This is a genomic window from Bradyrhizobium sp. IC4060, from assembly GCF_020193715.1.
Taxonomy (GTDB): domain Bacteria; phylum Pseudomonadota; class Alphaproteobacteria; order Rhizobiales; family Xanthobacteraceae; genus Bradyrhizobium; species Bradyrhizobium yuanmingense.
Genome location: NZ_JADYVJ010000003.1, coordinates 1 through 57,671 on the forward strand (window position 1 = coordinate 1; position 57,671 = coordinate 57,671).

The following is a 57,671-nucleotide window of genomic DNA, read 5'->3' on the forward strand; positions in this document are numbered from 1 at the left end:
GCTGCAGCCCAGCTGCCGCGCAATCCGCTTCACACCCCACCCGCACGCCCTCAGGCGCAACATCTCCGCCACGTCATCCGGCGTCTTCATCACCTGCCCCCGTGGATCACTCCACGTCGAGCCTTCAGTGATTCGTTCCTGCTTCATTCACTCTCTCCTCAGCTATCCGAGGAGGGGGCAATTCCTCATGACGCCGAGGGGGCAGTTTTCCATGGCGCGCGACACCAGAGCCAGCTGAGAACTGCAATCCAATCGAGAGCATCCGCCGCGGTGCGGCAACCGAGCGTGCGAGCCAAGAAAGCGTTATCGCCACAAACCGTAAAATTGATGGTGCAAGCTGATCGAGGTGGCCTCGAAACGTGCGGGTTGACTGAAGAGACCCAATCAGTTGCCGAGATGGTCGCGGCGTCAGAGTGCCGACGCCATTGTGCTCGTCCCGAACGGGCAAAGCCATGCCGCCTGCTCGGTCCCATCACGAGTCGCGGTCCAAAGCGGCGAAATGACTGATTTGAGATCGCAATCCGTAAGTCTCTAAGCGCGTCAGCTTTTCGACAGCTGATCCCAATAGAACGAGAGAGAGCGCCACTATCGTCTCCGCATTGCGAATCGACTCAAACCCCGGGGAGTTGACATGGACCCATTTAACAGCATCAACCCATTCGACCGTGACCACGCCGCGGTGCCACAACCGCAACAGCAGCAAGCGGAGTTTGAGCCGTACTTGGATGAAGTGCCGCAGCTTGATCCCCCTGCCGTTGCAGAGATCCCCGCTTCTTCAGATCCCTACTATTTTCCTCTGACTGAGGAAGAGCGTAGCCTCATCGAGGCCTTGGAACTTGGGCACCAGGGGGCTCACGGTCCTCATCCCGAAGACGCCGTCACCAGACACCTCGGGGACACCGCTGCCCAGCACAGCGCGCCGCGGGAAGCTTGGACTTGGCCGGTAGAGCTGCCTGTGGAAGGTCACGATCAGGACCCGCTGCGAGGGATGATGGGCGAACCCACCCTAACATCGTCTCTCCCAACCGCGCGCGATCACCAGGGACCGGACCGCGGAAAAGCCGTTCAGCTCAACTGGAGCGACGGCTACCAACCGGCTCGGAACGAGCTGACCGGGAGCGCTCCCTCTTCAAGTCACGAGGTCCTCTTGGGTGAGGACTACACCGGGGAGTTGAGGCCTGCGAAGAGGCAAAGAACACTAAGCCATACGGAAGGGGATGCCATCGGACGCGAGGTGAGCGAGCCCGGCAGTTCAGTCGTTCGCGAGCTGATGGAAGACGCCGGCGCACCGTTTCAGGCCAGCGATCGGCTCGTCCTTCCCGAAGGCTACGATCAGGACCTGCTGTGGGCGATGGTGGGAAACGCTGGCGCATCGTCGTCCGTCGAGCCAACCGAGGGTCATCACCAAGGGCTGGATTCAGAACCGGCCGTTATTCCCTTCAATTTCCGGCAGGGCGACCAGCACGCGTCCGCTGCGCTTGACCGTAGCAACGTCGCGCCGAGCCAGGACAGCCGACCCAACAGTTTTATCGTTCACAATGACCGCTACACGGCGCTGTTCGTGCCCGCGGCAACGATGAGGCGAAGCACCCCTCTTCCGCAAGGCGCTGCCATTCCTCTGGGATTTCGACTGGAAAACGCTCCGCAGCCCAGCGCGCAACCAGCGAACCGAGCCTCATCATCGCGGCTTGGACGGTCGATGGAGCAAGCCGCTCCGGCGTCCTCCTCCAGGGCTGAGGGGACGTCCCCCGCGCCCCGCGAGATTTATGCTGCATCATTCGCCGTTCCCAAGAATTTTTCGCACGGCGACCAACCAGCTCCGGACACGATGCTCTCGATGCTTCGCCGCTGGGGCCAGTTGCCGAACGATGCGCAGCCGGCAAGAAACTACGATATTCTCGGCGAGCGTTACACCGCCCTCTTGGGGCCGGGAGGCCCAAATGACGTGCGGCTCATCCATCACCCAAGCAATGGAGATGCCGAGAGACAATCCCCACGCTAAGAATTAGGAACCCGACCACATAGCTCCGGTATTGGAGTTATCAATGTAGCATAGCTTGCGCCAGCGAGCTTGGCGCGGTTCCGGGGGGTCCGGGTGAGCGCTACCCCGCCCGATTAACTTGCGCGCATCATCGCTGTGCGGCTCCTCGTTGAGCCGCACAGCGATCTTCTTTGATCTTCCGAACGCCAAAGCTGCGAAGAACACCTACGGTGTTTATCGCCGTTGCGTTTTACAGCATTGCCATTGATTGGGGCCTCGGCCCCGAGACAGGGAAGCATCCTCGGAGTAAAGAGGCTGGTTCCTGCCCGCATCGAACACGCGTCGGCTGAGCTTAGCTGGCTGCAGATGGGTGTGGTCGTCCATCAGTCCCAGATGCACATCCTGGCCGTGGCGTTCCGCAGAAAGCTCGTCTGGCCGACGAGGCGCTGCCCAGCACCTCGTCGATCCGCCTCGAGCCTTTCAGTACATATCTCAGGGGTCAGCAATGGTCCGGAATACCGTGCGCGATCTTCATCGCTTAGCCCAGCCGACGTGTTCCGCAGCTCACACAGTGCTACCCCGAAGCTACTGCCAACGCCCTTGTCGTGGTTATACTCCTGAGATGTGCATTCAACGTCCCCGCGGAAAGCCGGTCAGCAATGCCCTTCGCATTTTTCGGCGTAGACAGTCGCTGAAACCTTAAGAGCAGTGCATAGACCGTGAATTATCTGTCGCTACTCCGGTTTTGGACGCTTTGATGAGAACCGCGTCCTCCGGGATAAGGTTTCGGTTCAGCGCGGACTGCCGTCGGCACTGCTCTGCCCGTCGAAGACGACGACCTGAGATGACCTCTCCTCAAGGAGCTTCAGCGCAGGATGAAGCTGAGCAAGCCGCAGCGACCTCTGTCCGGCTGATCAAATCGGCCAGATGAGTGTGGAGGACCCTCAAAATAGCGAACGAGCCGCAAAGACGATCGCCACGGCAACATGGTTGCCGAGCACCAAAGCTGTATCTGTCCGCGACCAGCTTTCGCTGCTGAATGTCAACACCAGGAACTCCGACCCCGAGGCTGCTGCCCCATCTAAGCCATATCGCGACCATTATGTGTGAACGACCGCACATCTCGCGCGTACTTTGATGCCGGCAAATCATAGGGCAAGGCTCGCCGGCGCGAACGTTGAGGCGTTTCGCACTTCCTGCCGGCTTCAACTGACGATCGCCGCGACAATGTTCTACCTGAGCTGATCGTGCAAGCCTGCCGGGCCGAAAGTAGCACCAGGCGGGCACACCGCGGCTCCCGCAAGCATCGGGCCGACGCGACTCGCGCGAGGCGATCAAGTTCACGAGGCGTCTGCATGCCCCTAGCGGCGGATCGACGAACGCCACATTGAAAGATGCCTGGACCAATTGTGCGCAGGCTGTGCCGTGCGTTTGTCGCGTGTTTCAGTGTCCGGGCTGAGGAATAGAGCGCGGGGGGAGTACTTTCTGGCACGAGTGTCGTCTCTCTTTGGAGACCTGGCGCGATCACGGCTTGGCCGAGAAGCCCTCAGAGGAACGGGCCGAGCGAGTAAGGCAGCTCTGGTTATGGCTCGATTACCTCGTGGCCATGAGCGCTTGAGATGGGCCCTTCCATTTAGGGAAAAGATCTACTCTGGCTTCAGGTCCGCTCTGGGGTCTCGATGCGGAGAACATTGCAATTCGTTCATGCGCCGCCTTCAGCTGGCCTGGCGAGTTTGCCGATGAGCTTGAGACAATCGGCCTACGACGGGCTGCGGCTTCGGACAAAGCGCATAAGCCTCTCCTTGCTCACCTGCAGGATCAGCCGTTTTGCGGAGCCCCCTCTCCGTTACCGCTAAGCACCAAACCGGGATGCTGCACCCTAGACTCCAGCCTCGCCGCGCGTCGCGCCGATCGCGTCAAATCCCTTACGGCCAAACGCTTAGTGCAGATCTGGCGTCCTCACAGGACGGCCTCGCAGCGGAAGCGGCACGGGCGATGACCAGGAGTCTACGAGCGCACCACCAGCTCTAGGTCGCTCACAGGTGACCGATACGGTGCATACGCCCGCGAAATTATCCTGCACCTGACCTGCCATCGAACTTTCATCGAGCGGCAGTCACATGTGGCGACTTTCAGCGAGACCGCGCTTTAGACCACCCCAAGACTAGAGCTTTGTCGCGTGATTACAATGGGGGGCTGGTTACGCCGACGTGGTTGTGCGGCGAAATCAGCGTTCGACTGCCGATCGCCCACGGGGTAGCCCTTCGCTAACGATGTGCCCATGTCTCCACTTCTGTCCTGGGCATCCGCAAGGGACAGGAACCAGTGGCCATTGAGCGGTCAGCGCGAAAGCGGCTCTTGAAGGACCCGATGAAGCCGTTGCCGGCGGCTTGCCGGACCGTGAGAAAGGAAGCGTATCGCCGCGCTGATAGGCTTACGGGTCACGATCGCGCGACATGAACTCGCCGCCTTGATCAACGCGGATCTTTGCTCGCAATCCCACTGACTTGCAGCCCCCTTCCAGCACCGCCAAGATGGCGGTACCGCGAAAGGCGATCCGCCAGCCGCTGTCGCAACGAATGCGAAAAAAACCCAATTTGGGACGGAGGCGCGATTAGACGACCCTACCGGTTTGTGCAGGAGATTTCGGGGCTCAGGTCAGTTAGCTTGCTGGGTGTTAGGGAGACTTCTTCAATGTTGATTGTCGAAACTGTTTTAAAGCCAGACCAGTTTGGCGGTATTGGACTTTTCTCCGCCGCCCTTTTGCTCAAAGATTCGCTGATTTGGATTCACAACCCAATCGTTGACATCGCAGTGACGCCTGAGCAGTACGAAGCTCTAGCTCCAACATTTCGAGCTCTACTTGATAAGCATGCCTATCCAAGAGACTACAAGGCTAATGATGGTGTTATAGAGTACAATGCTGACAATGCCCGCTTCATGAACCACAGCAGTCAGCCAAACACATATCAAGACGATCATTGCCGAATTTTAACCGCGCGTGACGTACAAGCTGGTGAAGAACTGACTTGCAATTACTTGTTTTTCGATCCGACGTGTGACTTATCGTGGAATAAAGAACCATCGGTGAATGTTGATGCCCCGACGGGCTAGGCGGCAGTGGATTGAATTCGCGGTCTGACGACTTGATTCGTCGGCGAATTTACGGGAAGAGTTTCGGCAACTATTTGTGGCCATCGACCGACCCAGCTTTTTGCGGCAGCCTCCTGGAGCTTGAAGATTATTGCGAGCGCAGCCTTGTTCGATATCCCTGGCGCGCTAAGTGCGGTGGGCCAAGGCCCGGAGCGTGCTTTCGATGACGTATAGCCGCAACGTGGAGTTCACAAGATCTATAGAGCCTACCCTAGGCAAGATCTCCGCAGATGCCCCTGATTTCGCACTTACTTCAGAATCTGACGACGCTCGATCAATTCCCAATCGCTGCTGAGATGGCGCAGGAACTGAGCCTGAAAGTATCTTAGCATGCGCTCATTGGGCTGCTTAACGTCAGAGTGGCAATGTGCTGTTCACAAACGCACTTGATGACGACCGCTTGCGAGATCGAGCGCACCAGCAACGGCCGGGACGCCGACGAGCGGCGCGCCCTGCGCCAGGGAAAGGAGCAAGCCGCTTCTCGAGGATATGCACGCCTGATTGTTGCGAGAGCGCGAAACCCTCTCGCGCTCCTCCGAGGTCCTGAAGCTTATGAATTACATGCTCAGGCGGTGGGACGACTTCGCCCGCTTCCTCGACGATGACAAGATCTGCTTGACGGATGCGCTGAGCGCGCATTCAGAGGCATTGCCTTGGGGAAGGCGCAACTAGACCTTCGCTGGTAGCCAGCGTGGCGCCGACCGTGCCGCCATCATGCTGACGATGATCACGACCTATCGCCTCAACGACTTTGATCCCAAGGCCTGGCTCGCCGAGGTCCTGGTCTGGATCGCCGATCTTCCCGCGTCGCGCCTGCACGAACTGCTGCCCTGGGAATGGAAGCTCCTGCGCCAGGCCGATAAGCCCGCCGGGTCAGCAGGCCGCTGACCTTCACCCGACCGATCGTAGAGCTCGCTGTGCCCGCGCGCATGCGTCAATCAGGCGGTCTTCGTCGTATGCGTACTCAGCTCCTCACGTGAGACACTATGATGCTCTGCGAGCACACCGATTGCGGATCTTCGATCGGCGAGAACAGCATTTCACTCGGTCGTGCGCCTATTCAGTTGAAGCTGACACCAGCGCCTAGTCGGTCCCGCAGTGCCTGCCGACTGATGACAAGATTGTTGAGGTTCAAGTCCGGCCGTCTTGCTGCCAATCGCCTAACCAGTTCCCTGGTGCCGTCCAGGACAAAGACGCCGCAGTCATAACTGTTCTGCTGCTGTCTTATCGGGGCCTGTTGCAGGTTAGCGTCGAGCCGTCCTGCGAGTTCCGCTGCGGGCCTGTCATTGTATCCCTGGGTAGAGTCATAGTGATAGGCGACCGGCCGGCCACGATCGCGGCGATCAACCAGCAACAGCGACCAGTGACTGCCGCCCTGATGTCTATCCGTATTGCTGGCATCGCTTACCGGCAGGAACAGGAAGTCGGCTGTATCGTGGCGAACCCACCCTAATGCTCGTTCGGCGACCTCCTTGGAGGGAGATCGCAACATTTGGGCTATCAGGGGATCCACGAACCGCGTCCGGGCGGCGAGATCCGGATTGTTCTGCTGGAGCTCCTCCGCCAGGAGCTCATAGTCCCGTTGGATATGTTGGTCACCCAGCCACTGCGTCGGGCCCAGCACGGGTCCGCTACGGTGGCCGGAAGAGGCAACAGTAGCCGAGGGGTCGATCTGAGCACCCGGCATAGAGGTCGGGCGAGGATGATGGATGAATTGCGCACCGCGGCGTCCTCGCGGCCCCAATGTGATCGAGTTGGTCTCACCGTTGATGGAGACCTGGGTTGGGCCGCTGAACGGGGTCGGCAGGACCCCGATGTTATCCAGGACATCGAGTAAGAAATCCGGTACCGGCTGGGAGCCATCCTGGCAATCCTCATCGACTCGGGATCCGATGTCCTCAAGCTCCTCAAGTACGCCCGACCGCCCGACGAAGAAGGCGGGTTTACCGGCAGGGCTGAGCACCGGCGCTGACTGAGCATCGTCTTGCATCTGCTGCGGTGTGTACGGCAGATCAACGAAAGAGTTGAGACCCCGGTAGATGTCTGACGAGTGAGCTGGCGCGTCCGACGGTCCGGCGAAGACCGGCGGTCTAGCGGCAGCCCCACTCACCGGCGTCGACTGAGCATCGTCTCGCATCTGCTGCGGCGTGTACGGCAGATCAACAAAAGACTGAAGACCGCGGAAAATGTCTGGCGACTGAGCTGGCGCGTCCGATGGTCCGTTGAAGAGCGGCGGTCTGGCGGCAGCCGCGCCCACCGGCGCTGACTGAGCATCGTCTCGCATCTGCTGCGGTGTGTACGGCAGATCAACGAAAGAGTTGAGACCGCGGTAGATGTCTGACGACTGAGCTGGCGCGTCCGGCGGTCCGGTGAAGAGCGGCGGTTTGGCGGCAGCCCCACTCACCGGCGCCGACTGAGCATCGTCCCGCATCTTCTGCGGCGTGTACGGCAGATCAACGAAAGAGTTGAGACCGCGGTAGATGTCTGACGACTGAGCTGGCGCGTCCGGCGGTCCGGTGAAGAGCGGCGGTTTGGCGGCAGCCCCACTCACCGGCGCTGACTGAGCATCGTCCCGCATCTTCTGCGGCGTGTACGGCAGATCAACGAAAGAGTTGAGACCGCGGTAGATGTCTGACGACTGAGCTGGCGCGTCCGGCGGTCCGGTGAAGAGCGGCGGTTTGGCGGCAGCCCCACTCACCGGCGCCGACTGAGCATCGTCCCGCACCTCCTGCGGTGTGTACGGCAGATCAACGAAGGAGTCGAGGCCTCGGTAGATCGCGGATGACCCATCTGTTACCGCTTCCGGCGTCGGCCACTCAAAATCGTACGGCAGGTGCGGCGACCACGTTGAGTTCGACTCGCCACGCCGCGGCTCCCCACCCGCCTGTTCAGGGCAGACGCCCAGCGCAGCGTTCGCCTCGACGAGCAATAGGTAGTTCCTAAGCCGATCGAAGCCCATGTCCGCATTTCGACTGGATTTTTTAAAGTCGGTGTGATCGTCGTTCAACGACTTTTGCTGCTCACTGGTGCCGGTGAGTCGGCTCACTATGCTCCCCCGCCCCTCCCTTTGGAGCCAAGCACCCAATCTTCGTTGGTTGCGGGCCAGATTTTGAACAACTTTTTTCCGGCTCTTCTCCTCGGGTTTGAGCATGCTCAGCTCTGCCTTTTCCAGGCCATCAATGATGCGGGCGTCATCGGGATAAAGATGCAATGTGGGCGACGGGACAGCATGACCGCGGGGCTTCCGAGATGCACGCGGGCCGGAAACGTTCTCGGCATCGCGAACCTTGCCTAATGCGAACAATAGAAGCTCGTCGTTCGGGAACAACTTCTGAGCGAATTCAATGCGCGCAGCGTGGTCTAAGCCGGATATCGAGTAGCCCGCAAGATTAAGCGCGTTAGAAAATCTGCGAAGACTACGATCATGACGAGCAGCACTGCCCGACGTCATGCCACTGGCATTAAGCCGCTCTGAGAGGGGCGCGTCTTCCGCTGAAGGGATCGTGCGCGGCCGCCCGCCAGAAGTTACATAGCTCGGATCATGATACGCACGAAGGACACCCAACCCTTTCTTCATGTCTTCGTCATTCGGGAAGTAAGTCTTGACGTAACGGACCAGGGACTCGTGGTCCCCCAGATCAATCGTTTTGCGATGAGCGCCAAGATCATTTCCAAGTCGGCGAAGCGCCTGAGTATAGCGCTTAACCGTCGTCCGTTGTGGGTTTTTCTGAGCCGCATATTGGGCAATCGCCTTGTCGATAATGTCCCGATGGTCTGCAGAGAGATGGGGATGGTGGTTGCGGCTGCTGCGGGCGCCACTGGAGACAGGACCCGGATCGGGCGGGCGCGCCTCGGCCAAGTGCTGCTCAAAGCCCTCTTGCCCGGCATGGCCCCCCTGGTCCTCTTCCAAGACGGCGTGCTGCACGTGGGACCAAGCTGTTGGATTGGATGGATCGAAATTGTACGGGTCCACGCTAGCCTCACGTCCAAGAAATCAATTGAGCTGACCTTATTATGGATAGGCTTTCCAGAAGCTGACGAGGCCGTCGCTCGTGAAGCAATGCATCGCCACATCTGCAAAACGAAACTGCCCCGCGGCTCTCAATCGTCGCGGGGCTTCATGGGTTTAAGGACCCGCCGTCCTCGCCGCCGATGAACCCTTCCGGCGGCATGTGAGCCGACGACTCGTCATTGCTCTGGTTGCAAAACGGCATACCGCGCCGCAGGTGCACGCATGGGTGCCAAGCCGCAGTTGATCCAGATCGGTCTCGCAACTCCACGACGAGCCTTCCGCGATTCGTTCCTCGTTCATTCGCTCTCTCATCGGCTATCCAAGGAGACGGTAATCCTCGTGTCGCCGAGGGGCGCATTGCCTCGTAAAAATGTTACCGGACAACTTCCCAGTCGTGCCTGGGGCGGAGCTGCCGAATCAGTTCGGTGGCGGCTACGGCAGGGACGATCAGCATGCGCGAAAAGCGCGAGATCACATCAGCCCTGGCCGTGCGTCATCGGGCGGGCGGTCGGCGTGAGAAGGGACGACTCCTGGACGAGCTTTGCGCCGTCACGGGATGACATCGTAAGCACGCGATCCGCCCACTGTCGGTGGACGGGGCATCGGGATCCGCCGTGCCGCGGCGCCCGAGCCGGACCTATGGGGTTTCCATTCGCGCTGCACTGATTGTGGTATGGGACGCCTCTGACCGGCTCTGCAGTAAGCGGCTCGTCGCGAGCCGTTCTTGCTCCCGGCACTTGAACGGCACGGCAGTTTGAAGCTTTTTGCCCATGAGCGGTCGGCCGGTTTTGAAGGTAAGCGCGGTGACGAGCGATCGCCTGCTGAGCGACGTAAAGATCGCAGCAGCCGGAGGACGCCGAGGGCGGGATCAACAAATGATTCAGCGTAGATGTCTTAGCGACTCTGGCAGAGTGCGCTGGCGCAAGTCAGCATCGTCGCGCAACTCCGACCGCGTTAGCGCATTCAGGTCAACCAAAGACTCAAGAGCAGCGTAGGTGTCTGAGCGAGCTCTGGCAGGATGCGCCGGCCAAAATGAGCATCGTCGCGCATTTCAGACGGCGCGGGCGTATTCAGATCAACAAAAGGCTCAAGCGCCGCAGGTGCGTGACAGGAGCCCGGCAGTTGATGGCGATGCTGGTTCTTGCATCTGCTGGCCAAGTAGCCCAAGCTCCCGCGCTCGGGGTAGCCAGGCGTCGGGGGAAGCTCCCGCGCCGAGCCGGACTGCCGAGCGGACTGCACGGCCGGCGAACCCGGCTGCTCACGAGCTTGCAGCCCAGCTCTCGGTTGGCGGCGATGAGCTTTGAGTAGCTTGCAAAGATGCGGCAAATCGGGACCGTATACTCTGCCTCCAGTGCGTGGGAACGAAGCCCCCTTATACAGCTCGAACATTTCTTCGAGCTTCGGACGAGTGATGGGCAGGTCGGTTAGAGCGCACCAAGGCGACCTTGCCGGCGGGCAACAAAGCAGGACAGCGATTTCGTGTGTCCGCGTAAGCTCGCTCTCTTCAGAAGTGTCGGCGCTGGTAGCTGGACCTGCGACCCCGCGTCAGATGGGAAAACTCTGCTGAAACATACCACACGCGTCCCCCCTAGCGAATTACCCAAGCGCACCAGCCCCCGTCGGCAATACTCAACGCGAGATCATGATTCTAGACCGGCAGCTTTGCGTTCGGCTCCCTCCAATTGATGGATGATCCGTATCCTAGATCCCCTTCAGAACGTGTTCGCAATCCTTGGCTCGCGTACTCAAAGCCGTTGCCAATCGCTCGATGACAGCGTTCTCCAATCCCTCCTTTTGCGCTCGCGTGCGAATGTCCGCCACCAGGTCAGGGATCTGCCCGGCCATGGAGTTCAGCGTAGCGATGAGTACGTCCGCATCAACACGCGTCTCGCGTGCAAATTTTTGCCACTGACGCAAGCCAATTTGATCGAGCTTGTATTCACCCCCGACTTTCATGGCGAGTTTGATCTTGCGCTGATCGACGTGGTCGTAAGGAAGAATGCTGGCGATGTCGTAAAGGGGAGCGAGACGCACGAGAGCGCCGCTGGCCAGAAGCAATGAATAGTTCTTGGCGTGAGCATCAGAGCCCCCAATGAGCCAGTTGAAGATCAAAGCGCTGACGAACGTCTCAAGGTCAGCCTCGCGGTCTGTCGAGTAGGTCCGCAAGAGCTCGACCACATCGGCAGGCGTTGGTCCGCCCTCGTTCTGGTATTTCTTGGTCGGCGGGATGCCCATGGCCTGACAGATATCTTCCTGATGAACGCGGATAATGTCGTTCCCGCTGACCTGCCGATCGTAGCGTTCAACCACGATCGCTATTTCCTGTTCGAAGCGCATCACCTTGGTTTCAGCGGCTGGCAGCCCGAGTTCGCGTGCGAGCTGCAGGCAGATATGCTCATTCTCGGCGTGACCATCGAAATGGCCCGTCGGTGGTTTCAAAATGTGGGTGGTTGGTATGCGCCCGGACGGAATGCCCCATTTGTTGTCTTTGAGGACAAGCGCAGTTTTCGGCTGGGCGCCTGCAAGACTGAATTGACCCGTGTCGCGGGGCAGACGCCAGGCAGCGTGATCCTCGCGCAAGACTCGAAGCCGATTTGCTATTTCCGGCTTATCCAGCCATTCGATCTTGTCATCTTCGCCTGTTTTCAGAGTCCCCAATCGATCAGGCGTGACGAACTGGATGGCCCCGGCGCAATCCTCACCGACGTTAGAGATGAGGGCAAACACGTTGCGCGCCGATACCTGAAATTTCTTGGCCCAGCGCTCGAGCACCTGCTCGTTGTCAGGAAGCAGCCCCCACAAGAACGACCGAACAGTGGCTGGACCGTGCTCCTCGGCGGCAAGCGGCATCGAAAGCGACAGGGGATAGGCCCCCTCCGCGTTGCGCCATGCATTGTCATAGACGAAGGTCAGCCGGCCGCGCGCCTCACTGCGGACGCGACCGACTTCGGTACCATCCAAGAGTGCAATGAGCTCGGCCATTATGCCTTGCCTTTCTTGGCTTTGGTGACGATGGCGTTGATATCAACTGCGGAGCTAGACCCGCGGCTGGTGGGCCCTCCAGTGTTGGCCTCGACCGGGATGCCGAGAACGTCGAGAGCACGGAGGACAAGAGCCAGCTCTGCGCGGGGATGACCATGCTCGACCTCAATCACCCATTGACGGCTGACGCCGATCCGCTTGGCCAGTGTCGCCTGGTCTAGCTTGAGGCGTTTGCGTCTGTCGCGAAGGACGGCGCCGAGGTCGGCAGGTGTACGGATAAGCATGGCCATCCCCAATGTCAGCGCTCGCTTACAATAGCATATGTCGTCGTTCGCTGACAATCGCAAATGTCGCCTTTCGCCGACATCCCCGAATTGTCATCGATGGTTGACATCCTTAGTGGAAGTATTAACATTTTCAAAGACATAAAGCAGACAACCTGGCACACCCCAGCAATTCCCGCTCCGGTGCGCAAGTTCCTCGCCTGTTCGGTGTCTCGTTGACACCGAGTGGCGGCTCCCCGCGGGCCATGAGCCGCGCGCGCTCATGTGCGTGCGGATCAATCGGCATGAGCATTTCCTTCTCGCCGCTCGATACCTTGCGGGGCTTCTTCACCGCTTTTGCGGGTCTGAGAAGACGATGACGTTGCGAGCCATGCTGCCCCCTCGCCGTTCGATGCGTGGCTGCACCCAAGCAAAAGGCGCGCCTCGGATCCCAAATTGCTCGTGGGATGCAAGGCGCGGCTGCCCTTCGGCATACGGCACGCTTCCAAACGCATGGATTTCGACCATTGCGGATGGCCCTTAATCTGACCCCGGCTATTTTGTACTATCTGGGTCATCGACGAGGCAGCGTTACTCGCATCGCAAGTTTTGTCCGCTGATCCTCATGAGTGGACGAACCGTATCTCGCCCTCAATGGCGGCTTACTAATTGCTTTCACAGTCTCGCTTGTGTTGCCGTCCGGCAGTTCGTGATTGCTGCACGTGGTTGCGGTCTATGTCGGTTGGAATGGACTTGAAGTCATCGGGCTCGGCCTCCCTCGAGCCTTTCGCACACAAGCCGGACTCGCAACCCATGGTCGGGGGGGGGGGGGACGAGCGTCGCGCAGCATCTACGGACATCATGGTATGAAAGGCGTGAGCAGGGCCGTTGACCTCGCACGGTCGGTACGGTCGCCGCGATTGAGACCGGGCCTCGCGCTTCAAACCCATGCATCCTCAATCAAGATGCTTGCAGCCGCAGCGAACTATCTATGTGAAACCCGTGCGAAAATTCCGCCCCGCTGTAAGTGGGATGACGCCCAGTCAACGACTTCGTCCAGAGTCCATTGGACCCAAACTATTTGGAGCTAAAATGACGAGGTCCAGTTCGATGATTGCTGCCGCGGCTCAGGCCGCGACGGAATTTTTGGCCCGAAAACCATGCAGGAATTCCGCCGTCCGTTGGGCATTGGACGAGGTCGTGAAGATCGCGCGTCCGTTCTTCAGCACCTTGATTCAAGAGGCGATATAGGAGGCGTGATCCTCCTCACCTCCGGTGTTAGGCCGAGATCGGCGGACAGGAAGGCCGCGCCAAGCTCCGCGACCAACTCTTCCATGGCATAGCCTTCAACGCCGAAGCGCTAGCGGCCGAACTCGCGGTTCAGGCGGCTCTCGTGGCGGCATGCAGTGTCCAACGCCACTCATTGCACGCGCTGCGGCAGAAATGGAAGTACGTGGCCCTCACCTTTTCAGGTGGTGTACCGACATTCGCCAGAGTACCTGCGAAGCTTGTCAAGATAGTAGTGGGATTGGTCGGGGGCAAGATGTAAAACAGTGCGGGCGCGGCTCGGTGCTAACCGACCCGGGGGCTGAAACCAGGCCAACTAGTCCCTACCACATCCGCACTGCCGTTGAGACTAGCGGAAAAGTGACTCGGCGCCGATCGATCTGGAGCGATAGCGCTGTCCCTGTCACATCCCGCTAACCTCAGGCACTCTGTATGTGTGATAGCTTACCGCAACCTGACAGGGTGCGCAGTCGGTCAATAATGTGTGGGCTATCAACACCCGCTCAATCCGCCACGGAAATTCCTGCAACCACTCAGACATACTCTCTGTGCTGTCGGTCGTCACGACTTCAGGATTACCCGGACGGTTCAGGCTGCTGATCAGTGAGACATTGTCGGTTGCGGACCACACCATCTTAGATACTCCGCCCCGTTACAGTGCAGGTCTCCTGTGTCGTCAAATTGCGAATTCGGTGCTTTGCGCCCCGCCCATCCCTCTGCCGTGCATATTGTACTGCCATGTTCGTCGCACTCCGCCTATCGCGTCGATTGTCGGAGTGCATTTGTGGAATTCCGAGCCTTCAACCAGGGAATCCTGCGGATGACGAAAAGCGGGCCAGATGATGATTGCACACTTAAATTGTGGGCTCTGGGATGCGAGAGAAATAAAGCATCGCACGACTGAGCAATATAGGCCGGTCAGCAATAGATGGAACGCAGCGCGGATGCGACTTGGCGCCATCGAGGCGACTTGATGAGAAAGGCGCTTTCCCTATCCGCGTCCGCACTGCCAATGAAGTTAGCCAGGAGATCGAGAGGCTAACGCACCGGCTTTGCCGTGAGGGCTGTTCACCCGGAATGCCTCTTGGGTATTAACGAGAAATCGGCCCTGAGTGGCCTACCCGGACTGATAGGCGAGACTGAGGGCGTAGCTGATCGCTCGGATTCATCCGCAGGAAGATACCATAGCCCGCCGAGAATGAGCAAAGACGGGCTTGCGGACGCCGCTGCCGATAACGTCGTGCGCCAAGCGTCATCCTTCCAGTAGATCTTAGTCCTCGACCTCACTCATCGACAAGCCGCCGGGATGCATAAGTATATTCTAAAGCGATCTGGCGTGCCTGTTCAATTAGGTTGGCGGCGGCGCTATGCCCCCCGTCGGTATTCTCATAGTAGAGGTACGGTTGGCCCAACGCAGCGAGCCTCGCCGCTGCCTTGCGGCCATGCGCTGGATGCACGCGGTCGTCTTTGGTGGACGTGAGAATGAAGGGGGCCGGGTAGGTCTTGCCTGGCACCAACCTCTGATAGGGCGAGTAGGCGTCGAGCCACTTGCGCTGTTCGGGAATGCTGGGATCGCCATACTCGCTGATCCAGGAGGCTCCGGCGCCCAGCTTGGTGAACCGAACCATGTCGAACAGCGGAACCTGTAAGATGGCCGCATTGAAGAGGTCGGGTCGTTGAGTGATTGCGGTACCTACCAGGAGGCCTCCTTGGCTACCGCCGACCACGCCCAGCCGACGGGGAGAAGTGATTTTGCGCCGGATCAAGTCCTCCGCGACGGCGATAAAATCATCCCATGTCCGCTGCTTCGTTGCTCCTTGGGCAGTCTGGTGCCATTGGGGCCCGAACTCACCGCCGCCGCGCAGGTTCGCGACAACATACGCGTTGCCCTGCTCGAGCCAGAGTCGTCCGGTGAGACCCGCGTAAGAGGGGATGAGCGGAATCTGAAACCCACCATAGCCAGAGAGAAGCGTTGGAGTTGATCCGTCAAACCTTGCGCTCTTGGGTCGTACCAGAAAGTAAGGAATGCGGGTGCCATCGCGCGAGATTGCCTCGAACTGTTCGACGACAAGTCTCGAGGCGTCGAACCTAGGAGGTGTCGTCTTCAGGGCCTCAAGGCGTTCGGTTGCGGCATCGAAGTACCAGAGTATCGTCGGGCTAAGAAAGCTGGAGACGGTGAACATCGCCTCGTCCGTTTCATGCGATGCGGCAGCCAGGCGGACATTCGCATTCTCGGGAAGCGGGATCGCCGTGGCCTGCCAGGCGCCCTGATTGTACTTGTAGACGAACGCCCTACTCTGAACATTGTCCAGAATCGTTAAGATTAACAAGTTTCTTGTAGCGGTGAATCCGCTGAGCGCTTGTCGAGGCCCAGGCTTGAAAACGAGCGTGGGTCCGGCGCGCAGCGGATCCTGCTTCCATTCGGCCAGGTCATACGAGATGATCGAGCCCGCTGAGAAGGGGGTGTCTCCGGACGGTGGCATCCAGTCTTCGTTTAGCCTCACCAGCAGGCGACCACTCGCGATGCCCCCAATGGTCGCCTTCTTTGGCAGATTGAGCTTAATCGGCTTGGACCCAAAGAGAACATACTCATGCTCGAACGAACTGATGCTGCGGATGGCGCCGGTCGCATGGATCCTGCCTTCACTGTCGCGCAGCACGAATGGTGTGGCCTCGACATCGGTCGGCTCGCCACGGAAGACCTCGTGCGCTGCCGCGAGCGACTGACCGCGCTTGAGCTCCTTCACAACGAAAGGGTAACCGGCTTGCGTCATGGTCCCTTCGCCCCAATCTCGTGCAATCAGGACCGTGTCGCTATTTACCCAACTGACCTGCTGTTTTCCCTCGGGAAGTGCGAAGCCGTTCGTGACGAAGGTTTTGGCGACTGCGTCGAACTCCCGGACGAACACAGCGTCCTTGCCGCCCTCGGACAGGTTGAGCAAGCATAGGCGCTCCTCGGGCGGGAGGCAGCTCACCCCTTTAAGAACCCAGTTCTTCTTGTCCGCGTCAGCGAGAGCATCCACGTCGAGGATGGTCTCCCATCGAGGGCTCTGGGTGCGATAGCTTTCAAGCGTCGTACGCCGCAAGACGCCGCGCACCTGGTTCTCGTCCTGCCAGAAATTTTCGAGACCGCGCCGTCCCAATGAGACGTACGGAATCCGGTCCTTGGCCTGAAGAACGTGGAGCGCTTCCCCGTAGAAGCGCTGGTAACGTGGATCAGATTGGAGCGCACTGAGTGTCTTGTCGTTCTCGGTGTGAGCCCAAGCCAATGCGCGCGGCCCTTCGATCTCCTCAAGCCAAAGAAAAGGATCCTCAGCCCCGCTCGCAGGCGCTGGCGCCGGGGAAAGTCCCGCGGCCATCAAACAGCTCATGGATAGCGACACTGCGAGAAAAAGCGAGTTTTTCATGGGAATTGTCCTGAAGTTGGCCAGCCGGACTTGGACGTCTTGCTAGGTGAGTGGAAGCATTCGGAAGATGCATGCTCGGCTCCAAAGCGCAGGCACACGGGAATTTCGTCCGCTGGCTTTTTTGATGGAGCAAGCAGCGTGCCGCTTGAAAAGGGAGGTTCTCCAGGCGTTTCCAACCCATTTAAGTGTGGACCTTTGGACGTCCGTCTCAAAGCCGACAGTCGGTTCTTAGTAAGGGCGACGACATCTTGCGCAGCGGCCACCTTGCTCATCGTCGCAGTACGTAAATCTTCGACGTCGCTTGCTCCTTCCGTTCGGCCATTCACAACTCTGCTGGGCATGAATTGCCTTGAGCATGTGGACCTCGCAAACCTTGCGCGAAGGGATATCGCGCCGGTCAACTATCCCTAAGCGTTCGAGGACGCCGCGAAGGCGACGAAAGCCGCAAGACAACGGGCGCGCTAAAGTGGTCCGGACACGAGCTCGCTTTCTCGCGCACTCACGCTCCCAAAAACTAACACGAACTAAACTTGCAACGACCGGCCGCTGGCCATCACGGCAGCTCGCGCTGGAAAAGAACACTGCACTTTGAATGACGCTGTTCAGTCAGAGCGGAACAGGTCCGCGCACATTGCAATCAAAAAAGATGAAAGTCGCACATGCGCGCGCCTTCCACCCTCGCCGCGGAATGCAGTGCTACCGACGCTCAATTGTCCGCCTTCAAACCAACGTAAGAGAGTTGACGCGGCACACTCTTAGGAAACTCCTGCAAAATATACGAATTAGTCAGGCACGCGGCTTGCTTCGTTCAGGACATCATCACCAATCGTTAGTGCGGTGATCTTCGGAGCGGCCCCGGCGCGTCATTACGTGTCTGGTCGCTACGACGATTTGCCGTGCGGCGATACTTAGCGAGCGGGACCGCGTCTCGGCAAAGTGCAGGGCAATCATTATGCGATCAAGGTTTCTCTTTTTGGGTGCTACGACGATGGCGCTCGTCACAACGGGTAGAGCTATGGCGAACCTCGAGCGACAAGTACTGCCACCGGCGGTGTGGAACTGGTCTGGAGGCTACATTGGCGGTCACGCCGGCGGCGGGTACGGCCGAACCTCCTTTAGCAATCCCTTTGGCCCGTCGCTCTATGGCGGCAGCCTCGATATTCCATCGTTCGTCGCAGGTGGCCAGATCGGCTACAATTGGCAGAACAACAGTTGGGTGTTCGGCCTCGAACTGGATGCCAGCGCAGCTGCCGCCAACGGCTCAAACACCTGCCTAGCCGCCTCCCACTTGATTGTAAGCGCAAACTGCAACGCAGGTCCCAACCTCTTTGCGACCGGGACCGGTCGCGTCGGTTACGCCTTCGGCGCGCTCGGGCAAACGCTTGCCTATCTCAAGGCAGGCATAGCCTGGCAAAACAATCGGGGCGACGTCGTCAACAACTATGAAGGGGAGGGCCAGCCGCAGGGGAAAACCCATTTCGACTATGGCCGAGTTGGTAGCGTCATTGGGCTCGGTGTCGAGCAAGCCCTTACGCCTGCATGGTCGGTGAATGTCGAGTATGACTATCTGCATTTCGGCGGACCAAGTGTCGCCACCGCTTCGACAGTGCAGTTATCTCCGCCTGCGATTCTGCCGGCGAACACAACCAGCCTGTCCAGCAACTATCACATCGGAAGAGTTGGTCTGAACTACCACTTTGGCGTGGACCCAGAGGCCGCACCAAGGTCCGATGCGCCGTATGCGAAATCAGCCGATAGCGTACCACCCATTTCCTACGCGCCCGGCTGGTCGTTCGAAGGCGGCTCGCGGCTCTGGCTGAGCCGGGGACGATTCCAGTGGGATTACAGCGCAGTTCCGTACGGCTGGCCTGAAGACCCCAGCATATTGGTATCGAGGCTCACTTATCATGGACTGGACGGACTTTCTGGGGAGTTATTCGGCCGTTTTGACAGTCCCTGGGGAGTGTTCCTGAAGAGCAACCTTGGCATTGGGGGCTTCAACAAAGGCAAGATGAACGATGAAGATTGGCTGCCCCACAAGGGACGCCCCTACCAGAACATCCTTTCAGGCCAGTCAAACGGAAGGTTCGCATATTACACGGCCGACGCCGGCTACGATTTCCTGCGCAGTACGAACTACAAGGTCGGCGGATTTATAGGCTGGGCCTATTACAGCCAGAGCTCAGACTCGATCGGTTGCGTTGAGTTCGTTAATCCGTGGCATCGATGTCTGAAGCCGGGCGACAACAGGATCATTGGCGGTGAGGATACTCAATGGAATGCGCCTCGAATCGGCCTGAGCGCCGAAACCATGCTGACCGAGCGCTGGCGCCTGAATGCTGATATCGCTTACCTGCCCTGGACCGATTTCAAAGGCCGCGACTATCATCTCTTGCGTCCCAAGACCACCTTTGACGAACAACGCGGCAATGGTGGTGGCGGCGTCCAGATTGAGGGCGTGTTGTCCTACTTCCTCACCGAGAACATCGGTGTCGGGGTCGGTGGCCGCTATTGGGCCATGTGGACCAAAAAGGACAGCGGCTCTTTGTGCAGCAGCAGCGGCTGCGTCGGTGAGCCGCGCATTCTTGCGAAGTACAGCATGGAACGCTGGGGTACGTTCTTTCAGGCCTCTTATAAGCTCAATTAAGAACCTCACTAAGAGGCTCCAGACTTCAGATTCTGAGATGCCGTTCTGAAGTTTGCTGATGACCAGTCCTCGGGGCGCAATTGCCGCCGCGGATTGGCATGTCGCGATCGCGCTGTTCGCCGGGTTGCTACGATTGCATATCACCCGCCTTGGACGAGGCGGGCGCAACTCTGCCCCCGAACCAAAGCTCGTCCACTAATAACAGCTCGATTTCGGGGGCCGGACGAACTCGCTTCAAAGCCGATTGCGCGCGCCATTGCGACCGGGCTGGGATGCGCTCGATGCACGATTTCTAAATTCCGCAGCGGGATCTCTCGTGGGCAACCGAGACCGCGGCGAGCCCCAACATCACGTCGCCGGTGAATCCGAAATGGAGACGATAGAGCCACCAGATTGCGCAGCACCGGTCGAGATCGTACATGGCGATCGCGCGCCTCGTTGCTGCGACCATCCGCGCCATCGGCTTCATTCCGCGTGTCATCTGGAAACCTCGGCGTCTCCGGGCCAGCGCTCTCCATATAATGACTTTTAGGGCGGTGATGGTCCGCTGTCCGGCGCGTGCACCTGCAAGAGATTGGGAATTGAGATTGATGTTCACCATGGCGTTCTTTTCCGCGTTTCGAAGCTGTTTGCGCACACCCCATATGCATGCGATCTTTGCCGTAATCCTATGGTGCAGGTGCTGCTTGCAAAACGCCCAGGTCTGGTAGTGCCCAATTGGCCGGACTCCCGACCGACAAATGCGCTTACGCGATCCCACCGCTACGCGAAGCCACTTGCGACAGTGGTTGCGGCTATGCGACTTTTGCTGGCAGCTCCTTGAGAATACCTCGCGCGTCCGCCGAGGCTATCTAGGCTCGCATCGGCAGGGCCTACGCTGTTTCCGAGTAACCCCTCCAGGTCAGCGGTTTCGCTACCCAACTTGCGCGGACCCAGCCGACATCGAGCGCTGGCTTGCGGCCGAGCTCCGTCTGACCGCGCATGCAATTCTCGGTTGCCTCGCGAAGCAACGCCCCGAACCGTTCGGCCTGCACCACACCATCCTGACACCATCCTGCAGAGCTTGTTGGGATTGCTCAGAGGCAAAGCAGCCGAGACGATCATCCCGCACGGCTAAAGCTGCGGCGCTGGCCGCGCGTAATGGGCATTCCGCGCGTCTCCAGAAACTTCCGATCCTGCGCGGCATGGTGCAATCCCGGACTGGCCGATAGCCAGAGCTACATCGATCAAGCGAAACTAACATCCTCAGATGAGGCAATACCCAGGCAATATGGCAGGGGGGACTGAGGCCGGCGCCACGCGGACGAAACGTCCAGGATGACTGTTCATCTCGTGGGCTGCCAGTGGGCCCGAGGATGCGTACCCACTGGCTGCGCGAATAATCCACTATTGGACGAATGTCTCTCCAGCTAAGGACAACCGAAGTGATCGCAGGCCTCCAGCCACGCGCGATCGGTTCACAGCGGGGTTGTCTCCCGTGTAAGCCTAACGAACCCTCCTTCGGCTAATTCGGCTTTGTAGGCCCGTCCGTTAAGTAGGATCGTGGTGGAGTTATCTGCGGTCGGCATAAAACCGTCGTGGCGCAGCTTCTCCATTAGGGCAGGTGTGGCCCATTGCTGTGCGAGCGGCATTCCGTAGTGCCATTTCTCCGCGAAGAAGGCTCCGAAGTCCGGTACCCCCGCCCGGCCGACCCCAACCACTTGGTCCTCCGCAGGGTTATGAACAAGACGAACGCGATTGGACTCATCCAAACCGGCCGTGTAGCGGTGACCTTGGATTTCATAGGTCATCGTCGGCTGGTCCGAGTCCGGCAAGAGACCGTGGTGGAACAGCCTCTCAACCATCGCGTCAGGGGCGATTTGCGAACCGTGTAAAAATCTCTGTGGAGCGGCGAATGTGACATCTACCGCTTCCTCAGGTGCGGCAGGTGATGACGGACCAGCTTCATTCATGATCTGACTGAACAAATCATGATCTTCCTGTGTCCAGACGTGCGCTGTTGGCGATTCCGGGGAACGGGCATTGTCGATCGGGTTCGGATCCATAAAGCTCTCCTTTCTGTTGTGAGAACAACGGCCTCTTGAAGATCTCCCCCAGGGAATGAGCTGAGTTCGTCACGAATTCAGAGATGGCTGGCTTCGTCATCGAGGGGCCAAGGTCGAATGTTAAAGAGGCTGGCTTTCGAGAAGCTGACAAGGTCGAAGAAGGAGACAAACCCGCAGCCGCATCTGCCACGTCTGATGCGATCATCTCCGAGCCAAGTCTCATTCCGCCTGGCCTCGCAGTCGGCGCGTGGGTCTGCGTCGTGCATTGCGTTCACCTGGGCGTAAAGCTGGTTAGGAGGTCCAGGTGATGCGGACCGCGGCCAGACCCAGTCTTGCACCGAACATGTGCATTTCGACCTCTGCCCGCGACCCGTCGTTCTGGCGGACGCTTCGAGCCTATGCTCGGGGCCGCTAACCAGAATGACCGCGATAGCCGCGCCAGCGCGAGAACAGACGAAAGCGAGACCTACGTGAGAGTCCGGCAAGCGCGGAGCGAAGTGTTTACCTGAGAGAACGAAATCGCTGAGACGCAAAAGCAGCCGAGACGATCCTCCCGCGCACGGCTAAGGGTGCTCGGTGCCGGTGATCCGGGGACTGCCGCTGCGTGTAGCGGGTACTCCGCGAAGTCCCCAGCGCCTCGAACCCTGCGCGCCATGATACAACCTCGGACTGACAGCCGGAGCTACATCGGGCAAGCGGAACGTTACATCCCCAGGTGAGGCAATAGAAACCGCCAACTTTGTCCCGGCTGCTATGGACGCTCTGCGTCATGCAGATGGCACTCGTGTCAGGGCGTTGGAAAGAGAATTCACTGGTGTCCTGAATAAGGAAAATCGTCGTAATTCGTGCGCGCGGTGGCGAGGTCGCCGCTGAAATGTCCGCTTCCTCCAAGCGTCCGTTGGCGAAGAACCGTAGGGCACATTCGTGCTCGCCCGTTGCGGGCGCACGAACGGTAACTCCTGGGTATGCGTCGCTGGTTTGCCTTAACAGCTCTCTAAGTGGTTGACCAAGATGTACGCCCCCTGAACCTTTGGCAGCGCTCACCGAACGACTTGAGATCGGCCTCGTCGCCGTTGGGCCAAATAGCCGGGCCTTCTCCCAGTCCCGGGTGAGGCCCTCGCGCAGGAGATAGCCAACATGCGCGGGCGGGCAGCGCCGAACGCACCTTATGACGGACGACCTGGGTCTTGGCGGTCGCCAGACGCGAGCGACCCGTGAGCAGCCGGTTCGCCCGCTAGAGGGGACCCGGCCGCGACACAAAGGTGGAGCACCGATGACTGGTGGATCTTGCCCGGCGCGCGAGAGACCGCCGCAGGCGCTGAGCGGCGGCAATCGGCTTGGCCACGAAGGGCGTAGCCCGCTGACGCCTCACGGAGCGGACGCAACCTGGCCGAGGCTGAAAGGGCGCGAGACATCGCCGATCGTGTTCGGCGCCCGCCAATTTGTCCCAAACTCGCCAAAGCAGCGCAATGTCTGGGTGCCCGATAACTATAGCAGGTTCTCATATTTGTCTTGCGGGCAGGGCCAGCCATCAGATCAAGGGTAAAATGGGCCACGAAAGGCGGGCATTTTTATTGCAGAGGTTACCGTGAGGTCCCTCGTGACACGCTTCAGCCTACATGTGAACAGGCCATGGCCGTGAGGACGTGCTCGGGCAAGTGGAATGCAACTTTGCGCGACCTGTCTGGTCGAAATGTTCGGGCCATGGATCGCGCTTCAGATCAGGTCGAGGATGGCGAGGCAATTTACTCCAGAGAGGATGGAGCCGGTCCTCGGTCCGGCAGACGAACGCTTGACACGCCGCGCGGTGTTGGGCGCAACCATCGGCAACATTATCGAATTCTACGACTTCGGGACCTATAGCTTTTTCGCAATACAGATCGGTCAGGCGTTCTTCCCGGCAACTGACCAGTTCGTCAGCCTCATGCTGTCACTCGGAACCTTCGGCGCAGGTTTTGTGACTAGGCCGATCGGAGCCATCGTGCTCGGCTCGTATTCGGATCGGGCCGGCCGCCGACCCGCGATGACCGCCAGCTTTGCCATGATGAGCGCCGCGGTCCTGTTATTGGCGATCACGCCATCGTACGAGGCAATAGGACTTGCCGCTCCGTTGCTAGCCATTTTCGCACGCTTGCTGCAGGGCTTTGCTCTCGGAGGTGAAGTCGGTCCAACGACAGCCTACTTGATGGAAGCGGCCCCCACCAAAGCCCGCGGTCTTGCGGTCTCCTTTCAGCCCGCGAGCCAACAGGTAGCTGCGACGGCCGGAGCGTTGGTTGGAGAAATACTCTCGCTCACCATGACAAGCGAAGCGCTCAATGCGTACGGATGGCGGGTCGCGCTGTTGCTCGGCGCGGCCACGTTGCCGTTTGGATTTTGGTTGCGGAGCGTCCTGCCCGAAACGCTGCACCGCCCCGAGGCGCCGGTTCCTGTCACCCAGCCTGAGGGGCGACGGCCTACCGATCGCCGCATCATGAGCTTGGGATTTGTCATCTTGGCCAGCTGCACGATCACGACTTATGTTACGGGATATATGACGACCTACGCGTTGAACACCCTCCGTGTTTCCACGCCTCTCGCCTTTGCTACTACGCTCATCAGCAACACGGTCGGAATTTCTGCAGCACTGTTGGGCGGCCTGCTCGCCGACCGCGTAGGCCGTCGGCGTATCATGATATGGCCGCAGGTCACTGCATTGCTGATGACCTATCCGGTATTCTTGTGGATTGCAGAGAGCCGCAGTGCCTTCGCACTTCTAGGAGGTCTCGGCGTCCTCACCCTGATCGGAACGATTCCGTATAGCGCCTTCTACGTGAGCATGGCCGAAGGTTTGCCCAAGTACATTCGTGGTCGCGCGTTCGCAACGATCTACGCTTTTGCGATAGCCATTTTTGGAGGCACAGCTCAACCGATCGTCACTTGGCTCATCCACCTTACCGGGAGTGCACTCGTGCCCGCCTGGTACATGCTTTTCGCGGGCGCGGCCGCACTTTGTGCCATGCTTATGATGCCGGAGACGGCGCCACTCAATTATGTGCCCGACCATAGACGAACGGCCGTAACGCCACGACCGCTGCCCTAGGCATACCCGAACAGGTGAGGATGACATCTATGATGTCCGAAATGCGAAAAAGCCGGAGGACGGCTATGGGGCCAGCACGTAAAAGCAATCTATCTTGAAAAATTGGAGCAGCTTTACATCGAGCAGGAGCTCCTGTCGGTGCGCAGCGTCTCCGTCTGAAATGACTTGTTCCCGTTTACCCGATCTTCGCCGATGCGGCAGTTGCGCGATTGGCGGACGTCACCGACGGGGTGTAAGTGAGCCGTCACTATGATCATCCTTTAGAGAACGAGAACGTGCGGCTTGCGCCATCTGCCAGCGCAACCATACAGCATAAGGATGCGGCCGCTGTCGGAGCAGCGGCCGCACGAGGGTCGCCCCTCATTCTCTGCTTGATATGTTTCCCGTTGTCAGTGCCGGACGCACGAGGGATCCGTCAAGCAAAAAAACAGATCGCAGATGCCATTCAACGGGTCATCCACGCACTCTGGATATGATGTATCGGCTACCGGCGCACTCGCCGCAACCGGCTGCGCGGCAACGTTTGCAGCAAAAGGAGGCACCACCGCCGTTGCAAGCGCGAGGGCGCTCGCGGTCACTAACACAGACTTTTTCATTCGAGACATCGCTTCCCTAGGTTAGCCCCAGCCGCTCTCGACGGTCTATCTGACGACGCTGCAAGCGGTAAAATTGATTTTCTTGATCAGATCTATCGACCGAATGGATAAGTACGCAGCAATGGACGATCGGCTCATCGATGCGATGGGCGAGGAGTTTCAATTCGGCTGAACCAACGGGGCCGAAGCGGGTCTGACGGGCGATGCCGAGGCCCAGCGGTCGCTCGGACCTCAACGTCAACGAGATCGCCTGCGCGATCAAAAGCGAAGTGATGCACCGGGTGCTTAGGGCCGCACGGAATCGAGCTGTAAAAGATCGATCAAACTAGTCATACGGATTGCTGTCGTGAGCTCGCGCCATGACTCAATGAACAGTCCACCAAGCTGATCTTGCGGCGGAGCATGCTCTTCCGGCGATGCCACCGTTGCTCGCTCGTGGCGACGACTGAAAAAAGCGGGGAAATGACTAACCATACGCCGGTGTATTGAAATCGTCTCCGCGGCGCCCGGCGCCATTGCAGTTGAAACGAAGAAGCTCCGACTTACTCGGATTGAGACGCTCAACGAAGAACGACAAGCCCCAGCATCTTTTGGGGGCCAAGGAGGCGTGATGCTGGGGCCGTCGTAGCCTGATGCTAGAGTAGCAAACAGGCGGCGTTGTTGTGCACCGCCCGGTTTGATTCGTCAAAGCGGCCGGGACGCTCAGCTCCCGTACGGACCATCCGCGATCCTGTTGAAGCTCGCCCGAAGAGTTTGCGCGCCAGTTCGCCGCGGGCAGGCAGGTGAAAGCACTGTGACCGGGCTTATCGCCGCCAGCATCTGGTATATCTCCCGCCTGCAATAGTCAGCGGCCCAGCTTCTCGCCCGAGCGCCGATGTTCGCCAGGGCAGGGAATGGCAGCTTGCTTGTACGACGACCGACAATCCTCCGGATCGCCAGCCGATACCCCTCCCGTAAGAAGTGTTCTCTCCCCGGCTCCATCCTTGTGTAAGCTGGAGTTCGACGAGGCTCGGCGCAGCTCAGGCAATCCGCCGAGCCGGTCCGAAAGGCATGAACTCTGACGCCGAACGGCTCACCGGCGCAAGACAACCAGCTCACTAGATCCCCAGTCGAGCCATCTGAGCCGAAGCGTGCTCCGGGTCGGGAAGGGGCTGCCATGGCTGGCCAGCGGCGGTGCTCAACAAGGACCTACAGAACGCGGGAGTGAGCTTGCCTCGGTGGATCACGACGTTCTCGTGCCCCTCGGCGGCTCGAGCGTTCTGCCAGTGCTGATTGTAGCCGCGCTGTTCGTCAGACTTGACGTGGCAAGCGGCGAATTCGCGATCGCCCAGCGTTGCCAATTGCCAGGCATGTACCGGCCGCTTGGTGTGGATGTGTACCCACATCGGCCTTGGCGTCGCGCCATTGCTCAGCGCCATGGGCTGTAGCTTGATTTCAAACAGCGTCCCTGGCTCTCCCTTCAAGGCGCGAGGTGGATCCACTGACGCCAGTTCCCCCGCTGCCCGTAACTGTGCAAGGTATTTCTGCGATGGAAACGCATAGGTCTTCATGCAATCGCTCGTGATTGCTGCCTTTCGCGCGCTCAATGACTTTGCCTGCCCCTGAACCTCGGACCCCATCCTTTGAAGCCGGACTATCTTTTCGTGCACTTCGGGCACCTGCGCAGCGGTGAGCAGGCCCCGTCGGCGAGGCTCCTCCAGCGCGGCTACACAGGCCTCAATCTCGGAGGACTGCGTCTGCAAGCGCTTGACCACGCGATTCAGGACATGTTCGGCGTCGTCGGGCTTCATCTGGCGCGCTTGCGAGACGGCGCTTTGCTGAGCCCGCAGATCGAACTGCAGCAGCTCGTCCAATCGCTCAAGTAATCCCGGCAGTGCCTTCCTGGAGGGCGGAGCCTGCCACATCTGGAGGTGATCGGTCGCAGAGGATGACGCAGCTGCCTCCTCCGGCGTGGCGAGTTTTTTTGTACCGAGATCCGAGAGCACGATGACCTTGCCCGTCGCGGCCGCGGCGGCATCGGACCTTCCCAGTTGCGGCGCGGGCGGGCTGGCCGTCGAACTCCCCTCGCCCGCGGCTGCTCCGCGCTTTGCTTTGCCCTTTCTGCGCGCTGGAGTGCCTTCACCCACCAGGCCACTGTTTTCAGGAAGCGCAGCCCCAGCCGGCGGTTCAATCGTCACTTCCGTCTTTGGCTGCAATGCCAGCAGCCGCATGACGTCGTTCGCCGTCACCCACGCTCCGTCCACGATCTCGCCAAGCAACTGCAAAGGAAGGTCAGCTTCCGTTCCAGCCTCCCTCAGGGGCTCAAGCATGGCCCTCAGTTGGGATGCAAATTCCGAAAGCCGTTCCATCACTCCTTCCAGAACGGCGCGGTGCTCGGCGTCGAGCACCGTTCCTCCGCGAACGGCCTCGCCCGTCGAAATAAATGCCGGAAAAACATCTTCAACAAAGGTCCCGAGCAGACGCACCCGCCCGCTCTCGTCCATGAGGGCGGCTCGCACGTCCGGTGCTAACGTGCTCGCTCGCGACTCAATCAAGAGCTGCGCGAGAGCGATGCGCGATTGCAGATACATGCACCTGGTATTGAGCACCCAGCCCGTATTGAGCCTGAGTTGGCCCTCTTCGGTCTTGCGCATCTCGGGCGTGCTGCTTGGCAAGTGGGCAGTAGCCGCACAGACTGACTGCATCCGCTCGAAGCGCAACGCCTTCTTTCCCCACAAGTCCATGCAGGCAGCATACTGGTTCGCGACGCCCGCAACGACGCGGCTCAGCTGGTCGGGCGGAGCGGTGTCTTTGACCTCGTCGAGCAGGGCTTTTGCTTTCTTTCTCCTGTTCTCAAGTGGGTACAGAATCTCGGTGGTTACTTCGTTACATTGTTTGCCCGCATCCAGCGTGTTGTCGCGGAGCCGGCGAGCCTGATCGTCGGGCAGGATACGACGCGCCAAATTGGAAGGCAGATTCGCGTAATACTCCAGAACTGTTGAGCCTGCTTCGACCACTCGATCGATCAGCTCTTGCGCCTTTTCCGAGTTGCAGCGTTGCATGGCCGCTCGACGGCAAGTTTCAAACTTCTCAAGCAGGCTGTCTAAATTTCGCTTTGCGGCCTTGATCTCGTTGCGCGTTGGCGCCGCCATATCTGAAGCCGCAGTTCTGTCTTGAGGCCCGGAGCGCATCCGCTCCAGGACGGCATCGAAGGATTGACCGCGTTCCCCAGGGAAGAGACCAGGCTCCAGGCTCGAACGGCTCAATTCCCCGGCGCTGTCGGCTCCCGCCGCCTCACCCTGTGATGAATCAGCTCGGCCAATACCTTTCATACTTCATCTCCGAATAGTCGAGAGTGCGCAGCCTGTCTGGATAGGCCGCCTAGCTGACGACTAGCTGACCAAGAGCCATTCATCGGGATGCACAAGAAATAAGACCTCGCCTTGAGTTCCACGCAGCTTGGTCGCGTTGCTGAACTAGCCGCATCAGTGCCGGTGTGATCAGCTGAGACGTGACCGGCGTCCGACCTGCCCTACCGACGGAATAGTCCCTACCCGAACGCCTTGGCTCTATGCACGCGAGCTGGGCCAAGTCAAACGCTAGAGAGCAGCCAGGAACGCGCTCGCCTCTTGAACGGCGATTTTTGGCCAAGCAGAACTGGCCAGTGTATGTCGATCGGCAGACCTTCGCTCGCAACGCACGCGTCCCGCTATCCACTAAACAGACTTCGACCGAAGAGTTTACCAAGTCACCAGCCATCGACGGGTGTGCCGAGACGTCGGAGGCCATCAGCAACGACATTTTGCCCGTCGGAACTGAGCAGAATCGAGGTTGCGCAACTCCCTCAAACTATATCTCGCAAAAGCCGGGCCGCCGCCCAGGCCGGTTAAATAGAAATGTGGCAGCAAGCGTACCGAGCACACCGAGCGTCACCCCGACCAGCGAATTGGGTGTCCGCACGTCTCTAAAGAGCAGAAAGGTGAGTATCGGCTCCACTACCAGAATAGCTCCCAGTATTTCGCGGCAATGATCCAGATATTCTTCATATGCATGTGGCGAGCGCTTATCTGAAAATGAGGTAGATGCCACCGAAGGATATCAGGAGAAACATCGGCCACAGGCATTGCCAAATTACTGCCGGTCTTCCCCAGGGAGCTTGAGGTAATCAACTCGGGGAATATCCAAATCGCTTCTCCAAGGAAAATCGCTGCAACCCGCTACAATCTTCAGCATCAATTCATCGGCCTCCACGTTCCGGCTATACAAGGCAACCCGAACAGGCGGCATCGGAGTTGCCGTTGAGGGCCCTTTCGGCATCTCAGGCGTTTGCAAGTCGAGACGCGCGCCTGACATGTCGCTTCTCACGGGGACTTCAAACGTCTTCCCGGTCGATCAGTAGTTGCCCACTACAAATGCTTCGCGTCGATCGAGCCATCTGCGCAGATTGAACAAGATAGTTCAGATCAATCCAACCTGACCGCGCACCGGCGGCCGGGGACTGGCGCGACCAGGCCTACGCTTCAATCCGCACGGGGAGAGCCGAATAGCCGTGCACGAAGTTAGATGCAATTCGCTCGGGTTCGCCGACGACCTCGATCTCCAGTCTCGCATCCAAGATCTCTTCCCAGAGGACTCTCAACTGCAGTTCGGCAAGATGTCGACCAAGACAGCGATGGATTCCGAATCCGAACGAGAGGTGCTGCCGCACATTCTTCCGGTCGATCACGAAACTGTTGGCGTTCTCAATGATCTCTTCGTCTCTGTTGCCGGAGATGTACCACATGACGACCTTGTCGCCTTTCCGGATCTGTTTCCCGCCTACGATGCTGTCGACCGCGGCAGTGCGGCGCATATGCGCGATCGGTGTCTGGTATCGGATAATCTCGGACACGGCGCTCGAGACCAGCTTGGGATTGTCGGCTAATTTTCGCAGTTCGGAGGGGTACTGGCTCATGAACAGGAGGCCGCCGGTAATCGAGTTGCGCGTCGTATCATTTCCCCCCACGATCAGCAGAATCAGATTCCCGAGAAACTCACTCGGCTTCATATGGCGTGTGGCGGGCGAATGCGCCATCAAGGAAATCAGGTCGAGGCGCGGCTCCGCATTAATGCGCTCATTCCAAAGCTTTGTGAAATAGTCCAGACATTCTGACAAGATTGTGCTTCGCTTGTCCCAGCTGTCGATCGTATGGCCTGCTTTCGGAGTTGTAACAGCTACGTCTGACCAATAGGTCAGTAGTCGCCGATCCTCAAATGGAAAGTCGAAGAGCGTGGCGAGCATTTGCGTCGTCAACTCTATCGAGACCATGTCTACCCAATTGAAGGCTTCATTGCGCGGCAAGCCATCGAGAATCGCCCTGACCCGAGAGCGGATCAAGGTTTCGAGCTTCGTCAGGCTTTCCGGTCCGACGATCGGGCTCACGGTATTGCGCTGCTCGGCGTGCTTGGGAGGCCCCATCTTGATGAAACTCTGGGTCCAGTGCTTATCAGGCACGTCAACAATAGTGACACCTTGCTTTGATGAGAATGCTTTGTGGTTTGTGTCTACCGCTACGATGTCCCGATACTTCGTCACAGACCAATATGGACCATGAGGGCTGTCTTTGCAGTAGTGAACGGGATCTTCTCTTCGCAGCCGGTCAAAGAAACCCCATATGCTGTCGTCTTGAAAGCGCCTGCCTTCGCTTACATCCAGCTCGCTCAGCGGAATAATGTCATCTGCTTTATAATCTTCTGATCGCCTGCTCATGATCGTCTCCGCAGATTTTGCTCCCGAGAGGCTACAGATCTAAGGTCACGATTGACCGTTTCGAGCTGCCGTGAGCGTTTGGCTGCGACGGGCCGCCCGACCAGACTATCTCAAAGCTCGGCTGGCCTAGCCCTACCACGTCGGGCAGTAAGGATCGCATTGACTTTCCGACCTGATCTACTCAATCACTGAGAGCTGCCACCACGAGTTGGACGAGGGCTGTGCGAAAGGACAACATCCAATCGAATACACACTCCCAAGGTAGCCAGCCATTTTGCCTCTCACTGTCGTTTCGGTCCAGGGAGACCAATTGAGGCGGCTCGGCAGTCTGCCGCCCATCTGGTGATTTTGGCCGAGGCACCCCAAAGCGGCGAAGCTGAAGGTGGCAATCTTTCCATCGCTTGGATAGTAGTTCCCGGATTGGGGTGTCCTGTGGGGTAACCTGAGAAAGAGGGGGTGCGAGGAGGCTCTGAAATGCGGACGCGAGCAGGTGCAGGTAAGGTCCGCAGGTCTGCAAGGTGAGCGCCGGAGAGGCTTCAAACCTGATGCGGTGTCCGGCCTGGAAGGCTCGGACACTGTAAAATGGAGGCTGAAGCCTTGCACCGAAACGCTGCAGGAACCGTTTCGGTCGAGAAACGTGGGAGGCGGGGCAAATCGGAGCGACCGCGCATGACGGAGCGCCGTCCCGACTAGTCGCCGAAGCCGAACGCCTTCGCGTCAGGTCGAGCAGCAAAACCTGGGGCAGCCCGCCCGAGGCAAATGTGCGAACAGCACGTCAGAGTGAGACCGGCGCTCAAATGCGCCGATTCGCTGAGATCTCCCGCCGCATGATCAAGTCCAGAGCTTTTCCCGCCTAGATAGCTGTGTTAAGATATCCTCTCTTTAGTAGTGGAGGAAGTGATGAGCCATGACCGGATCGTTACGGCGGCCATCATCGCCGTTGGCGCTCTCAACACGGTGCTCGCAGCGATAGCGCTCTTGTCGTTCTGAGCAGCGCAATTTTCTCATGCGACAAGAGGCCATCTCGATTGGCGCCTCTTTCATTCACGCAGCGTATCCGCCTATGGCCCGATCGCGTATACGGAACGCGGTCTCCGCTTGGTCCGCTTCGTGGCGCCAAGGATCATGCAGCCTATCTTCTTTTCAGCCCGCCGGTTCGAAATCGTGAGTGGGTCATCCGGTACCGGGTCTAGCGGCTTCGGGGTACCCGTCCACCGCGCCCGTTAAGAGAGTAGTTACCACTCACTGTCAGCATTTCCATATTAGGTCGCCATAGGCGGCAGCCAATCTGAGAACGTCAGATTTTCCGACACGCCCGGTTGGCGGTCTCTTTCAGGAGAGGCCCAATGTTCAAGGGCTTCACGGTGGCAGTTGCGGCGCTGATTTTCACAGCGCAACTGGATCAATACCTCACGCACGGTCGGTACACCGACGCGGCGATCGCTATGCTCCGGCACATCAGGCATGGGTTTGGCTCTTGAGAAACCGGAACGCATCTGGAAAGCAATTCACGGGTTGATCTCGATGCGGAGGAGCAACGCGCCATAGCCATATTGGGAGCTGGGCTTTGTGTCGAGCTGTGTGACTTGCTTGCTCTCGTGAGCTTGAGGCAGATCGGTCTGATCGGAGTCTGCGATTTGAAAGCTGCCGCGCACGAGTTACGGAGGCGCGTTGTCTTGAGCGAACTCGGGTAACGATCAGGTGATGATCAGATGATAAAAGTGCGGATCTACCATGACGGTGCGCGACAAGACGTTCTCACCGCGCCGATTTTTGGGTCCTCAGGGGCCTAAGGGCTGGATGGGATCGACAACGGAAGGGGCCGGCTCTGGTTGGGATTAATTGGGCGGTCAATTTGACCAAAGAGCAAGCCGATCGCCTCGCGGAGATTGAGTTGACGAGCACGAGCGGGACTAGCGTAAGCCCGGTCAGAGCCTAGACAGCGAGACGGATGAGTGGACATCCTCTTCATCTTGCCGATCAACGCCGAAAAGACATACCGACACCGCCCGCCTAGCATGCTTCCTTCTTTGGACAGATTGATCTCGCGAACCGCCATCTCGCCCACAGCAATAGCGTCAGTCACTCCAGGACTATGAACCTCAATCACTCTTTTGCGATCAGTCGCAGTTTGGATCGCCATGATCGACTCGACCAAGCCAAGCTTCCTAAGAGCGCAGTTCAAGCCAGACTCGAAAAGGTGTTGTTGGTCACGAGCGAAATTGATGCCGGAAATCAGGCGCGAGATCGGCATAGCTGCGCTCCCGTGCTTGATCCGGCGGAAGCACAAAGAGTCTCTCAGACGCTGAAATAAGTCACGGACCCGCGATGATGTTTGTAGGCTGCACCTCCAGGAAATAGCAGTCATGGGACTCATAGTGCCAATCTCCATAGTAACACTTCGTCTCTAGGCGCAAAGTATTGACCATCCAGTCAGCACCGCTTCGGAGCCGAGTTTATGCTTAGGCGTTGCCGACAGATGCGCCTTCCTTCCGACGTGTCCGCTTTGGGCTGAAACCGGCAACCTCAACCCGAGCAGATGTCTTCCGCTTGGCCCTCGTCAGCCGACATTGCGTTATTGGTTCAAGCCCTAGATCATTTCCCTTTTGCCAACTCGAAAGCTACGAACGTAATACCCCTGTCGCTGAACGGCCGACTTTATCTCGTCGCTGACTTTGAGAACTCTAGTTCTGCTCTTGCGCCATCTATTTGAAGAGTAAAGTGCGGGTATCGCAGAAGCGTTGCTTATGACGAGGAAGTCCCGCTTGTTATTGCGAATAGACATCAAACATGTCACCCTCGCAGAAATGTCGAGTAGAGCAAATATGTTTGGTAACGACCGTGTCAGCTGTGGTGCGCTGGGCCCCCGAGCGGGTGGTAGTCTGGGATGCCTGCTGGTTAGACTTCGCACTCAGTGAATGTCGGGGAAATCTTAGCGCGCCAACCGATCAGCTCAGATTTCTTTTTGCATGCTGTTTCCATGCCAGGCCAGTGTACTAGTTCCGTGAAGGCCATGCGGTGAATAATGGTCTAGCTACGAGTGCTTAGGCAGATCGATCCAGAGATCCGGAGCACCATTTAGGAGGGTATCCTGATCTGGAACATAGATACTATCGAAAACCCTCAGGCCGTGAGCCGTTGCCGCGCCAATAATGATGAAAGGGAGCTTGACCTGCTCTAGATCTTCGAAGCTGTCAGCGCCGACAATCCGAAGATAATCGAATTTAAACCGTCGGAACTTTATGTGAGATGCAGCCGACGCTACAAGGTCCTTGACGCTCGACGCTCCTCGGACGATCTCTTCCCTCAAATGGTTGAGTGCCGTGAAGAGGCACGACAGCTCATCAAGCTCAGACCGGCTAAATCGCCTTAAGCGCGACGAAATCGGCACTCCATTCTTGTATCTCACGGTCGGCACAAACCTTATCTCGCAATCGAGAAGGAGGTCTGCAACGGCGCGCTTCACCAGGATCGCCTGACCGATATCTTTCAGGCCGAAGTAGCTGCGAGTTGGCCGCGCATAGCAGATCCAGCGGACCGCACCGGTTACGGCTTCCTTCAAGCACGCCTCAGGCCCATCTAAACGCAAATGATAGTCACCTTGCGATACGAACGTTCGATAGCCAGGCGGAAACATTTCGGTGTCGCTCGAGGAAATCACGGCAGTCGCTCCCGAACGCAGGGCAAGTCCAATATCATCATCCAAATTGAAATCGTAGCTCCCGCCTGGTCTAAGCTGGATCTTGTTCGGGTACACCGTGACAATCGCGACGTCATTCTCCAAGGCCGCTCTTCTGATCAGTTCTGCATGCCCAAGATGCAGGGCGCCCAGAGTGTGTACCGTGCCAATGGTCTGACCTGTTCTTGCGACCTCCCGGATGAACGCCTTGCCTGCGGAAAGACCTGCCAGATGCATTTTCTTACTCCAGTTTTCTTGAACGCCAAAAGAGTGGAGCGCTTGGATCTCGGAAGATGCGCGGCCGTGGCATCCCGCGTGGGCCGCGCACGCAGACGAGCTTCAAAGAGCTTCAACGCCCGCTTACAGCTCGAACCTCCGCATCAAGCTGATCTAAGCTCATGGGCACTGTAGCTCCCTCTGTTCTTGCGGTTCAAAGGAGTCAGGTTGACCCTTCTCGACCACGTCGCATCAACGATGAGAGTTCAGCCAGATAGTTTGATGGCTCGCTCAGCTGATCCCCCTCCAGAGCGACCTGCAATCCCCGACAACGGTCGGCAAAAAACGGCGGCTCGAAACTGGTTATCTTAGCGCCTGAAAAGTCGACCTTCACGAAGCTGGCCTGGAATGGCGATATCCCACTCAGGTTCGCATCGCGCAGGGACGATTGGTTCATGCGAACGTATGCGGCCCGCGTTGCCTCCAGGTTGCTATTGGTCATACCCGCGGCGAGATATGCCTGAACGAGATTGGAACCTTCGAGATTTGCGTGACCCAATGCCATTGATTGCGGCGGATCACCGGTGATCATCGACCTGTAAAGGTAAGCCTGTGATAGGTCCGCATGTTCGAGATCGCAGTCGCGCACAAAGGCGCAGCGGCCGCGAAAACCGGTGAGTTTGGCGGCTCGCATTGTGCTCTCTGTTATCGAAATGCTCTCACCTGATGCCTGAGATAGGTCCGCTCCGTCCAGCTGACAGGAATGAATAGATGCACTGTTGAGCACAGCACCGACGAGGTTCGCGTCGGACAGGCCTACGGACAGAAGCCGCGCCTCGGTGAGGTCTGCCTGTTCCAGCTCAGCGCTCGCGAGGTTTGACAGGTGAAGATCAGCGAATGGGGCGCTCAGGGCTCTCGCCCGAATCCGCCCGCTCACCTTTGAGAGTCTCAGATACGGAAGATGAGCACCTTCCAAGACAAGACCATCGATGGAGGTGGGACGCACGATCGATAAACAGTCTCCCTTTGACTGGAAGAACGAGCAATCCGCCAGATGCGTCTTCGTGATCGTGACTTGGCTCAGCTTAACAAAGCGGAAGGAAGCGGAAGGAAGGAAGCATTCATTGATAGTTGACCCCTGCAATTCCGCGCCATCGAATACAGCACTACTCGCGTCGCACTGATAAAGGAGGAGCCCGCTGAGCATCGCGTTGTCAAAGCGTGTTCTTTTCATACTGCAACCATGAAATAGGCTGCCGGTTGCATCAATTAAATTGCGCAGACTGGCGTCATCGAAGTTGCAGACCTGCGCTGCCATGGCGTGCATATAGGCAAAATCAAGCTTGGCCCCGAGGAAACTTGCCCGCTCTAGCCCCGGACAGATAAGGTTCGCCTCAGAAAGGTCTGCACGATCCAACTTTGCTCCGTACAGCTGCGCGCGATTGAGGGTACAGCGTCGCATCGGGAAATCTGAGAGGTCGTGACCGCTAAAGTTCTCGGAGGATAGCTGCAAACCAATCCCGGTCCTTTTGATCGCCTCCTCGGTTCGCCTGCCGACAGCAGCCACTGCGCGCAGCCTATCGGCAGCTCGGCTCCAGTACCGAACGAACTCGCCATCTGATGAAAGCTCGTTCTTCGGATCTGAGCAATGCTCCGCCGCTTCATTCACGGTGCACTCGCTATCAGCGCCGATCCTATGCGACATGTGGAGGGTTCCGTATTGCCCGGACTTCGGAGGTCCTGTTATTGACCTCTTTGTGCTGGGCCTGCACCCACGCTATTCGCTTTGTGGTGAAGTCGTCTGCGAATTGGCGACACGATGCGCCGATGAGGCTCCTGTTGCCTCGGTGTTCTTCGCAGCCGACGCTTGAACTCGTCAGCCGCATCCTAGTCATGCGTCCCCACTGCTACTCGGCGCGATTGTTCACCAGGCCCGCCAACCTCGATAACGATCTGTCGGTTGACAGTGCCGATATATCTGACAGTGCGATCTATTTCGTCAGCTCTGGGAAACTCCACATCACTCTCCATCAAACCGAATGCGCAAAATTCTAGGTCTTCTTTTTCAGAATGGACCCGCGGCTTGCGGGCGGAAAAGTGATCGTTCATCAAGGGCTGCACTCAAGCGCCGCCATTGCCTCATCAGTAGCAACGACCGTGCCAGCCGCGTCAGTTGAAATTAGCGAGCTGAATAGGGCGTCATGAATTCGAAACTGATGCCGAATGTTTCGAATCTGACAAACACGGCCTTTGTCAGGAACCGCACCGTGGCTAGGCTATCGTGAAAGCGAGGATTCCGAGCTCGTTTCCCTTTTGATTAGATCTCGGACGACATCGGCAGTGGCCAGCGCGACCGGCCCGACGTGCGACTTATAGAGCCGCAGTCCGATGCTGCTGAGTGAGTGCACGTCGATGCGCTCGCCAAGCCGCGGCTCATTTCCAAGGAGCCGGCGCAGCCTCGCCTGGAGCGCATTGGCGAGAGTGTCGGAAAATGTGGTCAGAAGCACACGGGCCTGCGGATTGGCCCGGGCGAGGTGGACGGCACGATGAAGGGCGACGATGGTCTTGCCCGTGCCAGCCGACCCAGAGACGCGGGCCGGCCCGGAATAATCGCGCTCGACCATGTCGCGCTGTTCCGGATGCAGAAAGACGGTCCATTTCTCCCAGGGAAATTCGAGCGCACGCTCCAGCTCCTCGACGTTGCCCATCGTTCTGAAGCGGCGCTGCGCGTCCGGGTGCTCGAACGGATTGGCCAGCTCCTGGGGGGCAATTGCCGGGCGAGGCTTGCCGCCGGTCGCCAGTTCAAGCAGGGCCTCTGCTGCCTCGGCCGGCAGGTGATTTGCCACGATCAGAAGGGTGTTCGGTCGCCTTCTTTGACGTCTGCGAGCCATTTGGTCGGCACGCCATAGCCCAGTAGTTCGTCATCAGAGACATTCGTGAACAGCGGCAGCTTCTCGGTGCCGGTCCTTGCATCAACGGCAATTCGGTCTGCACGTAGACCGGAACAAGCACCTCCTTAACCGTTTCGCGGCTCTCGACGAGCTGGGCCGCTCCGGTTTTCGGATGGGTCTCTAGCTTGCGTCTTTCTGCCCAATCGTAAGCCTTGTCATGGTGGTCGACGTAGCAGAGCAGGAGACTTTGGTCGCTCCTATGAACGATCAACCGGATGTCGCTATTCACCCGAACGGACCAGAAGTTCTTGTCCCTGGCCTTGTCAAGCTTGTGAAAGCTCATGCCTGGACTGGCGGGAGCTGCAAGTCGAATGCCGTCGTCTTGACCGCCTTCTGCTCGTCGCCCGTTAGTCGGGCCAGGCTGTCGGTGAAAGTGTCGGCAATCCGAAAATCCATGACGTTCGCTCTACAGGTCGATTCCACCAGGATGCGATGATTGGTCGGTCGAGGGATTACGATCGGAAATCGCGTTGATCTTAGAAGCAGCGATCAAATTAACCTGACCACTAGTTTCTCCCGCATGCTGAGCGGAAAACACCTTCGTAGGTACCCGGATCTCAAAACGCACTGTATCCTTTCCTGCTTCATGCGCTTTGAGCAGGAAACTGAGAGACAACTCGAGACAGGTCGCGGGCAAGCGGGCACGGAACGGCTCGCTCAAAGATCGCGCTCAACTCGCGGTAATACCAGATTGTGCCTTGGCGCCCTCCGGTGAAGCGGTGCCAAAGGTTCTCGCCAATCTGACGATAGTCACCAAGAATGGCCTCGGCGTTGTCGACTTTATCGGCAAGCGAAACCAAAAGCGAGGTCGTGGATTTGCTGGGCAGTGTCGCCAGATATGCTTCTTTCCGCGGCCGCCACGCTGGCTTCGGTTCGACCCAGGAGTCCGTGCAGTCCGAGACGATCTGCGCAACTTCTGGCCCAAACCGTTTTCTGATTACGTTTAGCGTCGCCTCACCGCCTTGGTCTTCCGCTGCATCGTGCAACAACCCGCCAATCGCTTGAATCTCACTTCCTCCAGCAGAAAGGATACGGCTGGAAACACTGAGCAGATGAGCGATGTATGGAACGCCGCTCCCCTTCCTCACCTGATCACGATGGAGATCCGCGACATAAGCCAAGGCTTCGTCATAGCTTCTCGATAACGGCATCAGCAATTCCTCCGTAGGCCAATTACGGCCGAGGCCATAGCTCGACAGCGATCTCAGACAATTCGTTGGATCGCTTCTCAATGTCTTTAAATTTGAAATTGGATCGCTTTGTCAGCTCATTAGTGAGCATAATCGACGATTCCTTGTAGGCATTCTTCTTGCGAGCAAACGGATTGTTCGACGCCCCAATATTCAGTGCTCCAGCAAATAAAGTGAGATTACCAATTCGATCAACAAATTTCGGGTGCTGGCTTTCCGCACTGCTGCCAAGATATGTCACCCAATCGCCAAGTTCTTCCTTCACTTTCTTTGTCTTGATCTTTTGCGGCATGATGTGCTCGACGTGAACGTCTGTGGCGCCAAGAACTTGTAGTTCATCATGCTTTCCGTGTCTGGAGGCTTCGATCCGCTCCAAACAATACCTGGCCCGCTCGATAAGATTGGATGTAAAGGCTGCTTCTGCGAACTCCGCCTTGAACTTCTCGTCCGTTGGGCAGAGTTCCCGATAAGCTTTCTTTGTCGCCTCCAAGGGATTCTTGGGATCCACGCCACACAGTCGCGCGAAGAGCGTCTCGGTGTCATTGGATCGTTCGCGGCAAACATGTCTTCGTAACACGAAATTCTCAGTGAGCTTCAGAACTTCCCTGAATTGCTTGTCGTCGCATCCCCCAACTCGAAGATGCATGAGGAAGCCACTTGTTTGCGTGGCCTTAATCATCCGGAGATTGCGAAGGTGACGATTAATGCGAGCATCGTCCGTCGTGCCAAGCTCAATCTCACCGTAACATTTTGCGGATTGAACCAACCGGTCCAGGAAATCGCGGAAGGTAACTACTTCAGTACGCGCAAACTCAGATTCGCCGTTGGAAGCCTCTTCGCCATTGCCAACCTCATCTTCGTCCTCGGAATCGTCCATATCGGGGTAATTGTGGCGATCGGGAAGCTTGGCCGCCTCAGCGACCTGCGTCATGAAGAGAGACTTGAATCGTGATACGACCTCAACCTTCTTCACGCGCACTTGAAGCAAGGACATCAAATAGTATCGGAAGAAGGCGTCAGAATTTATCCCATCAAGGTGATGAAGCAATTCGGCCCAGCTCTTCCGCGCCTGATCCAATGCTGCGTCGCCAAATCGAGCGGCATTTCCCAACAGGAAGTTTTTGACAATATCGCTCGGACTTAATCGCAAGCCACGATTGTTAATCGTCTCGAATAGCTTGAAGGCGTCTCTCGCCTCGCTGACATCCAGGCGGATCACAACGGCTTGGTTTCTGAGCTTGTAGACGAAGTCCTGGATACCCTTGATCGTCGATTCTCTTATTCCCTCGGCTATCGCGTCCTCTCGCACCACCCGAAACGCATCCAGCAGACGCTCATTTATGTAGGTTCGGTCGGTCCTTTGCGCGATGTGATCCTTGAACTCTTCAGCATCTATGGAGTCTAGCAATACCTTTTGTTCTGCCTTGCCACTTGGAGGCACTGCCTGCAGCAGCATGGAAATGTCGCGAGCTGCATCAGCTAGCCCTTCTTTCTCAAAAATTTGCTTGATGCACTCCAGCAGGATCACGATTGTCGTGAGCCGCTGCTGTCCGTCTACCACTTCAAGCTGATTTAACCCGGCCCTATGGTGGCCAGCGAGGCAGACCAACATGCCAAGCAGATGCTGGTCACCTGGCTCGATAAGACCAACGTCCTCGACGAGATCCCAGATTTGCTTCTCAGTCCAGGAGTACCGCCGTTGGTAGGTAGGAATTACGTACTGCTCATTAGCAGAGTTGAATAGCTGGTTTATCGTCAAAGAAGTTGGCGTAAATTTCACGTCGTCCCCCGTTATACTCGAAATACCTTCATCACCTCGTCGCCCAGGTGATTGATCACCTTCACAGCGATACGACCGCTCTTGGGCTTTTCGAACGGGCGCGAGGTGTCGCTGTTCAGCGTAGCCCAGGCTTCCGGATCGATTTCCGCTTTCAGCGTGGTTTTCAGCGCGCCGTACGGATCATTCGCGCCATCCCGTTAAAATCGGAGAAGAGGTCCGGCGTGATCTCGCCGCTCTCGTGCACGCGCTCCTTCGTGGTGCGGAGCAGCTCGTCGATCAGCACCTTGGGGTGGACCTTCTCCTGAATGTAGAGCGGAGGCGCCTGGACGACGAGATCGCTCCAATCCTGCTCTCCAGGGAAGATCTGGAAACTCTTTACCTGACCTAGAGAGGCGTAGCGCAAGTGAAGTTCGTTTGGTCAAGCGTCCTGTCGAATGCAGCGCAACGTTAGGAATGAGTTGATTCGTCGCGGGTAACTATACTACCATGGGTTTAAATCACTCGATAAAGTTGTCAGAATTATTGGTAATATTTTTATTGCGGAGGGGCCCATGCCAGTGTGGCTTCAGATAGTCGGAGCAATTGCCAGCGCCATGCTATCTTACTACGGCCGGTACGACGACAGCCGTGTAAGGGAGATGATCAGAGATGTTGCAAAGAACATAAATCTTGCGCTTCAGCGCCTTAACGAGATCTCTTTGCAAGTGGCTCAATTGACCAGTCTCGTCGAGAGACTGCCTGACGAGTTCAGGGAGATATCTTACGAGGCTGAGCTGAGGCGGCTTAACGATACGATTTTGGCTTCGATATTACGATTGAAGCAATTGCTCGCGACTACGCCATCAACTCCTCTCTTTAGAGAGCAGGTCAAAGATATCTATAACAATACCGTTACGGCTCGCACGGAGTTGCAGGTTAAGTCAGTTGCTGGCCCCGTTAAATTCACTCCGCTCGCTGCATTGGTTTCACCCATCTCGCAGTTGCTGGAGTTAAGTCTGCTTTATCATCTCGGGCGCGAGGGACGAGAACTAAGCAGAGCCACGCGGGATGCCTATCGCGACTGGTTTAATTTCCTTCTTGATCCGGCCGTTCCGAATTCGGTTGCCGCGAACGTGTCGATGAATGCAGCGGCACTGTCCGCCAGCGACGCGACAATTGCCGCGGGGCTCTTTGCCCCCGCCTTGGGAAGCCCCGGCTCCGCTCAAGCACTTTACTGCTTGGAGCATCAAATAGGAAACTTTCCTCATCCGCTATTCCCGGATGGTCGGACCTTCGCACAAGTCTTAAATGAAACTTGGATTCGCTTCTATGGCGTCACGACTGCCGTTCAAAAGATGGATAGTGGGGAGCAGATTTGGGATATCGAGGCGCTAGGTGCGTCATTTCGCGTTGAACAATATGCCAAAGCTGCGGGAACTGGTGCTTGGTATGGTGCAACGCCGCCGTGGTCTATTCCTGTTGACAGCTATGATTCTCGAGACGTGGGCGGATATCAAGGTCAGAGCCACGCGGAGCGCGTGGCCGATATTATGAATAGTCCGAAATGGAGAGCGTTCGTCACGACAACACTGCCGGCGAGTACTCGTGACCTCGACCAAAATAATCGCACTAGAATAGAGTTGAGAGTTGCGCGAGATGTACTCGCGGCCGTAGGCGCGGCCAAGGCAGTCGCAGAACGCATAGAAGCCGGGTTTATTGAAGCTGAGGCCCCACCCGCATAGCGCGCGTCCGGTGCAAGTCAGGTTTGATTGTGGCTCGCGTGCGACCGTGCGCGGCGTGTTAGGCCGAAGGCTTTGGCTTCGCCGATGCCGACGGGCTTGGCCGGTCTCAGCAGAATATTTTTCAGGGAGGAGATGATGCGCACCAGTTTTTTGGTTTTCCTAGCCGCGGTTGTTCTTTCTTCGAGCGAGTCGTTTGCACTCCCAAAATTGGAAGCCTCAACACGAGCAAGCGGAGTGGTCGCTTTCCAGGATGAAAACGACAAAACACAGTTTTACGTCTATCCCGAAGTCGTCCCCTTGGTCCTCGGCCTCACTCTCTCAAATCCATCCGTCAAGTATTGGGGGATAGGCCACACATTCCGCCAGAAGGATCCGGAGTTCGGAATCCTTGTGCCAATCACAGGCGGCACCATTTCGGGACTTGCAACTATAACAATCGTCCCAACTCAAGAAGCTGCCATACGCGCAGCCATTAAAAAAGACTTCGGACAAGACAACGCAAAACTTGCGAATCTCGATGGCAAGACCAAGACCATTCAGCCTGTATTTGCTGGCACTTCGATCGGCCAAGCAGGCCTTGGTGATGCGGTTTTTCCTACATCATTCCGCTTTGGCTCCTCGTTCTCATTTGTAGTGGGCTCGCCTGACAGTCATACCTTTGCATCGTATGTGGCGCAGCGAATTGCCGATCAGTTGGAAGTGACGCCGGATTCGAGCTTCAGCATTAATTTGGTTGCGGAATCTCAGTTTCGGGGTCCGGCGTGGACGACGACGTGTTCTGCCGACCTCGCTCAAGTCTGGAAAGATGTTCGCCAGCGCTACGGCGGCTCGGGTGGATATGGCTGGCTCGGAATATCAGTCGACTACCAGTCGATTCAGCAGGACTTGTTTCGGAGCAAGAAGATCAACTGCGACTTTTCTGCAGGCGATCTGGACTCCAAAGAGAAGGGAGACGAGCTGTTCCAAATTGCGAAAGATGCCCTGACATCTATAAACAGCCCAGATAATGAATTTTTCCGCTTCCAACCAAATCCGCAGGCCGCTACGCCAGGCGGCGGCGGACAAGGGCCGTGGCTTATTTCGCTCAACTTGGCCTACAGTTCGGCCGCGCTAACTCAAAAAATAGAATGGCGTCAAACCTTTACCTTCAACCCCACGGTTTTGAGAGAGATGCCGACCTCCCTCACGCTGGCCGTGAAGTGCGACATCAACACCGAGCAGTATTTCAAAGAACTGGACACTACGACGCCGTGCATCACCGCCACAAAGGCGCGCTTCTTCCAGGATTGGGCGGACCGCGAAGCGAGGCTGAAAACGAGAAAAATGGAAGAGATAATGGTCAATCCGAGACTGTCAGATCAGCAACGAAAAGATCTGGTTAGATTCTACTCGCGGATCGCATTGACCGACGCAAACATTCTTGTTGCTTCAAAAACAATTTCCGATGCGGACACCCAAAAGTTCGTGAAAGACCAGGACATTGTCTCGATCGGCCTGTCGCCGGAGTTCTTCTCTAAAATGGAGGAGGAAGTTAGTCGAGGTAGAAGCATCAAGGATGCCCTAGGGGCGATTGCGCTGCGCTGATGAAAGTCCACCACCTATTGAGTTGGGTTGCACTGATGTGGGCGACCCAACCGCTTTTCGCAGTCGCAGCCGAACCGCCCAAACTATGCCGGCTGGAAGGAGCGACACGCGTGCCAGATAAGTTGGAGGCATTCGTCTTTTCGGGTACCGGCCAGTCTCCGGCTTGCCCTAACGGAGAATGCTGCCTTTCGAGGTCCTTCCGTGAGATAGTAATCACTGAACGCGCTATGCCAAACAGCGTCTGGACAAGAGCTGTTAAGTTTGATCACCTGTCTCAGGGCATATCCGGCAAAACATTTACTGCTACGCTAGTGGAGACTGACGGTCGGGACATCGGGCTATCGACCGAATTCTCTTTGGAGAACGTGAATATAATAACAGACAAGGATGGATTTGGCTTCCTTCCCGTTGTGGTACGTTTTACGTCCTCGGCGCCCACTGCAAAGGTGTATTTGACAAAATTTATTTACTCAGACCTCGATGGACTATCATACAGTTACGGGCCTTATTTTTACGTGACCGATAGAGCAACTCCGCGACATGATCTGAGGGATCGCCTTATGATGCGAGGCTTTACCGTTCGGGAATGAGCGCTGACAGGCTTCGAACACCGGGGAAAGCAACTGGAGAGCACCCGCGCCTGCGAGTTTGCTACAATTGACCTACCAATGAATATTTCCTCCAGACGGAGTTGGAGTCCGGCCTAGAGAAGGACGGACGGATGAAGGTGGCAAGGCTCACGGAAGCGCAGATTATGGGTGTGTTGAAGGAGCAGGAGGCCTGCGCAGACAGCCGATCTGGCTCGCAAGCATATCCGAGGCGACGATTTACAAAAGCCAAGTTCGGCGGCATGGAGGTGTCCGGGGCGAAGCGGAAGGCGCTGAGGAGGAGAACGCGAAGCTGAAGAAGCTCTTGGCCGAGCAGATGCTCGATGAGGCTGCGCTACGCGAGCTTGTATCAAAGGATGGTCGGGCCCGCCGCCAAACGCGCTGCGATGGCGCATCTGGAGGACAGGATGGGCCTGTTGGAGCGGCGGGCCTGTTCGATCGTGGGCGCGGACCTGAAGATGATCCACTACTGCTCTCGCCGGCCGCCAGACACCGAGCTTCGCGCCCGGCTACGCGAACTGGCCAACGAACGCCGCCGGTTCGGCTATCGCCGGCTGTTCGTTTTGCTGCGACGGCAGGGCGAGCCCTCAGGGATCAATCGGATCTACCGAGAGGAACGGCTCACTGTCCGCAAGCGTCGGCCGCCGACAAGCGGTAGACACCGGGAGCCACGGTTGAGGCGAAGCCGAACGCACGCTGGTCATTCGACTTCGTCTACGACCAGTTCGCCAACCGACGGCGCTTCCGCCTCCAGCATCTTCGACGACGACGGTAAGGAATGCCTGGGCGCGATCCCGGGCCCGTCGATCTCCGGACGGCGGGTGGCTCGAGAGCTGACGGCGATTGTCGAGCCGCGCGGCAAGCCGGGCTCGATCGTCTTCGACAACGGCACCGAGTTCACCTGCAATGCCATGTTGGTTTGGTGCAAGGACACGGGGATCGACTGGCGCCTCATCGCTCCGGGCAATCCGCAACGGGCAATCGGCTGCGCAACCGACCGGCTCCGCCGATCGCCCATTGCTCCACCTGCGCCAATCGGCGTACAAAACCCTGACTCTAACTGCCGCTGAATGAAAGTTCAGTGGCGGGTCAGCTTGGGGACAATGCCCTCGTAGTTGAGCTTGCTCGCGGGGGCGAACAACGCCTGGCCGCCCCCCGTGATGACCTCTGAAAAGGAGAAGATCCCCGAGATCGCGGTCCTCGATCAGCCGCTTGAGCACGCTCATCTAAGGGTCTCCTACGAGCATCGACGCGTCCAGCTTTCGTAGATGGGCCGACGACGGATTCAACAGAATGCTATCCGCTGAAACAGATGTTCGTCCTTGCCATCCGCTTCTCGCGAAGCCAACCTGCTCAGACGAGCCGCCCGGAGGACCGACGAAGTTGTCAAAAGTTACAAAGCGTCTGAGAGATATCCCGAGAAAACTGCCGGCGGCGGACCAGCTGGCCCGGGCGCTTGATATCTGTTCGGCAGGCACGGTCCCCGAATATGCAGCTTTTCGTCCTTGGCTCGCCAAGAAACTCAAAGGACAATCCGGAAAGGTCCCCGCCTCGGACCCCCTGGGTGCGCGTCAGAGCTTTGCAGCTTCAATCGCATTTGAGTTCGCTCGGCTGAGCGCAATGATGCGTCATGCGAAAGAAACGGACACCCCGCCTGATTTCAGGGATTTCCTTAAATTCAAATTGCTCATGTCCTTCTCAATGCAAAGCAAGCGGGGAGAAGACTTTGTTACTTCCCTATTAACGACCGATAACCTCGAAGACCACGAGATTACGAACAACTTATCATCGGCATCCCCGGCTCAGCTGCGCATTCGGCTGTTTACCGCGATGGATCGGAATCGCGGCCATGACGCCTTCAATTCTCGGTCGCATCGAAGAAGGTGATCTCGAATATGCGTTTCTCAGATCTCTCTGTCACTTCCGCTCAGGACAGTTCGAGGAAGCTATCGAATATTCGAGACGTGTACCCTTGTCTGTACCGGACGGACCGCGTGCTGTCGAGATTCGTGCCAAGAGCCATGCCTATCTCGGCGAAGGCACTGCCGTGAGAGAAGCCATTAGTGCTCTTGCACAGGATGCTATTACTACATGCCAAACTTTGCTTCTGGCCGAGTTAACGGCGTATCATTCAGGAAGACCGCAGGAAGCCGAGGTAGCCGTCGGCGTCCACCCCGTTTTCGGGCACAAGCTGACGATTTCGGATGATGACGCCGGCTTTGGTGAATATCAAAAGTTCCACGTGAGGCTTCTCACCGCCTTCGCAGAGCGATGCGCGGAGATTGAAGAATCTCTATCGATCGAGAACGATGTATCAAAAGTGCCCGCCGACTGGGGCGCTATAATGTCAAGCGATCCAATCCTACAACGCAGTGCCATCGCTGTCGCTCTGGAGCCGCGCCTCGCTGCTGGGCCAAATGCACGCTCGCTGCCAGCGCTGGTGTTGGAATCTCTTTATCCGTCGATAAGCGAAGGCGATCGAGAAGCGCTGCAAGTACTCTTCCAATCGCTTTATCGCCTCGGCGCTTACGATGAATTCATGACTCAGTTCAAGGCGATCTGGTCTGAGCGTATGCGCGATGAAGGTTGGCTCGACCTTCTCGGACTCGGGTATCAGGTCGCAGTCATTCAAAAAGATCCTCTTGCAAGCGAACTCAAAACGGCAATCGATAATCTGGGTGCAAGGGACGTTCAAGCGAACGCAGACGAAATCGCGAACCGTCACTTAGTCGCGTCGCGCCTGACGCCTATGGGGCGGGAAGCGTATCGCCTCGCATGCCTCGCCATCGATGCTGCTGCCAAGCAGGATATGTTATGGCGTGATGCCGGACTGCTCGCTTTGGGTTTTTTCCGCATCATTGAAGTAGAGTTCAACGAGCGTTTTATCCGGCCGGTTGCCAAGTCCATCGCCTTACCCCAATTGGAAGCATTGATCGCAGCGGCATCGATCGAGGCAAAGAAGCCGTGGAAAGAGGCCCTCAAATCATTGAAAAGTGTCATTTCCGATCCTTCGGAGCGGCTGATGCTGGGTCCCCTCAGAAAAATGTGTGACGACTTCGCCCATCCGCCGCCGCAAATCGATGCGAGTCTGCGTGCCTTCATTTACTCGGCTTTCGACGCCCAGTTGACCCCGGCCGGGCGAGCGGCGTTCTATTCCCAACGACTGATCGATACGATTTCCTCCGGCCGAGTTAATAGCTACCGAAATCCGCCGGCGCACGGACGCTTTGTGCGTATGTCGGAGGCCAAGGAATGCCAGCGGCTCGTCAACGACAGCCTGAAAGAATACTTCTCATGGTTCGTGGATTACGCAGTTCACGCCGACGAGGTGATCGAATAACTAGTCTCGCTCTGCGCGGGAGTCACAGTATTGGCCCATCGCTTCCGCTGACGCGGCGCCGCACATATCGATTCGCAGGGACAGACCAAAAGGTTGCAGCCGGCGGTAGACCGACGCTTTTGACAAGGAGCCGGTGCTTCAACGTCGTTTTTGCTTTATAGCAAACGCGTGGCAATCCAAGAAAGCGCACTAAGCTCTAGTGCATTGGTGTTATGCCCTTCAATATCAATCCTCGCCGAGTGAGGATTTCCAGGCAGCGCAAACAACAATCTCCGGACAGAGCACCCTTTCCCCCTCGGTCCTGTGCGTCTGAAGCCCCGCAAGCACTCGCTGCTCCATCTCGTAGGCGCCGAGCGAAGAATGCCATTTCTGCTGCATGACCAAGTTCCACTTTTCGCCGAGAATCTCGTGCGGAACGTGCTTGTTGATGTCCTGAAGCCTTGCGGCGAGGTCCTGCGCGTGGCCTATCTTCCAGAGGTCGCGGCTGCCGAAGCGCATCGCATACGTGTACGCCGCCTCGGCGGCGCTCCTGGACATCTCTCCCAACCAGTCGGATGGGCGAGGGCCGGTGGTCGGCTTCGCAAACGCGGCGGCGAGACCTAGGAGACGCGGTCGATCCTCGGTGTGTGGTAGTACAATCTCGGTTTTTGGCAATGCCAGGGCTGTCGCGGCGTCGTCTGCATCGAGAAGCACGGCGCGCTCCGTTGCCTCGTAGGTAAGCTGCTCCTTCAAAACGTCGATGAGCTTGAGCCGCGGATCGTCGAAGCGCCACGCGCGAAGGATCGGCAGCGCCTTCGGACGGGCGAAAGTTCCGTCAGGATTAAGGTCGTGGGCACGTAACGCGGACCGATCGACGAAATCCTCGGTCGCCACCGGGATGGGCGCGAACTCGACGACACCGAGAAGTCGCCCCCGCTCTCTGACCGGCGTTGGTTCGCCCTGCGTGCCCACGAAGACCAGGAGGTCTCCCGGACCCCAGGAGGATATAAGCGTGTCGCGATTACCATCGATACCGAAGTCGGCTACGGGACACCTGACGGGGTCGAATTCGTAGCACCGCTTTGCGAAGACATGCATGACTAGGCAGGCTGCCTGATGTCGTCGAAGACCTCATCGAGATCGGCGTCGGAGACCGGCGGAGCCAACAGGCCCTTGGACATCTCGCGCTTCTTGGCGAGGAGCCGGTCCAACGACATGTCGAACGACTTGTCTCCCCACTTCGGGTGGCGCGCCAGCGGCACGTGGATGCTCACCGGCTTGGTCTGTCCAATGCGGTAGACGCGATCGTTGCACTGGTCTTCGACGGCCGGGTTCCACCACCGGCTGAGGTGAACTACGTGGTTCGCGGACAGGATCGTCAGGCCGACGCCGGCAGCCTTCGGCGAGAGGATCATCACATCGAACGCCTCTCGTCCCTCCTCGAAATCGTCGACGAAGGCCTGTCTTTTGGCTCCGGGCGTGCCGCCGTTGATGATTATCGGGCGCGGAATGCCCATTTCCGTGGCGATCGCCTCCGCCAGCATGCTCTGCATCGCGCGATGCTCAACGAAGACGAGAGCGCGTTCGCCACGACGCTGAACGTTGCGAAGTATCTCGAAGGTCTTCCCGAGCCTTGCGGACTGGCCTATCCAGGCGAGGCACTCCACCCGTTTCGTCAGGTCGAACTTGCTGGGTTCTCCGGGAAACAGGCTGATTCCTCGCAGCCGCTGGACAGTTTCCAGTATGGCGCCTCGCTTGCGTTCGCCAGGCGCCAACGCCTTCTCGATCACGTCGTCGTAGTGCTTCGCTTGCAGCGCAGGCATCTCGACCGGATATGGGACAACTGTCTTGCTTGGTAGCGAGACCTTCACGTCCTCCTTCATGCGGCGAAGGATGATTGGCGGCGTGTTAGCATTCGGCTTCAGGAGCAGGTCGGACAGCGTGCGGTAGCGGTTGATATCAGCGTCTCGATAGGTTTTAGAAAACCTCTGCAAGTCTCCAAGAAGGCCCGGCGACACTCGGTCCATAATGGACCACAAGTCCTCGATTCGGTTCTCGATCGGAGTGCCGCTCAATCCGAGGACAAAGTCCGCGTCCATGGCTTTCGACGCCCATGTGTTCAGTGTGCCCGGCTCTTTGATCTTCTGAATCTCGTCGAAGACCGCGACGGAGAACCTGATCTTCCCGAACGCCACGTGGTTGTCCGCGAGCGTCTCGTACGTCGTTAGCACCCAGTCATGGTCAGCGATCTTCCGCCAGTCCAACGGCTCGATGTCTGCAGTGGCCGGCTCTGTATTCATGAACTTACGGATACCTGATCCGAAGACGTCTGCCCGGTTAGGCCCGAGGGCGTCCGGGGCAAGATGCAGGCGCGCCTCCTTGATCCAGTTCTGGAGCAGTGCAGTGGGAGCGACTACGAGAATTGGAAGGGACCGGCTGCCCTTTTTGCGCGCTAAGGCTTCGGAGTTCTTGCGTATCCACGCGAGGAAGGCCAGCGACTGGAAGCTCTTTCCAAGCCCCATGTCGTCGGCGAGAAGGACACCTCGCCAGCCGGCAAGCCATGACCGGATCAGCCATTCGAAGCCTTCCGACTGGTGCGGCTTGAATGCATTTCTGCCTAGGCGTTCGGCGGGCGGGGTCGTTGCGACGCCGGCGCGCCGCGGGACCAGCGTGGCTTCGTAGCTGACGTCCTTGAAGTTGGTCTTGATTTGGACGACGAACGGGCCCTTGGGAGCCAGCCGCTCCGATTCGTCCACGCCGTATCGATTTTCCGCGTCGGGCGAGGTCGCCAGAGCGGGCTCAACAACGGCGCTTCCGACCACCTGCCCAAGTATCTCACGGGCCTGCTCCACGCGGATCTCGGTCCCCTTGAAGGCGACCTTGTCCCGCTTCTCCTCGTCGGCCCGACGGCACTCTTCATGCAGCTCCTCGACCTCTTTCCGCGTGATCTCGATATCGGAGTCGCCCAGGCGAACCGGAAAACGTTCGGGCAGCCATTGTGTGGAGGAATTCGACAGCCAGGAAAGCTCCGGCCGCTCCCAAAGCCCGAGCCCGGTCACCCTATCAGAATACTGGCGCGTCTCCACGAACAGCGCGCTGGTGAGGCCGTCGGATGCTCCGAGCCCGAGCCCTTTCGCGATGGCGGCGCGCGGGTTCCTGACGAACTCTCGCTTCTCCGCATCCGGCGCGGCGCGAGCACTCTTGACGACCTTCAACGCGCTCCTCAGATCCGGATCGATCAGCACGTATGTGGTGCGGCGTACCCGATAGGCGCGGCTGACTTCGTGCTCGCCCTCGAAGGCGCGCTGAAACGCAGACTGGTCGGTGGCAGCTAGAAGTCGATTGGCCTCCTCGTCGACCAGTTCGTCGAACGGGTTCTGGTCTGCTTCTCCGTCTGTATCGAGGGCCGGAGCGTTGTCGTCCAGGGATCTAGCCTTGCTTCGGCTCATGAGCACCGGAACAAAGTCTAGCGAGCCCGGCGCGTCCCGAACATCGAGCGAGAATGAGCCGGCCTGAAAGACAGTGAAGCTCTTCGTGAATTCATCGGCTTCCACGGTGGCCGGGTCGACGCGAGCGAGCGCCGCTGTGACGGCCGCCCACTTCTCCACCCTTTGCTCGATTGGCCTCTGCGCAACGGCGTTGAAGGCCTCGGCTGCGACGACGAGCTGGAGGAGCGCTCCTTGAAGAACGCCCGACCTTCCGCCCCATTGCAACAGGATGCCTGTCCGCTGCGGGTCGATGATTAAATAGCTTGTGTCTTTCCAGACGAGGCGGACGGAGGGATTGCTGCTGAGGGTGCCCGTGAACGAGACGTCCACCATGACCGGCGCAGGACCGGGTAGTCCGATCGCGCCGCCAAAGGAGGAGGTGAATTCGGCAGCCGTTTCGTTGGGAATCAGAAGCCTATTTCCATCCCACGTCGCGATCTTGTCTCGCGCGAGGGCGACCAGGCGGCGGGCGATCGGCTGCAAGTGGTCCCCGAGGGATGCCCACGCGTCTTGGCCAAGCTCCTTCGGCGCGCCGATACCGAGAGTTCGTGGTTGGACGAGCCGTACCGCGACATGTTCGTCTTCACACGTGGAAATAAGCTTCGCGCTCATGCTATCTCACCATGTATTCGCTCTGCATGATCCGCGTGTTTGTCAGGGCGAAGATTTCGTCAGCCACCTTGCTCTGCCAGCTATAGCCGCCCGGCGGCACGTGGTTGTATGCGCGCCTGCTCCAGCGGCGATCGGAATTCGGGACCATCACGTCACTGGACATGTAGCTTACGGCGTGGAGTGTCGGCGCGCTCGGATCCTGGGCGTCGTGCCAGATATTGCATCGGCCGTTGTGGCTCCACTCGGCGACCAGCCCGTTGCCTATGCGCAGGAGCAGGCATGAGTGGCCCCGCTCGATCGGCTTGCTGCCACCTCTGCTCCACGTCGAATAAGGAGTTTCGCCATCGAACATCCGACGGGCACGCGCCTCGCCAACCCTGTCGAAGATCACGCACGCGTCGGAGATCAGGTTCCTCTCGTAGACGGCGGTCCAGAAGGCCCTGCGGTATTTCCAGTGCCGTTCCAATGCGATCTCGTCGACGACGTCGAGGAACTGCCGCAGAGACTGCTCGATGAGCCAGCGCTTGACTACATCGGTGCAATTCATCGGCGACCACTTCGCCTGGCGCGTCCTTGGATCGCCAAATTTTCCAAGGAGGAACGCGAGCATGCGGTCGCGGACTGGTTTTTCCGGCATATTGCCCGCGTGAGGCAGGATGAGAGAGTCGGCCACCAGTCCACGATGCCTCTCGAACGGCGCGACGCCCTTTTTCTTGCCGCACCAGAACGACACGGCCTCCAGCCGATGGGCTGGTTGCATTTCGGTGGCTGCGATCTGGCGAAGTCCCGCCGCAAATGCCGCTTCGGCCAAGCCAGACTCCGCCGCCAGGTTTCCGATGCCTTCATTGGACAGGAGTTCGGATGGCGAAAGAAATCGGATGATAGCGGCTGAGGCTATGCGACCCGGGGCCTCGGCGACATCGAAGATGCGCAACGATTGGTGTGCAGCAGACCAGGCGCCGGCGAACTTGGGCGCGAGCCGGGCAAGACATTCGGCCACGGCCTGGAGCGCCTTTGAATCCTCAGGGAACCGTACGGCATAGGCGGCGGCGAGCCTGCGGAAATGCGACTTGCGCGAGAGCGCTTCCACGAGGCGCAGATATCGATCGAGTAGTCCCGGTTCGTCCGCGAACGGACGCACGCCGTCCCAGACACACCACGGTGCGCGGAGCAAGTCCGACGAATTCGGGGGCAATCCCGCGCCGAGCGCACGTCTGACCCGGTCCGCGATCTCATCGAGATCCGGCGGAGATCGAGTTTCCACTGATTCGGTCGGCGGGCGAATGGCGTTTGCCGCGGCCTCGGTGGCGAGCTGCCTAGGAGCATCGAATCGAAAACTGCGAAACGCCCGCAGGTCCTCCAAGGCGGCCTTCAGCGGCATCGAGACGTCCCTTCCTGGTTGAGCCGCGCCATGCGCTCGATCTGCTGCCGAATTTCGTCATTGAGCGTTTTGATCGCGCGAATGTCGTCGATGCCGTATTTAGTCTCGGCGTCCATCACGAACCGGAGATCGATGCGCCGGTTTCTGGCCCAGGAGTCCCTGCCGTCTACTGCTGTGATCGGACGCGTGGACGAGTACCCAGCGACGGAAAGAATCTGCTCGCCGCGGCGGTTCCGGAACTGCCGAAGCTCGGGTTGATCGGCGAGGATTTCGCGATACGTGTTGGTCGCACGTTCCGTCGAGAGTTGCCAATTATTACGATCGCGCTGGACAGGGTCGGCCACTCCCGTGGAGTCGGTATGACCTTCCAGGAAGACCGTCTCAAGAACCGCGCCGCGATGGCCGGAACAATGGTCTGTCGCACCGTTTTGGCAGGCTGAGTAGCGCTGGATAATCGGCTCGAGTACGCGCGCTATCCGCGCAACGTTTTCCCGCGCGGCAGAGTCCAGATCGGACTTATTCGGATCGAATCGGATGGCCCGCTCAGACAACCGAACTACACCATTTTGCTCGTCAATCTCGACTTGCTGGATGCCTTGCGCCTCGAGCTGCGATTTAATGTCAGTGAGCAGTTTCTGGCGCTGGTCGGCCGCGATCTGCAAGGCCTCAATCGGCCCGCGGATCGTCTGCTGGACCGACGCGATCTTCGTGTTGACGTCGGCACTAAGTGCGGCGTTTTCTTTGACGACTGCCTGGAGGCAATTACGGATGCGTTCCGCGTCCTCGTCACCCTTCCTGAAATTGAGCGCGAACATCATCAGCATGATGATGAACAAGAACAGCATGCCGACCATCATATCGGTCATGGAGATGAAGTAGTTCTCGTCCTCCGTTTCGTGGCTCGATTCCGCACTCAGTTCGATCTCGCTCATCGAGGATTACTCCGCGGCCACTCGCTGCGTGATCCTACCCAGAAAGTCCTGTAAGGCCTCCGCGATGTCTGTGGTGTTTGCCTCCAGCGCCGCCGCTGCTCCCGACAGACCGGTTATAGCCCGCCCACAGTTGGTGTCGATCTGACCGACGAAGTCCTTGATGGACTCCTGGTACCTGTTCGACTCCTCGATGATCGCAGCGACCGCTGCTGCCAAAGACGCGTCGACGCGTTCGAATTTGGTGGAATACTCGCTCCAGAGCTTCTGGAGGGCCTGGTGTTGAACGATGAGCGTTTCTGCGAGCTGCCGCGCGGCGCCTTGACTTTCGTGCAGCTCGACGACGGAGGCGCGTAGCGACTGCGACATCTCTTGGGCTGATGTTGCGATCTGCGACGAGGCATGCACAAGCGGCTGGGTCGCCGCCCCAACCGCCTCCGCGGCCTTTCCAAACGAGAGGGCGACGCTCTCCGAGCGTTCAGTGCTCTGGCGGACGCTTTCCGCCTGGCGGCCCATGGCGGCTTCCGCTTCCTTAAACGTGGTGGACAGTCGCTCCACGTCAGAGCGCATGGTCGAGAGGACTTCTCCAAGCCCCGTGCGCAGCGCCTCGGCCGTCTGCGAGGCGGCTTTGGAAGCCGCCTCCACAACGCCATCGAGGGCCGCGCGCGAGCGATCCACGGAGGCGTTCGCCTCCGACGCCGCCATCTCGGTGACCTTGCGCAAGTGCGCCTGGAGCACGTCCATCTGTTCCTGCGATCGCTGGCGCATTGCCTCTTCGGCCGTACGGAAGCCCTCTGCCGCGCGAGCAACTTCGGCTCGAACCCCGTCGAGCATCTCGCCGATGCCCGAGCGAATGGCCCCAGCGCCCTCCTCCGAAGCCTTCGCCGTCGCGTTCGCCAGCTTCTCGATCACCTCACGAGATCGGGCGGCAGCCTCCGCGGACTCGCGCGTCATCACCTCCTGGAGCCCCGACATGGCCTGCGTGAAGCCATCCATCTGATTGCCGACCTTCGCCAGCACGTCCCGCAGACCTTCCTCCATGATTCCTGTGGCACTTCTCGACGCAGCTTCTGTACTGGCCTGAACTAGATGCCGGGCTTCCTGAGCAGCCGACGTGAGGGTCTGGACCGCGTGTTCGACCGCCTCCTTTCCACCGGCGCTAGATTGTGAAAGCTTCTCGGTAGCGTCTGAGACCAGACGCGCGAAGTTGTCGGTCGCGCTTTCGATCTTTGCCGCGAACGCGTCTCCTGTCGAAGCCAGCTTCTCCTGCATGGCTCGAATAACTTCGCCACTGTTGGCGAGGACTGTCGATATCTCGCGCAACTCCCGCCCCGCACTGCCCTGAACCACTTCGCTGAATTGCTCCAACAGCCCTTCAGTGCCTGTCTTGCTCGCGTTCTCCATCTGAGTGGCCGTTGCCTCGAGCGTTCGCGAGAGTGGCTCGACGGCTTCAGCGACCGCCGTTCCGATCGTTGGAGCGATCGCCGCACCCAACTTCTGGAAGTACTGATCCGTATTCATCTCGCGAAGCTGGAGCAGCTGCTGCTGGCCGAGATCCAAGTTTTTGATCGCCAGCGCCTGGGCCGAAACGGCGGATGTGCGCGCCTCCAGCACCCGACAGAACCGCTCAAACCCCATGTCAATGAGGATGCCGTATGACCGAAAGAAAATGCTCAGTACGATGGATGAGAAAAGCCCTGCAATGGACGTAGAGAACTTGAAGGTCGCTGCGTTCAGAAGCTCGCGCAAGGACTGCGTCATGTCGTTTGCGGAGGCGCCTGTGCCGTGGGAAGCCTTCGAGAGAGCGATTACCAAACCGACGAAAGTGAGGAGCAGACCGAGCCCGACGAAGTAGCCTGGAATGCTTGGCATGAGGCGCAGACTGAACATGTGCTCGCGCGCCAGGCCGGAATTGAAGAAGTTCTGGGGACGGACCGTCGCGAATCGAATGACCCGACCATTCACTTTCTCGCTGACGTGGGTCTTTGAATAGGCGAACCAGGCAGTGCCGACGAGCGGATCGATCGCAAGCGACTGGTTCAGCGCGTCGTAGTTAGCCTCGAATTCCTTCTGGTCCTTCAGCTTCTCCACCTTGCGACGGGCGCGCCACAGGAGGAACCGGACGGGAAATACATCGCCCAGAAGTAGTGCGAAGGCAATGGCGACAGCACAGCGCACAATCTCCGAGGCGAGCGCGTAGGCAAACTCGGGCCGGCTTACGTTATCGATGTTGCTTCGAGCGACTTCCTGGAAAATCTCGCGAACCAAACTAGAATTTGCATGCTCCACGATGAGCGGCACATGAGCTGACATCGCGTAGAAGGCAACAAAGACGCCGACGAGAATGGGCGCTCTGATCAGCGGTGACCAAAACAATCTTGCAGTCGAGATCAAGAATAACGCCCCCGAACTTATTCCGGATAGAGAGGAACCGCCCCCGGTCCGATCGCCCCTGCAGCCTTCAGCTCATCGATTCTTGAAGAATAGTCTTCCGCGCTCGGTGAGCTTAGGCTGGCCACCAATAACAGAACATTTCAAGAACCGCTTCGATCGGGCCATCTTCTAAGCGGTTCTAATAGCTGCGTGTGCCGCTGCAAATAACAACTTACGTGGTTTCCTAAGCTTATGGGCAAAAAAATCACTCATGCTGTCCACCAAGGATCGCGCTTGTGTGTGGCGCGTAGCTGGCACCACATAGTGCCCGCGCTAGGTCCGCATTTGCTCGAATGGAGAAATGCCCCATCCGTGATTCTACGGGGGTTCGGACGCGACGAACCGGCGCCTAATGCGTAACTTTCCGCCCCAAGGCGCGCCCACTCAAGAGTGCCACACAAAACAGTTCGTCGGATCAAAAACTTCAATAGAGCAGGCAAAGCAGATTGCCGTCTCAGTTCAATCCTTTCCGGCAGCATTCACCCTCCGGCAAAAGTCGCGTCCGAGTTGGGCAAAAGATAAGAGGCGCGACCTAAGTAGCAGCGTCGCGCCTCTATCCTCATGTGTATTCCGAGGCGGTATCGTGGGTTCGCCAGTTCA

Annotated in this window: 30 protein-coding genes and 4 pseudogenes (1 of these 34 running past the window's edge); 10 read left to right on the forward strand and 24 right to left on the reverse strand. The window is 58.2% G+C overall.

What is annotated here, in order from left to right; all coding sequences use genetic code 11:
• The first annotated feature begins 631 nt into the window (after nt 1–631).
• From I6F16_RS11965 to I6F16_RS11975, 3 genes and pseudogenes are all read left to right on the forward strand, one after another.
• A complete protein-coding gene (locus I6F16_RS11965; protein ID WP_225173731.1) occupies nt 632–2,002 on the forward strand; it encodes a hypothetical protein in 1,371 nt (456 codons plus the stop codon).
• A 2,673-nt stretch (nt 2,003–4,675) separates the two neighbouring features.
• Entirely contained in the window at nt 4,676–5,095 is a 420-nt protein-coding gene (locus I6F16_RS11970) for an SET domain-containing protein (protein WP_225173732.1), read from the forward strand.
• Between the two features lie 443 nt (nt 5,096–5,538).
• Nucleotides 5,539–6,022: pseudogene (locus I6F16_RS11975) on the forward strand (transposase); the annotation flags it as partial.
• Between the two features lie 172 nt (nt 6,023–6,194).
• Here the strand turns inward: I6F16_RS11975 and I6F16_RS38180 are convergent.
• The 5 genes and pseudogenes from I6F16_RS38180 to I6F16_RS12000 all read right to left on the reverse strand — a co-directional run bounded on the left by I6F16_RS38180 (nt 6,195) and on the right by I6F16_RS12000 (nt 17,085).
• Nucleotides 6,195–9,107 carry a Ulp1 family isopeptidase gene (locus I6F16_RS38180; protein ID WP_225173733.1) on the reverse strand — a complete coding sequence of 971 codons (2,913 nt, stop codon included), beginning with the start codon at nt 9,105–9,107 and terminating at the stop codon, nt 6,195–6,197.
• 1,740 nt (nt 9,108–10,847) lie between these two features.
• Nucleotides 10,848–12,128 (reverse strand): type II toxin-antitoxin system HipA family toxin, encoded by a 1,281-nt coding sequence (locus I6F16_RS11985; protein WP_225157460.1) that lies wholly within the window; start codon nt 12,126–12,128, stop codon nt 10,848–10,850.
• Nucleotides 12,128–12,418, reverse strand: coding sequence for a helix-turn-helix domain-containing protein (locus tag I6F16_RS11990; RefSeq protein WP_225157461.1), 291 nt, complete (start codon nt 12,416–12,418; stop codon nt 12,128–12,130). The genes I6F16_RS11985 and I6F16_RS11990 overlap by 1 nt, the downstream gene beginning before the upstream one ends.
• Before the next feature lie 1,100 nt (nt 12,419–13,518).
• Nucleotides 13,519–13,790 (reverse strand): annotated as a pseudogene (locus I6F16_RS11995) (zincin-like metallopeptidase domain-containing protein); the annotation flags it as partial.
• Nucleotides 13,791–14,961: 1,171 nt separating this feature from the next.
• Entirely contained in the window at nt 14,962–17,085 is a 2,124-nt protein-coding gene (locus I6F16_RS12000) for a prolyl oligopeptidase family serine peptidase (protein ID WP_225173734.1), read from the reverse strand.
• A gap of 1,015 nt (nt 17,086–18,100) precedes the next feature.
• On the opposite strand from I6F16_RS12000, the gene I6F16_RS12005 reads away from it, so the two are divergent.
• A complete protein-coding gene (locus tag I6F16_RS12005; RefSeq protein WP_225173735.1) occupies nt 18,101–19,732 on the forward strand; it encodes an outer membrane beta-barrel protein in 1,632 nt (543 codons plus the stop codon).
• A 292-nt stretch (nt 19,733–20,024) separates the two neighbouring features.
• On the opposite strand, the gene I6F16_RS12010 is transcribed toward I6F16_RS12005, so the two are convergent.
• Nucleotides 20,025–20,213, reverse strand: a complete 189-nt coding sequence (locus I6F16_RS12010) for a hypothetical protein (RefSeq protein WP_225173736.1) — start codon at nt 20,211–20,213, stop codon at nt 20,025–20,027.
• A 976-nt stretch (nt 20,214–21,189) separates the two neighbouring features.
• Entirely contained in the window at nt 21,190–21,777 is a 588-nt protein-coding gene (locus tag I6F16_RS12015) for a hypothetical protein (RefSeq protein WP_036043214.1), read from the reverse strand.
• 1,732 nt (nt 21,778–23,509) lie between these two features.
• Between I6F16_RS12015 and I6F16_RS12020 the strand changes: the two genes are divergently transcribed.
• Nucleotides 23,510–24,856: an MFS transporter gene (locus I6F16_RS12020; RefSeq protein ID WP_050991951.1), complete on the forward strand. Its 1,347-nt coding sequence runs from the start codon at nt 23,510–23,512 to the stop codon at nt 24,854–24,856.
• A 1,693-nt stretch (nt 24,857–26,549) separates the two neighbouring features.
• Here the strand turns inward: I6F16_RS12020 and I6F16_RS12025 are convergent.
• The 11 genes and pseudogenes from I6F16_RS12025 to I6F16_RS12075 form a co-directional block, all read right to left on the reverse strand.
• On the reverse strand, nt 26,550–28,763 hold the full coding sequence (locus I6F16_RS12025) for a hypothetical protein (protein WP_225173737.1): 2,214 nt from the start codon (nt 28,761–28,763) through the stop codon (nt 26,550–26,552).
• Nucleotides 28,764–29,944: 1,181 nt separating this feature from the next.
• Nucleotides 29,945–31,180 carry a cytochrome P450 gene (locus I6F16_RS12030; RefSeq protein ID WP_036014786.1) on the reverse strand — a complete coding sequence of 412 codons (1,236 nt, stop codon included), beginning with the start codon at nt 31,178–31,180 and terminating at the stop codon, nt 29,945–29,947.
• Between the two features lie 1,262 nt (nt 31,181–32,442).
• Entirely contained in the window at nt 32,443–32,646 is a 204-nt protein-coding gene (locus tag I6F16_RS12035; RefSeq protein ID WP_157785210.1) for a hypothetical protein, read from the reverse strand.
• 323 nt (nt 32,647–32,969) lie between these two features.
• Entirely contained in the window at nt 32,970–33,434 is a 465-nt protein-coding gene (locus I6F16_RS12040) for a hypothetical protein (RefSeq protein ID WP_225173738.1), read from the reverse strand.
• 336 nt (nt 33,435–33,770) lie between these two features.
• Nucleotides 33,771–33,972, reverse strand: a pseudogene (locus tag I6F16_RS12045) (hypothetical protein).
• A 242-nt stretch (nt 33,973–34,214) separates the two neighbouring features.
• Nucleotides 34,215–35,096, reverse strand: a complete 882-nt coding sequence (locus tag I6F16_RS12050; protein ID WP_225173739.1) for a pantoate--beta-alanine ligase — start codon at nt 35,094–35,096, stop codon at nt 34,215–34,217.
• A gap of 202 nt (nt 35,097–35,298) precedes the next feature.
• Complete coding sequence (locus I6F16_RS12055) at nt 35,299–36,744, reverse strand: pentapeptide repeat-containing protein (RefSeq protein ID WP_225173740.1); 1,446 nt, start codon at nt 36,742–36,744, stop codon at nt 35,299–35,301.
• Nucleotides 36,745–37,351: 607 nt separating this feature from the next.
• Nucleotides 37,352–37,921, reverse strand: a complete 570-nt coding sequence (locus tag I6F16_RS37835) for a UvrD-helicase domain-containing protein (protein ID WP_225173741.1) — start codon at nt 37,919–37,921, stop codon at nt 37,352–37,354.
• Between the two features lie 689 nt (nt 37,922–38,610).
• Nucleotides 38,611–39,177, reverse strand: coding sequence for an HD domain-containing protein (locus tag I6F16_RS12065; protein ID WP_225173742.1), 567 nt, complete (start codon nt 39,175–39,177; stop codon nt 38,611–38,613).
• 22 nt (nt 39,178–39,199) lie between these two features.
• Nucleotides 39,200–40,996 (reverse strand): DUF262 domain-containing protein, encoded by a 1,797-nt coding sequence (locus I6F16_RS12070; protein WP_225173743.1) that lies wholly within the window; start codon nt 40,994–40,996, stop codon nt 39,200–39,202.
• 163 nt (nt 40,997–41,159) lie between these two features.
• Complete coding sequence (locus I6F16_RS12075; protein WP_225173744.1) at nt 41,160–41,399, reverse strand: hypothetical protein; 240 nt, start codon at nt 41,397–41,399, stop codon at nt 41,160–41,162.
• 148 nt (nt 41,400–41,547) lie between these two features.
• Here I6F16_RS12075 and I6F16_RS12080 point away from each other — a divergent pair, with 148 nt between their 5' ends.
• From I6F16_RS12080 to I6F16_RS12100, 5 genes and pseudogenes are all read left to right on the forward strand, one after another.
• On the forward strand, nt 41,548–42,717 hold the full coding sequence (locus I6F16_RS12080) for a hypothetical protein (protein ID WP_225173745.1): 1,170 nt from the start codon (nt 41,548–41,550) through the stop codon (nt 42,715–42,717).
• A gap of 135 nt (nt 42,718–42,852) precedes the next feature.
• Entirely contained in the window at nt 42,853–44,301 is a 1,449-nt protein-coding gene (locus I6F16_RS12085; RefSeq protein ID WP_225173746.1) for a hypothetical protein, read from the forward strand.
• 721 nt (nt 44,302–45,022) lie between these two features.
• A pseudogene (locus I6F16_RS12090) lies at nt 45,023–45,886 on the forward strand (DDE-type integrase/transposase/recombinase); the annotation flags it as partial.
• A gap of 406 nt (nt 45,887–46,292) precedes the next feature.
• Complete coding sequence (locus tag I6F16_RS12095) at nt 46,293–46,796, forward strand: hypothetical protein (RefSeq protein ID WP_225173747.1); 504 nt, start codon at nt 46,293–46,295, stop codon at nt 46,794–46,796.
• A complete protein-coding gene (locus I6F16_RS12100; RefSeq protein WP_225173748.1) occupies nt 46,759–48,249 on the forward strand; it encodes a CDC27 family protein in 1,491 nt (496 codons plus the stop codon). Before I6F16_RS12095 ends, I6F16_RS12100 begins: the two co-directional genes overlap by 38 nt.
• 225 nt (nt 48,250–48,474) lie before the next feature.
• On the opposite strand, the gene I6F16_RS12105 is transcribed toward I6F16_RS12100, so the two are convergent.
• The 6 genes from I6F16_RS12105 to I6F16_RS12130 all read right to left on the reverse strand — a co-directional run.
• Nucleotides 48,475–49,200, reverse strand: a complete 726-nt coding sequence (locus I6F16_RS12105) for a hypothetical protein (RefSeq protein WP_225173749.1) — start codon at nt 49,198–49,200, stop codon at nt 48,475–48,477.
• Nucleotides 49,201–49,328: 128 nt separating this feature from the next.
• Entirely contained in the window at nt 49,329–52,328 is a 3,000-nt protein-coding gene (locus I6F16_RS12110; protein WP_225173750.1) for a DEAD/DEAH box helicase, read from the reverse strand.
• A gap of 1 nt (nt 52,329) precedes the next feature.
• Nucleotides 52,330–53,709, reverse strand: a complete 1,380-nt coding sequence (locus I6F16_RS12115; protein WP_225173751.1) for an EH signature domain-containing protein — start codon at nt 53,707–53,709, stop codon at nt 52,330–52,332.
• Nucleotides 53,700–54,641, reverse strand: coding sequence for an OmpA family protein (locus I6F16_RS12120; protein WP_225173752.1), 942 nt, complete (start codon nt 54,639–54,641; stop codon nt 53,700–53,702). The genes I6F16_RS12115 and I6F16_RS12120 overlap by 10 nt, the downstream gene beginning before the upstream one ends.
• 6 nt (nt 54,642–54,647) lie before the next feature.
• A complete protein-coding gene (zorA, locus tag I6F16_RS12125) occupies nt 54,648–57,032 on the reverse strand; it encodes an anti-phage ZorAB system protein ZorA (protein WP_225173753.1) in 2,385 nt (794 codons plus the stop codon).
• Nucleotides 57,033–57,630: 598 nt separating this feature from the next.
• Nucleotides 57,631–57,671: the end of a hypothetical protein gene (locus I6F16_RS12130; protein WP_225173754.1), read on the reverse strand. The gene runs 793 nt beyond the window's last position; the window shows 41 of its 834 coding nt (coding positions 794–834); the start codon falls outside the window, past its right edge — the gene reads right to left on this strand; its stop codon occupies nt 57,631–57,633.

Coding starts and splice junctions, on each gene's coding strand:
- I6F16_RS11965 (WP_225173731.1), top strand. CDS start 632: ATGGACCCATTTAACAGCATCAACCCATTCGACCGTGACCACGCCGCG.
- I6F16_RS11970 (WP_225173732.1), top strand. CDS start 4,676: ATGTTGATTGTCGAAACTGTTTTAAAGCCAGACCAGTTTGGCGGTATT.
- I6F16_RS11985 (WP_225157460.1), bottom strand. CDS start 12,128: ATGGCCGAGCTCATTGCACTCTTGGATGGTACCGAAGTCGGTCGCGTC.
- I6F16_RS11990 (WP_225157461.1), bottom strand. CDS start 12,418: ATGGCCATGCTTATCCGTACACCTGCCGACCTCGGCGCCGTCCTTCGC.
- I6F16_RS12000 (WP_225173734.1), bottom strand. CDS start 17,085: ATGAAAAACTCGCTTTTTCTCGCAGTGTCGCTATCCATGAGCTGTTTG.
- I6F16_RS12005 (WP_225173735.1), top strand. CDS start 18,101: ATGGCGAACCTCGAGCGACAAGTACTGCCACCGGCGGTGTGGAACTGG.
- I6F16_RS12010 (WP_225173736.1), bottom strand. CDS start 20,213: ATGACACGCGGAATGAAGCCGATGGCGCGGATGGTCGCAGCAACGAGG.
- I6F16_RS12015 (WP_036043214.1), bottom strand. CDS start 21,777: ATGGATCCGAACCCGATCGACAATGCCCGTTCCCCGGAATCGCCAACA.
- I6F16_RS12020 (WP_050991951.1), top strand. CDS start 23,510: ATGGCGAGGCAATTTACTCCAGAGAGGATGGAGCCGGTCCTCGGTCCG.
- I6F16_RS12025 (WP_225173737.1), bottom strand. CDS start 28,763: ATGAAAGGTATTGGCCGAGCTGATTCATCACAGGGTGAGGCGGCGGGA.
- I6F16_RS12030 (WP_036014786.1), bottom strand. CDS start 31,180: ATGAGCAGGCGATCAGAAGATTATAAAGCAGATGACATTATTCCGCTG.
- I6F16_RS12035 (WP_157785210.1), bottom strand. CDS start 32,646: ATGCCTGATGTGCCGGAGCATAGCGATCGCCGCGTCGGTGTACCGACC.
- I6F16_RS12040 (WP_225173738.1), bottom strand. CDS start 33,434: ATGCCGATCTCGCGCCTGATTTCCGGCATCAATTTCGCTCGTGACCAA.
- I6F16_RS12050 (WP_225173739.1), bottom strand. CDS start 35,096: ATGCATCTGGCAGGTCTTTCCGCAGGCAAGGCGTTCATCCGGGAGGTC.
- I6F16_RS12065 (WP_225173742.1), bottom strand. CDS start 39,177: ATGCCGTTATCGAGAAGCTATGACGAAGCCTTGGCTTATGTCGCGGAT.
- I6F16_RS12080 (WP_225173745.1), top strand. CDS start 41,548: ATGCCAGTGTGGCTTCAGATAGTCGGAGCAATTGCCAGCGCCATGCTA.
- I6F16_RS12085 (WP_225173746.1), top strand. CDS start 42,853: ATGCGCACCAGTTTTTTGGTTTTCCTAGCCGCGGTTGTTCTTTCTTCG.
- I6F16_RS12100 (WP_225173748.1), top strand. CDS start 46,759: ATGACGCCTTCAATTCTCGGTCGCATCGAAGAAGGTGATCTCGAATAT.
- I6F16_RS12110 (WP_225173750.1), bottom strand. CDS start 52,328: ATGAGCGCGAAGCTTATTTCCACGTGTGAAGACGAACATGTCGCGGTA.
- I6F16_RS12115 (WP_225173751.1), bottom strand. CDS start 53,709: ATGCCGCTGAAGGCCGCCTTGGAGGACCTGCGGGCGTTTCGCAGTTTT.
- I6F16_RS12120 (WP_225173752.1), bottom strand. CDS start 54,641: ATGAGCGAGATCGAACTGAGTGCGGAATCGAGCCACGAAACGGAGGAC.